Raw genomic sequence first — 57,055 nt, forward strand, 5'->3', positions numbered from 1 at the left:
GGCCGGGCGTGCCGCCGATCGGCCGACCGGTCGCGGGTTTCCGGGCATACGTGCTGGACGAGCGCCTGCGCATCGTGCCGCCGGGAGTGGCGGGTGAGTTGTACGTCGCGGGCCCGGGTCTGGCACGCGGGTACTTGAACCGGCCGGGACTGACGGCCGGGCGATTCATCGCCTGCCCGTTCGCCACGGACGGCGAACGCATGTACCGCACCGGCGACCTGGTGCGCCGACGCGCCGACGGTGAGCTGGAGTACATCGGCCGCACCGACCAGCAGGTGAAGGTGCGCGGCTTCCGCATCGAGCTCGGCGAGATCGAGGCCGCCCTGGCCGAACACCCCGCCATCGCCCAGACCGCCGTCCTCGCCCAGGACGACCGGCTCGTCGGCTACGTGGCAGCGCGTCCCGACGCGGTCGTACGCCCGGTGGAACTGACGGCGTATCTGCGCGACCGCCTGCCCGACTATCTGGTGCCGTCGGCCTTCGTCCCGCTGGATGTGCTGCCGTTGACGCCGAACGGGAAGCTGGACCGGGCGGCGCTGCCCTCGCCCGAGTCGGTGACCACGACGACGGGCCGGGCGCCGCGCACGCCGCAGGAGCAGATCCTGTGCGAGCTGTTCGCCGAGGTGCTGGGCGTGCCGCGGGTCGGGGTCGACGACGACTTCTTCGACCTGGGCGGGCACTCCCTGCTCGCCACCCGGCTGGCCGCGCGGGTGCGCTCGGTGCTCGGTGCGGAGCTGGGGCTGCGGGCGATGTTCCTGGCGCCCACCGTGGCCGGTCTGGCCGAGGCGCTGGCCGAGGCCGGCCGCGTACGCCCGGCGCTGACGGCGCGCGTGCGGCCGGAAGCGGTACCGCTCTCCTTCGCCCAGCGCCGGCTCTGGTTCCTGCACCGCATGGACGGCACCGCCGCGACGTACCACATCCCGCTGGCGCTCCAACTGACCGGAACGCTCGACCGGGCGGCGCTGGACGAGGCGCTGGCCGACGTGGTGGCCCGGCACGAGAGCCTGCGAACGGTGTTCCCGGAGGCCGACGGCGTACCCTGCCAGCTCATCCTGGACCCGGCCGAGACCCGGCCCCGGGCGCGGCTGACCGAGGTGTCGGAGGCCGAACTGTTCGCGCGGCTCGCCGAGTTCACCCGACGGCCCTTCGACCTGGAGGCCGAAGCGCCGCTGCGGGCGGAGCTGTTCGCACTCGCGCCGGACGAGCACGTGCTGCTGCTGGTGATGCACCACATCGCCGGTGACGGCTGGTCCACCGGCCCGCTGGCCCGCGACCTGGCCGAGGCGTACGCAGCGCGGTGCGAGGGCCGCGCGCCGCACTGGCGGGCCCTGCCGGTGCAGTACGCCGACTACACGCTGTGGCAGCGCGACCTGCTCGGCGACGCCGGGGACCCGGAGAGCCGATTCGCCGAACAACTCGACTACTGGAAACAGCAGTTGGCCGACCTGCCGGAGCTGCTCCAGCTGCCCGCCGACCGGCCGAGGCCGGCCGTCGCCGGCTGGCACGGGGACCACGTCGGCCTGGAGCTGAGCCCCGAACTGCACGCCGCTCTGGTGGAGTTGGCCCGAAAGTCGGGTGCGAGCCTGTTCATGGTGCTGCAGGCGGCGTTGGCGGCGCTGTACACGCGGCTGGGTGCGGGCACGGACATCCCGATCGGGTCTCCGATCGCGGGGCGTACGGACGAGGCGCTGGACGATCTGGTCGGGTTCTTCGTGAACACGCTGGTACTGCGCACCGACACGAGCGGTGATCCGAGTTTCGCCGAGCTGCTGGGGCGGGTGCGGGAGACGGCACTGTCGGCGTACGCGCACCAGGACGTGCCCTTCGAGCACCTGGTGGAGGCGCTCAACCCGTCCCGCTCGCTGTCGCACCACCCGCTGTTCCAGACCATCCTGGCCGTGCAGAACGCGCCGATGGGCCGATTCTCCCTGCCCGGTCTGGACGTCGCCACCTACGCGGTGGCCACCGGAACCGCCAAGTTCGACCTCGGTGTGAGTCTCGTCGAACAGTTCGGTCCGGACGGCAGCCCGGCGGGGATCGTCGGCGCGGTGGAGTACGCCACCGACCTGTTCGACCGGGATACGGTCGCCGCCCTCGCCCGGCGCTGGACGCTCCTGCTGGAGGCGGTCACCGCCGACCCGGACCGGTCGATCGGACGGATCGAGCTCCTCGACGCCGACGAGCGGCACCGTTTGCTGGAGCGGGGCAACGCGACCGCCCGCGAGGTGGCGGCCGTCCCGGTGCCGCAGGCGTTCGCGGCACAGGTCGCGTCGACCCCGGACGCCCTCGCGCTGGTGTGCGGCGACGCCGAGTTGACGTACCGGCAGCTGAACGCCCGGGCGAACCGGTTCGCGCACGCGCTGATCGCCCGGGGCGTCGGCCCGGAGCAGACCGTGGCCGTGGCCCTGCCGCGCTCGGTGGAGTCCGTGGTGGCCGTCCTGGGCGTACTGAAGGCCGGGGCCGCGTACCTGCCCGTGGATCCGGCGTACCCGCCGGCGCGGATCGCGTACATGCTGGACGACGCCCGGCCGGCCCTGATGGTCGACGACCCGGCGCTGGTGACCGAGGTGTCCGCCTGGCCGGACACCGATCCCGTGGTCGCGCTCGACGTCCGGCACCCGGCCTACGTGATCTACACCTCGGGCTCGACCGGCCGCCCCAAGGGCGTCGTGGTCGGCCACGGCGGCGTCGCGAGCCTGGTCGCCGCACAGATCGAGCGGTTCGCGATCGAACCCGACAGCCGGGTGCTCCAGTTCGCCTCGCCCAGCTTCGACGCCTCGGTGTCGGAGATCTACACCGCCCTGCTGCGCGGCGCGGCCCTGGTGCTGCCCCCGACGGCGGACCCGGTCGCCGCGCTGACCGACCGGGACCTCGCGGTCACCCACGTGACCGTGCCCCCGTCAGTCCTCGCCACCGTGCCGGACGGCTCGGTGCAGGTGTCGACACTGGTGGTGGCGGGTGAGGCGTGCCCGCCGGAACTGGTGGACCGCTGGGCACCGGGCCGTCGGATGATCAACGCGTACGGTCCGACGGAGACCACGGTGTGCGCAACCATGAGTGACCCGCTGTCCCCGGCGGAGGGCGTCCCGCCGATCGGCCGTCCGATCGCCAACACCCGGGTGTACGTCCTGGACGAGCGGCTGCGGCCGGTGCCGACGGGCGTGGCGGGGGAGCTGTACGTCGCGGGCGCGGGACTGGCGCGCGGCTACCTGAACCGGCCGGGCCTGACGGCCGGACGGTTCGTCGCCTGCCCGTTCGGCGCCGGTGAGCGCATGTACCGCACCGGAGACCTGGTGCGCTGGCTGGGCGACGGCGAGCTGGAGTACGTCGGTCGTGCCGACGACCAGGTGAAGGTGCGCGGCTTCCGGGTCGAGCCCGGCGAGGTCGAGACGGCCCTGGCCGAGCACCCCGCCGTCGCCCAGGCCGCCGTCCTCGCACAGGACGACCGGCTCGTCGGCTACGTCGTCCCGCGCCAGGACGAGGTCCGGGACAGTGGCCTGGAAGCGGACCACGTGGGCGAGTGGCAGGACATCTACGACGCCTTGCCCATCACCCCCGGGGAAGCCGACTTCGGCCAGAACTTCGTCGGCTGGAACAGCAGCTACGATGCGAGCCCGATCCCGGTCGAGCAGATGCGGGAGTGGCGGGACGCCACCGTGGCCCGCATCCTGGCCCTGTGCCCCCGCCGAGTGCTGGAGGTCGGCGTCGGCACCGGACTGCTGCTCTCGCAGATCGCACCGCACTGTGAGACCTATTGGGCGACGGACTTCTCCGCCACGGCGGTCGACGCGCTGACCGCGCAGGTCGCCCGGCAGGACGGCCTGGCCGAGCGTGTGGTGCTGCAGACCCGCCCGGCGCACGACACCGAGGGCCTGCCGGCCGGGTGGTTCGACACCATCGTGATCAACTCGGTGGTGCAGTACTTCCCGTCCGCCGACTACCTCGCTGACGTGATCGGGAAGCTGATGCGGCTGCTCGCCCCCGGCGGCACGCTCTTCGTCGGCGACGTCCGCAACCTGCGGCTGCTGCGCCCGCTGGCCACCGCGGTCCAGCTGCACCGCACCGGTGTCGACGGCGACCTCGCGGCGGTGCGCCCCGCGGTGGAGCAGGCCGTCAGGGTGGAGAAGGAACTGCTGGTCGACCCGGACTTCTTCACCGTCCTGCGGGAGTACGGCACGGACATCGGCGCGGTGGCCGTGGAGGTCAAGCGCGGCCGTCACCACAACGAACTGACCCGCTACCGCTACGACGTGACGTTGCACAAGGCCCCGGTTGTTCCGGCGGCCCCGGGCGAGACGGTCGACCTGGAGTGGGGACGCCGGCTCGCGGGACTGGCCGAGCTGCGCGAACTCCTCGCCCAGCCGCCCGCTGACGTGCTGCGGATCACCGGAGTGCCGAACCGTCGGGTGCTGCGCGAGGCCGCCCTTTCCCGGGCGGTGCAGAACGGCGAAGGTTCGCTCACCGAGCTGCTGGAGCGGCTGCACGGCCCGGAGGAGAGCGACCTCCCCGACCCGGAGGACTTCCGGGCCATCGGGCTGGAGTTCGACCGCTGGGTGGGCGTCACCTGGTCGGCCACCGCGGCCGACGCCTTGGACGTCGTCTTCGCCGATCCGCGGGCGCATCACGGCTCCCCGGTCGAGCCGTACCGTTCGGCCCGGACCACCAGCAGGCCGCTGTCGTCGCTGACCAACCGCCCGACCGGAAGCCGGGGCACCGGCGCCCTCATCGGCGAGCTCCGTGCATGGCTGCGCGGGCGACTGCCCGACTACCTGATCCCGTCGGCGTTCGTGGCGCTGGAGACGTTGCCGCTGACGGCCAGCGGCAAGCTCGACCGCCGCGCGCTGCCCGCGCCCGACCTCGGCCAGGCCGGAGCCGGGCGGGCGCCGCGCACTCCGCAGGAACAGCTCCTCGCCGAGTTGTTCGCCGAGGTGCTCGGCCTGACCCAGGTCGGCGTCGAGGACAGCTTCTTCGACCTGGGCGGACACTCACTGCTGGCGACCCGCCTGGCCTCCCGCGTCCGGGCGACCCTCGGCGCGGAGCTCGAAGTCCGGGCGCTGTTCGAGACGCCGACCGTGGCCGGACTGGCGGCCCGCCTCGACGGCTCCGGCACGGCGCGGCCCGCGCTGACCAGCCAGCCGCGACCCGAACGCGTGGAGCTGTCGTTCGCCCAACGCCGCCTGTGGTTCCTGCACCGGATGGACGGGCCGAGCGCCACCTACAACATGCCGCTCGCGCTGAGCCTGACCGGCGAACTCGACCGCCCGGCCCTGCATGCCGCGCTCGCGGACGTGATCGCCCGGCACGAGAGCCTGCGCACGGTCTTCCGCGAGACGGACGGCGTGCCGTACCAGGTCGTGCTGAGTGCTTCGCACGCGCGCCCGGAGCTGCCGGTGGTCGAGCTCGACGAGAGCCGGCTGGCCGAGCGGCTGGCGCAGACGGCCCGGCGAGGCTTCGACCTGGCGGCGGAGCCGCCGGTCCGGGCGGAGCTGTACGCCCTCGCGCCCGACCGGCACGTGCTGCTGGTCGTGGTGCACCACATCGCCGCCGACGGCTGGTCGATGGGGCCGCTCTCCGGCGACCTCGCGGCCGCCTACACGGCGCGCTGCCGTGGCGAGGAGCCGCAGTGGTCCCCGCTGCCGGTGCAGTACGCCGACTACACCTGCTGGCAACGCGACCTGCTCGGCATCGCCGCCGACCCGGACAGTCTGTTCGCCCGGCAGCTGGCCTACTGGAAGGACGAGCTGGCGGGAATTCCGCAGCAGGTGCAGCTGCCCGCCGACCGGCCCCGGCCGCCGGTGGCCTCCCAGCTGGGCAGCCGGGTCGTGGTCCGGCTGGATCCCGAACTGCACCAGGCACTGCGGGAGCTGGCCGCCGCGCGCGGCGCCAGCATGTTCATGGTGCTCCAGGCCGGCCTCGCCGCGCTGCTCACCCGGCTCGGCGCCGGCACCGACATCCCGATCGGCAGCCCGATCGCCGGCCGTACCGACCAGGCACTGGACGACCTCGTCGGCTTCTTCGTCAACACGCTGGTGCTGCGCACCGACACGAGCGGCGACCCTGGTTTCGCCGAACTGCTCGACCGGGTGCGGCAGAAGGCGCTCGCCGCCTACGACCACCAGGACGTGCCGTTCGAGTACCTGGTCGAGGTGGTCAATCCGGCCCGGTCGCTGTCGCACCACCCGCTGTTCCAGATCATGCTGGCCCTGCAGAACGCGCCGGTGGGCGAGTTCACGCTGCCGGGGCTGGAGACCGGCCACCTGGAGGCGTCGACCGGGACCTCGCGGGTCGACCTGACGTTCAGCCTGGCCGAGCAGTTCCGCCCGGACGGTCCCCCTGGGCCTGGCGGCCCGGGAGGTGCCCCCAGCCCCGACGGCCTGGTCGGCGCGGTGGAGTACGCCACCGACCTGTTCGACCCGGCCACCGTGGAGCTGCTGTTCGAGCGCTGGGCACGGCTGCTGCGCGCGGCGGTCGCCGACCCCGGCCGTCCGATCGGCCGGATCGACATCATGTCGGACGAGGAACGCCGCCGGCTGCTGTCCCGGTCCACCGGCGCCGCGGTCGAGCTGCCCGAGGCCGCGCTGCCTGAGCTGTTCGCCCGCCAGGTGCGTGCCACCCCGGACGCGGTGGCTGTCGTGGCGGGCGCCACCGAGCTGACCTACCGGGAACTCGACCAGCGGTCCAACCGCCTCGCGCGGGCACTGATCCGTCAGGGCGTACGACTGGAGACACCGGTCGCGGTGCTGCTGGACCGCTCGGCGGAGCTGGTCGTGGCACTTCTGGCGATCATCAAGGCGGGCGGCGCCTACGCGCCCCTCGACTCACGCTTCCCGCAATCCCGGATCGACCTGATCCTCCAGGAGGCCGGGGCCGCCCTGGTGCTCACCGAGGAGGTGCTGACCGCGTTGATCTCGGGTGAGCCCGACTCGTCCGACATCGAAGTACGCTGCGATCAGCGGCAGTTGGCGTACGTCATGTACACCTCCGGCTCGACCGGCCGGCCGAAGGGCGTGGCCGTCACCCACCGCGATGTGGTGGGCCTCGCGCTGACCCCCGAATGGCACGGCGGCGGACACGAGCGGGTGCTGATGCACTCCCCGACCGCCTTCGACCTCTCGACCTACGAGCTGTGGGTGCCGCTGCTGGGCGGTGGCCGGGTCGTGGTCGCACCCCCTGAGCGGCTCGACCTCGACCTGCTGCAGCACACGATCAGTACGCACGGGGTGACCGGACTGTGGCTGACGGCTGGCCTGTTCCGCCTGGTCGCCGAGGAACGGCCGGGCCTGCTCGCAGGGGTCCGCGAGGTGTGGACCGGCGGTGACGTGGTCTCCCCGACCGCCGTCGCCCGGGTGCTGGCAGCCTGCCCCGGCATCGAGGTGGTCAACGGCTACGGGCCCACCGAGGCCACGACCCTGGCCACCTGCCACCCGGTGCACACCCTCCCCGAGCACGCCGCGACCGTGCCGATCGGCGGGCCGATGGCGAACATGCGCGCCTACGTGCTGGACGACCACCTGCGGCCGGTGCCCATGGGCCTGGCCGGCGAGTTGTACCTGGCGGGGACGGGCGTGGCCCGCGGATACCTCGGCCGACCCGGCCTGACGGCGGAGCGCTTCACCGCTGACCCGTACGGGCCGCCCGGGAGCCGGATGTACCGCACCGGCGACCTGGCGTGGCGGCAGGCCGACGGCACACTGGAGTTCGCCGGACGGACCGACCACCAGGTCAAGCTCCGCGGCCTGCGGATCGAGCCCGGTGAGATCGAGGCGATCCTCGCGAGCTGCCCGGGCGTCGCCCAGGCGGCCGTCGTCGCCCGCGAGGACCGGCCCGGCGACAAGCGGCTGGTCGCCTATCTGGTGCCCGCTCCCGAGGGTGCGCCCGAGGCGGGCGAGCTCTCCGGGCGACTACGCCGTGAACTGCCCGAGTACATGGTGCCGTCGGCGTTCGTCACCCTGGACACACTGCCGTTGACCGCCAACGGCAAGCTGGACCGGGCCGCCCTGCCCGCCCCCGAGTACGGGGCGTCGGGCGCCGGGCGCGGCCCCCGGACGCCGCGGGAGCAGCTGCTGTGCGGCCTCTTCGCCGAGGTCCTCGGCCGGGAGCAGGTGGACATCGACGACAACTTCTTCGATCTGGGCGGGCACTCGCTGCTGGCCGCTCGCCTGGCCTCCCGCGTCCGCGAGACCCTCGGCCTGGAGCTGGGCCTGCGCATGCTGTTCGAGGCGCCGACCGTGGCCGGTCTCACCGAGCGCCTGGTCATGGACGACCCCGACGACGCGTTGGACGTGGTGCTGCCGCTGCGTTCGACCGGGACCGGCACGCCGCTGTTCTGCATCCATCCCGGCGGCGGCATCAGCTGGTCGTACAGCGGGCTCCTGAACCACATCGGTCCCCAGCACCCGGTCTACGCGATCCAGGCGCGCGGCCTCGGCCGCCCCGAGCCCCTGCCGATGTCCTTCGAGGAGATGGCGTCGGACTACGCCGACCAGATCCGCAAGATCCAGCCCGAGGGCCCGTACCTGCTGCTCGGCTGGTCCGCCGGCGGGCTGATCGCCCACGCGATCGCCTGCGAGCTGCAGGCACGTGGCGAGCGGACCGCGCTGCTGGCCATCCTCGACGCCTACCCGGTGAAGGACGTGCAGTTCGAGGAGATGCCCGTGCCCACCGAGCGGGACGTGCTCGTCGGGGTGCTCGACGTCGACCCGGACGAGCTGGGCGACCGGGAGCTGACCTACGGCGAGGTCGCCGAGGTCCTGAACCGGCGGGGCAGCGCGCTGCAGGGCCTGACGGAGCAGCAGATCGAGGTCATCGTCCACATCATGATCAACAACGCGAAGCTGGCGGTCGACTTCGTCCCCGCCAGGTTCGACGGCGACCTGCTGCTGTTCAACTCCACGATCGACCGCGGCGGGGACGACGCCGGGCCCGCGACCTGGCGCCCGTACGTCGCCGGCCGGATCGAATCACACGAGATCACCACCCGGCACAACCGGATGACCGAAGCCGGCTCGCTGGCCCAGATCGGACCGATCCTGGCCGCCCGTCTCGCCGAGGCCACCGGTGACACACCCCTTTCCCACCAGGAGGACTGACCCATGACCAACCCGTTCGAGGACCAGGACGGCACCTTCCTCGTGCTCGTCAACGACGAGAACCAGCACTCACTGTGGCCGCAGTTCGCGGACGTCCCCGACGGCTGGACCGTCGCCCACGGCCCCGACACCCACGCCGCCTGCCTGGAGTACGTCGAGCGGTCCTGGACCGACATGCGGCCCAAGAGCCTCGCCGACGCCATGAACGCCCAGCGGTAGCGCCTCGCAGTGAATCCGACCGAAACCACCGTCGAGGCCCGCGACAGCGCGGGCCTCGCCCGGTCCGACGACCTCGCCGCGGCCCTGCTCACGCCCGAGGCCCGCCGGGACCCGTACCCGTTCTACGCCCGCATGCGGCGCGAGGACCCGGTCCACCGCAGCGCCCAGGGCATCTGGTACCTCACCCGGTACGCCGACGTCGAGGCGGCACTGAGCGACCTGCGGCTCTCCAACGACCGGGACAGGATGACCCGCGCCTACAGTGCGCTCGGCGGCGACCTGAAGGCCCTCAGCCGGCTCACCGACCGGCTCGGCCGGGTGATGAGCAACACCGACCCGCCGGACCACGCCCGGCTGCGCAAGCTGGCCAACCGAGCCTTCACCGCCCGGCGGGTCGAAGCCCTGCGCGACGGCATCCAGCGGATCGTCGACCGGCTCGTCGACGAGGCGCTGGCGGCGGGGTCGGCCATGGACCTGATCGAGGCGGTCGCCTCCCCGCTGCCGCTGTCCGTCGTCTGCGAGTTGTTCGGCATCCCGCCCGAGGACCTCCCGCAGGTCAAGACCTGGTTCCGCCGCTTCGGCCGGCTCAGCGAGGACATCGACAAGTCCGAAGCCGCGATCGAGCAGTACGAGGAGTACCTCGCCCGGCTCGTCAGCCGCCGCCGGGCCGACCCCGGCGACGACCTCATCAGCGCCCTGGTGGCCACCCAGGCGCAGGACGACCGCCTCACCGACTCCGAACTGCTGTCCACCTGCTTCGTCCTGATCACCGCCGGTGACGAGACCACCACCCACCTGATCGGCAACGGCATGCTCGCCCTGCTGCGCCATCCCGACCAGCTGGCGCGGCTGCGCGAGGACCCGGCGCTGATCCGCACGGCCGTCGACGAACTCGCCCGCTACGACACGCCGACCCAGGCCATCGTCCGGGTCGTGGCCGAGGACGTGGAGATCGGCGGGCGGACTCTGCGCGAGGGCGAGCTGGCATACCCGTTCCTCGCCGCGACGAACCGTGATCCCGAGCGCTTCGAGGACCCCGACCGCCTCGACCTGTCGCGCCCCGACAACCGGCACCTGAGCTTCGGCAACGGCCCGCACTTCTGCCTCGGCGGCCCGCTGGCCAAGCTCCAGGCAGAGGTGGCCATCGGCACGCTGGTCCGCAGGCTCCCGCACCTGCGGCTGGCCGACGGGGCGGCCCTCGAATGGCGGCCCAACCCGCTGCAACGGCGGCTCACCGCGCTTCCGCTCACCTACTGACCATGAACGACGACGAAGGAGAAGTGACCATGGCCCGAGAGTTCGAGGTCCGCCGGGAGCAGGACCTGCCCGTGACGCCCGAGCAGGTCTGGGACGCGGTGGCCACCGGCGCCGGCAACCTCGGCTGGCTGTACCCGATGGAGGTCGAGCCGCGCGTCGGCGGAAAGGCCACGCGCGGCGACGCCACCGTCGTGGCATGGGAGCCGCCGCACCACCTCGCGCTTCGGGCGACCCAGGACGGCGGATTCTCCAACACGCTCACCTACCGCATCGAGCCGGCCGACGCCGGCACGAGCCACCTGCGGATGGGAATCCACTGGGTGCACACGGGCGTCGTCGACGACACCTGGAACTGGGACACCAAGGCGGACGCGGCCGAGAAGTACGTCGACTTCCACCAGCACGCCCTCGCCGAGTACCTCCGGCACTTCGCCGGCCGCCCCGCCGTCTACGTCAAGGCGGTCCGCCCCGAAGCCACCACTGACCCGGCCGACTTCGTGACCCTGCGCCGACGCCTCGGCCTCGCCGACGACGTGACCGTCGGCGACCGGCTGTCGCTCCACCTCCCCAGCACGGACGGGGGCTCGGAGGAGGTGGTCGTGGACTGGCTCAGCACCGATTTCGTCGGCCTGCGCGGACCGAACGCCCTGTACCGGTTCTTCAACGGCAGCAGCTGGAACGTGCCGATCTGGCTGGGGCACCACCTGTTCGACGAGGAGGCGGACGAACAGCAGCTGACCAAGGCGTGGAGCGCCTGGCTCAACGGCGCCTGAGCCGTCGTACGACACAACCGAAGGATCTCTGGTGGAAAGACTTCTCTACGCCGCCGAACTCGTCCAGGAGGACGGCACCTACAAGCTCGTCGTGCAGGACGTGGTGCGGGACACGGTCCAGATCACCTCGGTCCCCGCATCCATGGTGAACAGGCTCCCGACCTTCCTGTCGGCGCTGAGTTCCAAGCTCGGCCCGACACCGGCGCGCGGCCACTGGTAGCCCTCTGCCGGCCACTTGGGGCCGGTGCCGTCGGCACGGCATCCCGGCGGCAGGCTCGACTTCGCCTACGACGCGGCCGGGCGCGAAAACGAGCGAAGCATCGGCGAACGTCACAACCTGGCCGGCGCCTGGGACGCCGAGCACCGCCTCACCGGCCAGATCCTCCGCTCCGAGCAGTCGGTGCTGCAACGCCGCGACTACACCTACCGGGCCGATGGCGCCCTCACCGGTGTGGAGGACCAGCTTCTTTCTTCACGATTCGAAAGGCCTCACGGAAACAAATCTGCATGTGCCCGACGTTATTGATCTCCGACTCGAGGAGGGGAAGGTGTCGGGCCTGAAGCTGTTCCACACGACGAAGAGCGGCGTGACCGAGGTCACGCCGCGTCTTGCTGAGGTTGAGGCGGATGTGCAGGGCCTCGTCGAGGCGCACATGGAGACGCTGCTGGGCGTTCGGTTCCTGGCGAGCGAGTACGGCACTGGGCCGGTCCACGGGGGCCGGATCGACTCGCTCGGCCTGGACGAGAACGGGGCGCCGGTCATCGTCGAGTACAAGCGGGGCGTGGATGCGGGCGTCATCAACCAGGGCTTGTTCTATCTCGCATGGCTAATGGACCATCGGGCGGAATTCGAGCACCTGGTCCGCGAGTCGTCACATACAACACACAGTCAGCAGAAACCCCATACTTCCTGACTAACCACCCATACGGTGGATAGCGGCATGCGCCGCTCGGACTGACCATAACTCCTACGGCCTAAGGACTCGTTGCGGGAAATCCCCGCGCAGCGGTCCCACTCCTTCGAGCCAGCCCTGGGAGTTCCCATGCTGCGAGCTGCCCGTATGTTCGCCGTGACTAGCCTGACGGTAGGAGCCTTCTTCGTTGGCGCCGCTCCGGCATCTGCCGCGCCACACGTCTTCTCGTCCCTCCCAGACACCTATGTCAGCTGCGACGGCCAGTGCTACAACCTGTGCGACGAGGACGAAGAGTGCTACATCGACACGTCTACCGGGGAAATGTGGTGCTGCTACTGGGACGACGACTCCAGCGACTATTGCTGCTACGACCCCTGTGATGACTAGGCAGTGTCCGATGGGTCGGGCAGGCTGCCGGGCATGTGCGGCCTTGCCCTCGCTCTTTCTCCGTCCGATAGAGGGCTTCGCCCCACGCCGGTCACTACGTCCGGACGCAGGGCTTTGCACGAGCCCGGTCTCAGGCGAAGTCGAGATCGACGACCTGGTAGAACGCGTAGCCGGTGTCGGCGACCTCCCATACGCACAGCATGACCTGATAGCCCTGCCGTTCGGGGAGGGTCAGGGTGTGAGTGGTCGGGTTGGACGGTACGAGGTCTTCATGGTCCCAGTACGGTCGGTGGGGGTTCTGCACCATGGTGAAGGGCTCCGCCTCGAACTGGGCTCGGCTCAGCGGCTGGGTGGGATCCCAGTTGGGCTTGGTGAGGAAGTAGTTCCATCGCCGGGTCTTGTGGAGCTTATGAAAGTGCCATGTCATTTCCAGTTTCTGGCCCGCCGAAACCGAGTGCTTCTTCCAGTCCTCGCGCGGCTCATCAAGCATGGTTGCGAAGCTCTGACCCGCGCTGGCGATCTTCCCGTCGGCAGGCGGCGTATTACTGGGGACGTCGTCGGACGCGTAGGGGTCCTGCAACCCCGATTGGCTCTGGGGGAAGAACTTCCCCGATTCCAGCCCTTCCGCCTGCCAAGCCTCCAGATAGATCTGGGCCCTGGACGGCGGAGTCGTCACGGTCCCATGTTTGGGGCCGACGGCACCTGTCATTTCAAGCCTCCTTGTAGATCACCGGACAGCCTGGACGTAAAGCGGAGCTGCACCGGGCACGGGCACTTGTCACTTCATGCCGAGAGGCGCGCCTGCGAGGGCTTTCGCAGGCGCCTGCACGGCGGGGGCGAAGCCGCGGACGAGCCCGTTAGGGATACGCCCGACTTTGCTTCGTGATCGCATACATGCCCATGCACGGCCGCCCTCAGCGCGATGGTCCACCGATTGCTCCGGCTGGGTGAATCCCTGGCCGGTTTCGCCCTGTCGCCCGTGGTCAAACCGGCACACCGCATTCAGTCACAGAACCCATCGGACACGCCTAGGCACTGTCTGATGGACGGACCCCCTTGAGGCGGCCGGGGTTCGGGGAAGCCCCCCGTAATTGCTGGCTCCTCGCCCCGGCCGACGCGGGTGTTCTGCGGAAGTTGCTGCGTCAGCAGACGGTGTTGAGTGCTGCGGTGCAGCTGTGCATGCTGCCGTTGCTGGGTTGAACCGCGAGATGTTTACCCCGATGCGCTTCGCAGGGCGGCTCGGATACTCAGCACCCGCAGCGCGCAGGGATGGTTCTCGGCGAGGCCGACTGGCGCTCCGCCGCGGTCACGCAGCGTCCAGCTCAAAGCTCTCCACCACCAACACCAACTCCTCCACAGCGACCTCCGTGGCAGTGCCGCTGAGCGACGGTGCCGAGTATTGCTTGGGCCAGGCATTAGTGAACTTCCACCGCAACGCCGGTTTGCCGGCCTCGTCGTTGAGCACGATGTGGCCGTTGCGGCGAACCACAGTGCCCTCCAACACGGCCCGCCGCCAATCCCACAGCTCGCGGTTGGTGGTGAAGCCGCGCTTGAGCGTGATGTCACCGAACTTCTTCAACCCTGGGAGCTTGACGACCGAAAAGTCCATGTTGCCCTCGCGGTACTCAATCACGTCCTGCTCGGTGTTGGCCCCGCTGCACTCGGAGAAACCGTGTGAGCCCGCCAGCCCGTCGATGTCTAGAGTGAAATTAAACGCAGCGAATGGATCAACCCGCCGTCCGGTTGCCATACCGTTCCTCCTCTGTACCTAGCCGACAATCTCGGCGCTCCCTACCCAAAACCGCAGATATGTCAAACGGGACAGTGCGGCACCCCGCTCGGCCAGCAGCGGGACCAGGTCCGAGGTCTGGAACATGCCCCGTTTGGCCATCAGCTGACGCAGTGTCCACTGGTAGCCATCTTCACTTCGCGACCTCGCGCGACCGAGAGCCATTCCGCAATGTCTGATAGCCGGACTTACCAACAACTGCCATGTGCTTGGTGATCTCCTTGCGGTGAAACGTAGTTCAGCGGGAAAGGTCCGGTCTGGTCGGTTTGCGAGGTCGTTCCGCGAGGGGTCAGCGATGCGCGGCATGGGCCGGGGTGCGGCGGTGCCGTCCACGGGGATGCGTGGCCCCCGGGGTGGCTGGGCGGCGCCGCGCGCCGAGCAGGATGCCTAGACCGGCGACGGCTCCGGCGGTCGGGAGCGCGGCGACGGACGGGCCCGTGGACAGGGCGCCCGTGAGGGCGGTGCCCGCGGCCTGCCCGGTCCCGACCGCCGCGATCAGCCAGGCGTACGCCTCGGTGCGGGTGCGGGTGCGGGTGCGGGTGCTGGCGGGGGTGAGCGCGTCCACGGTCAGGAACGCACTGGTGATCAGCGGGGTGAGGATGAGGCACGGCAGCGCCGTGAACGCGGTCGCGGCGAGCGGCCCAGGTCGAAGGGCAACCGGATCCACATGCCCCGCAGCGTGGGGTAGGTGTCGAATCCGGCGCGGGCCAGGGCGCTCGCTGTACGGGCCGGAGCCCTTGATCACCTGGAGGGTCTGGCTGTTCTTCCCGTATGCGCTCCAGGGCGCGCAGGACGTTGTTCAGGTCCTGCTTGTGCAGGGCGCGCCGGTAGGCGGGCAGGAACGTGTGCGTGACGGCGTGGGCGGCGAGGCCGAACGCCGGCCGACGCCGGGGCGGCGAAAATGTTGGTGCGCGGGGCCGACGGAACCGGGTAACGTCTTTGTCATGTTCTTCCAGACGCCGATTTACGAGTGAGAGCGTGACGGGCCCCTGCTGACTTCCTTCGACGTCGCCGCCCGTCCCTCACCGACGAATCCGTAGATCACTTCACATCATGACCGGGAGAACCCGTGACCGTAAGCAAGAACATCAACAACCCCGTGGGCATGGGCGGCGGCCAGCGCAAGAGGCTGTCCCGCGCCGAACGGCAGAACAACGGCCCGCACCGCAACCTCGACCGCCAGGGTGCAGCCGACCAGAAGGCGGAGCTGGTGCGCAAGATGCGCGAGAAGGCAGGTGCAGCTGAGGGCGCCGGGCAGGCGGGCGACGACACCGCACAGAGCTGACGCACCGCCGCCGCAGGGCGGCACCGCACGGGGCAGGGCCCGGACCGCGACGCGCGGGCCGGGCTCTGCTGCCGTACCGGGGCTCTGCTGCCGTACCGGGCGCGGCCGGTCCCGCTCAGCTCTCGGCCGACCACCCGGGGCAGCCGCAGATTCCGTCCTGATCGAGCTCGGACACGATCATCCCCCGCCCTTCCAAGCGGCGCAGAATCGCCCGGTGCCACTCGACGCCAACACGACGGTGCTCATCAACGGCGCCGCGGGCGGCGTCGGGCACTTCGCGCTACAGCTGGCGAAGTGGAAGAGTTCACGTGTCACCGCGGTGGCATCGGGCGCGCATGAATCGTTCCTGCGCGAGCTCGGCGCTGACTGGTTCATCGACTACACCACGAGTCGTCCCGAGGAACTCGGGTATGGCGTCGACCTCGTTCTCGACATCGTCGGCGGCCCGACAGCAAGCGCTTCCTGCGCACGCTCAAGCGCGGCGGCTCCCCGTTCCCCGTGTTCTCCGGCGAATTCGACGGAGAAGAGACCGTGAAGCTGGGCGTCACAGTCACGGGCACCCAGGTCCGCTCGAACGGCGCGCAGCTCGCCGAACCGGGACGCCTGCTCGACGCGGGCACGGTCCGCGTCGCGATCGACAGCACAATTGCGTTCGCGGATGCCCGAGCCGCGCACGAACGCGCCGCCCGAGGGCACATCCAGGGTGAGATCGTGCTCACGGTCGCTTGAGGCTCTCGCGACGAAACTCCCCTGGCCGGGGATCTGTTGGCGCAGTGGCCACTCTCGCCACGGTGGCGCCGCTGCTCCTCGGGACCGAACCGCTGCCGTCCGTCTTCTCCTGGGTGTGCATGCTGATGGGCCTCGGTTTTCTGATCGCCGCGGCCGGAGTGATCCGTTCCCTACCGCTCAGCGCCGTCAGGTGGCGGCGCCGTCGCCCCCGTCCGCCCCTTCCGTCACATAGCGCTCCAGCCAGGACGGGAACTCCGTCAGGTCCGCGAGCACCACCTCGGCACCGGCGTTGCGCAGCTCCGTGGCATCGCACGGGCCGGTAGCGACCGTGACGGACAGCGCGCCCGCGGTGTGCGCCCCGACGACGTCACCGATGTGGTCGCCGACGTAGACCTGCGCATGGTGCTTGCGCAGCGCCTCGGCCTTGCCCTCCGCCCACAGGGAGCCGAAGAGGGCGTCCACGTCGAGGCCGAGGTGTTCCAGGTGCAGCTTGGCGTTGGGCTCGTACTTCGCCGTTACCACGATCGCCCGCCCGCCCGTCGCATGCATCGCGTCGACAGCCTCCCGGGCACCGGGCACGGCGGGCGACGCCGCGACCGCGTACTGCGGATACAGCTCGCGGAAGAGAGCGGCGGTCTCCGCCACCTTCTCCTCGAGGAACCAGTGGCGGATCTCCTGCTCCAGCGGGGGCCCCAGCCGGCTCGCCGCGAGGTCGGCGTCGATGAAAGTGCCGGTCCTGGCCGACAGCTCCTGATAGACGACCTTGATGCCCGGGCGCGAGTCGATCAGCGTCATGTCGAGATCGAAGCCGACCGTCAGAGAGCAGTTGCCCGACCCCGCCGGGCAGGGTGTCGAGTCCGTGGGACCCATCTGCGACGAGATCGAGAGGCGGATTCGCGGACTTCTCGACGAGATAGCCCCTGAGGGACAGGCGTGAGCCTGCCCCGGGCGTGACCATCACGGGGGGCGTGGCCGTCCCCGAGCTGACGACCGGTCGTCCATGCCCCTGGCGGAACCAAGTCGGACGCGGGCAAGCGGCTTGTGGTACTGCCGGCCCTTTCGGCTGCCCCCAGCTTCACCGGTCAGCTGCGACTGACCGGCGGTGAGGTCCCTTCACCCTCACTCGATATACATGGCGCCTCGTGGCGTACCGCGGGATGTCGCACACGCGAGCGCAGAGCAGGGCTTCGCCTACGGCACGAGTCCCGTGGGGTCTTTGCCACTCGTGCAGGCGTCACCGTCACCGACGCGGCCGGGGAGGGAAGTACACGCCCCGTCTACGCGGCGGGGTGAGCTCGGCGCGGCCGAACAGCAGCGCGTAGCCGGAGGGAAGCTGGCGCAGGATACGGGTGAGGAGATCGGGGCCGGCAAGGGCGGCGACGGCGGAGAAGACGGCTCCGGTGTCCCAGCGGGTGGTGGCCAGGGAGGCGCCGGTGCGGGCGGCGAGGTCCTTGACGAAGGACCTGCCGGTCAGGGGCTGGGTGTCGGGGATCTGTGCGGTGAGGACACGTGCTGCTTCGAAGGGGAGGCGGGCGGCAAGTTCGACGCGTTCGTCGCCCGTCAGCTGGCGTCCCAGTCCCGCGAGGACGAGCTGGACGGCTTCCTCGGCCCGCTCCCGGGTGGGGTAGGCGCCTTCGTAGCGGACCTTCTCCAGCATCTGCTCGTACGTCATCACGGGCAGCTGCTGCAGTGGTGTACGCGGGTCGGAGATCACTGCGGTGGTTGCCTTTCTGTCGCCGGGGTGGTGGTGCCGGTGTGCGGGCATCGGCTGCGCGGGCGGTCAGGCGGGCTGGGGGCGGCCGAAGAGGAGGTCGTAGCCCGCGGGGAGCTGGAGCAGGATCTGGTTGATCAGGCCGTCGCCGGCCGCGTCGGCGACCGTGCTGAGAACGGCGCTGACGTCCCAGGCCGCGGTCTGGTCGGTGGCCCCCTCGATCCAGGCTGCCGTCGCCCTTACGAACCGCTCCGGTGGCAGCGGCTCGGCGCTCTGCAGCGGGTTGAGGAGGATCAGGGCGAAGCCTTCCGGCAGACGCGCTGCCAGCTGGGCCCGCACCTCGCCGACCAGATGCGCGCCCAGCAGCGCGAGAACCACACGGGCCACGCGCTCGGCTTCCTGCCGGCTGCCGTACTCACCGCGTTCCTGCACCTGGTCGAGAAACGCTTCCCATCGCACAGTCACGTCGGCCGCCACCCTTCCTCGGTCCATGGGGTGCGGAGGACGGGAGAGGGGGAGATCGATCAGTTACCCGTCCTCCGCCGCTGTCAGAGCCCTTATCGCCCCGGCTCAGCCGGAGATCTCCCTGCGGCCGGATCCGCCGCCGATGGCGATCTTGCGGGGCTTGGCACGTTCGGCGATCGGGATCCGCAGGGTGAGCACCCCGGCGTCGTAGTCGGCCTTGATGCGCTCGGTGTCCAGCGTGTCGGCCAGCACGATCTGGCGGGAGAAGACACCCAGCGGCCGCTCCGACAGTTCCATCTGCACGTCGTCGGCCTTCGCCACGGGCCGGCGCTCGGCCTTGACGGTCAGCATGTTCCGTTCGACGTCGATGTCGATCGCGTCCGCGCCGACGCCGGGCAGGTCGAAGGCCACCACGTACTCGTCGCCCTCGCGGTAGGCGTCCATCGGCATCGGGGACGGCCGCGACCAGGTGCCCGGGCCCATCAGCTGCTGAGCCAGCCGGTCCAGCTCACGGAAGGGGTCAGTGCGCATCAACATCGTGAAAACACCTCCAGCAGGTTCGGGCAATTGCTGCCAATGCGCTTCACTGAAACCGTTGTAACATGTCATCCATTGGATGACAAACACGGTGTCGTCCAATCGATGACAAGTCCGAGGGAGGTGCCCTTGACAGCAGCCGACCAGCCGGCCCCGTCCAGCGCCGACGGCCGAAGTCCGGCATCGTTCCTGGCCGCCGCGGCGGCCCTGCACGCCGTAGACGACGCCCTGCGCGCCGCCCGGCAGGAGACCTCCGACGCCCCCGCCGCCGGCACCGGCGCGGAGCAGGCCCTGGCCTCCCTGCTGCTGCTGCGGCAGGTCCGCGAGCAGCTCGCCGAATGGGAGACCGGTCTGATCGAAACGGCCCGGCACGCGGGAGCCAGCTGGGCCGACCTCGCCCACCCCCTCGGCGTCGCCAGCCGGCAGGCCGCCGAACGCCGCTACCTGCGCAACCGGCCCGGCCCCGCCGGAACCACCGGCGAACAACGCGTCCAGGCCACCCGCGAACGCCGCGCCGCCGACCGCACCCAAGCCGAATGGGCCCGCCGCAACGCCGCCGACCTGCGCCGCATCGCCGGCCAGATCACCGCCCTCACCGACCTCCCCACCGCCGCCCGCCACCCGCTCGACCAACTCCACGCGGCCCTCGCCCACAACGACCCCGCCGACCTCATCCACCCCCTCAACGCCACCCGCCCCCACCTGACCACCACCCACCCCGACCTCGCCGCCCGACTCGACACCCTCACAGGTCGCGCTGCGGCTCCGCCCCCACCCGACTGACCCCGAGTGCTGCTCGAGCGTGGCCACGATCAGGGTGGCCATCGGGTCACCGTCCAGGCTTTGCAGTGCCAGGTCGAGCTTGCGGACGATCTCGCTCGGAGGTCCGGGCTGGTCGAGGGCGACCGCGCGCAGCATGCTGCTGAGCTGGTGCATGGCGATAGCGGCACAGATGTCGTGGCCATGACTCGCCGGCCACGAGGCACGGCGCGCCGCCAGGGAGAACGATCACGTGCTGCCAGTCCCCGCCGACGAGTGGGACATCGAAAGGCAGGGACGGCGAGGTGGTGAACGCCGCCGGGGGATCACCTCCGGGCAGCACGCCGAGCGTGCTGCCGCCGTTGCGGAGCCGGGTGGTGACGTCGTAGTGCGTACGCGCCCGTGCTCGGGGCGCGATCGGGCGCCGGCTGGAGCAGAGTGGTGGCGGACTGGACGGCACCACGGCGTAGGCCGTGCGCCTGCAATTGCCGCGTTCCCTGCGCGGCCCGCGTCGTCGCAGGCTCGGCCGCCCCACCCAGGTGATCAGGCAGCAGGCCGACTACCTCAAGGTGCGGGCGTTTTGGCCGATCTCCAGCAGAGGCTGCTGCTGCCGCTGGTCGAGGGCGAGCCGGACCGGGAGGTCGACGCTTCCCTGGCCGGATGGGCCTACCGGACAAACTCCCTGAGGGTGGAGGAAGACACATCCGGCGGGCTGACCATATGGCTGCCGCTGGTCGACGGAGCGGAGCGGCTGGGAGTCCTGGAACTCAGCATGGAGACACTGGACGGGATCAATCTCTGGCGCTGCCGGACGATGGCGTCGCTCCTGGCCATGATCATCACTTCCAAGCGCACCTACAGCGACACCTTCGCGCAGCGCATGCGGACCCGGCCGATGCAGCTGCACACGGAGATGCTGAGGGCCTTTCTCCCCCCGCGCTCGATCGGCACCGGCCGGGTGGTGTCGACCGCGGTCCTGGAACCCGCGTATGAGCTGGGCGGCGACGCCTTCGACCATTCGTTTACCGAGGACTTTCTGCAGGCCACGATCCTCGATGCCATGGGCCACGACCTGGCGTCCGGCCTTGCCACCTCCGTGGCCATGGCGGGCTGCCGCAACGCCCGTCGCACGGGCGCGGACCTGGCCGAACTCGTCGACGCAGTCGACCAGGCGCTGGCGAAGTGGCTTCCGGACCATTTCTGCACCGGCATCTTCATCCAGCTGCACATGCCGACCGGCGTGCTGCACTGGTCCAACTGCGGTCACCCGGCGCCGTTGCTCATCCGCGGCCAGCGCCTGCTCGACAAAGCCCTGGAGCAGGATTCCGAGCCTCCGCTGGGTCTGCCCGCCAGCCTGGCCGGCGGTGCCGGCAGGTACACGAAGCCAGCCTCGAACCCGGTGACCGGATACTGCTCTACACCGACGGCGTAGTGGAGTCGCGGGACGAAGGCGGTGAGCAATTCGGCCTGGAGCGTTTCACCGACTACATCATCCGGTCGACCGCCGCCGGGCAGAACGCCCCGGAGATGCTCCGCCTGCTCATCCACGCGATCCTCGGTCATCGGCACAACGAACTCAGCGACGACGCCACGATTCTGATGATCGAATGGCAGCCGCCCGGCCAGCGAGCCAACGCGGCCATGACACCTGAAACCTGGCAGGCTGCCGTCGTTGCATCAGCCGCCTCGAGCAGTGGCGCAGCCGACTATGTGCACCGACAACTCGCCATCGCCTACCCACCGCGACTTTTGACGAGTCCGAGGGGCGCCAGCCTGGAAGCGATGTCACACAACTCCGGCTGAAACCCGGGATGTTTGGGCTCCCGGAGGCAGCTGCACTCTGGTGCCACAACTGGCATCGGATCTCGACCCCGGACGCTGCGGAGGTCTGGACCACGGCGTGCCGCATGACCCCCGGGAGTCGGCCCGTTTCCCGGCGTAGCGCCCCCGATGCTGACTTCGTGCTGACTTACTAACCTCGAAATGCCCTCTGACCTGCAACGATGCCTTGCCGTGCCTCTTCGGCTTCCACTGGCACTGGGCCGAACGCCCTTGGCGGCTTCCTTGAGCTTGGAGCCCGCGGAGCCCTTCACGCTGTAGGCCGGCGGGGATGTCGATCGGGTCGCCCTGCGACGATCTGGCACAGGCGGGCATGAGCAACCCTTCGATCACGTGAGCCTCGACAACCTACATGATCAAGGCATCCATGCCCGCCCACCCGCAAAAAGTTGCCCTGCGCTACGACTTTGCCGCGGCATCGGGCAGCACGTCGGGGATCTGCCACAGCTGGCCGGCCATGTTGCTGACGTAGATCTTGCTGGTGTTGCTGTCCAGCCCGACGCCGCAAGCATCGCCGAGACCGGTGGCCACCACGCGCTGCAAGCCCTTGGTCTCTTCCTTCAGATCGACCTCATGCAGGCAGTCGCCCAGATGGTCGGAGACGTATGCGTTGCCCTTGCCATCCAGCGCTACGCGGGTGCTCGCGGAAAAGGTGGCCACCTCGCGCTTGGTGGGGTGGGGAGAGGCATTCAGGTCGACCTCGTACAGGGGACCGTTGGAATACCGGCCGACGTACGCCTTCTTGCCTTCCCTGTCCAGCGCTACTCCGGAGGCATGCGTCATGCCCCCGATGATCGGCTCCGTCCTCTTCTCTTCGTCCTTGAGGTCGTCCTTCAGGTTGACCGCGATCAGCTGCCCGTTGTTGTAGTCGGCGACGTACGCCTTGTTGTTCGGCTCGTCCAGTGCGAGACCGTACGCGTAGGGGACCTTGGCGACGTCGACGACCTCGACGGCCTTGGAATCATCGAACAGGTTCTTCACCTTGCGCAGGCGGCCGCCGCTGTAGTCGGCGACGTACGCCACCTTCTTCGACCGGTCCAGCGCCACATCGACGATGTCGCCCAGGCCGCTCGCGACCTCGCGCCAGTTGCCGGAGGGGAGATCCGAGGTGAGATCCACCTCGTACAGCTTGCCGCTCCGGTCGGCGACGTACGCCTTGTTGTTCGGCTCGTCCAGCGCGAGACCGTAGGAGCTCCCTAACCCGCTGGCGCGCACTGAGGGAGCCCTTTTCGGCCTCTCTCGCTCTTCGCCGCCGTCCTTGTGAAGAGGGTGATCCTTCATGTCGAAATGAAGTTTTTCAAGCTCGAAGACCTCGTGCACCCCGGCGAGGGTGGAGACGACCTCGGCCTCCCCTTTTTGCATGAACGGCTTGCCTTCATCGGTCAAGTCGAAAGTCTCCGTAGCCGTACCAGTCTCGCCGAGTTTCCATGCAATCACCTTGGAGTATTTCGGCTCCTGGGCCTGTGGGCCGCTGGGGCGGGTCTCCTTTACCTCTACTGGCTCGGGGTAATGCAAAGCGACCCACCCACCGAAGGAGATAGGGAATTCGTAGTCGAACCTCCTCACCTGACGTCGCTGCGTGGCCAGGACGTCTACCCGGCTGCCAACTTCCCCGCTCAGCGTGGACGATGTTTTGAACGCAGTGGTCAACGAGCCACTGACAGAAGCGGTGATCCCAAGCATCAGCTGTGCCGATAATTCCCCGGTGCCTGTGGCGGTACTCGTTGCTGTTGTCGTGCTTGTCGTTTGTGACTGAGACTCCGTGTCAACGCCCTGATTGTCTTTGCTGTTCTTCAGGGTGGTCTTCTGAGATTGGTTCATCGCCATGCTCTTCTGCAGTTGCTGCTGCAGTGATGCAATGGCTTTTGCCCCGAAAGTGAGCTGTACCTGCCCCTGGAGCGACCAGCTGATTGTGTTCGAAATCGAGAATTCGACAGTGTGTGACCATTTGGTGGGGGTGGGGTCGGTTCGGTTGACGTACGTTTGCTTGGAGATCACGTCGGGAGGGGGCTGTGCAATGTCGCCTCGCTCTTCGATGAGCGGTACACCCACCGTCATGTAGGCGCGCCACCCGCGCTGGTGTGCCGTATCCTCCCCATCGGGAAAGGCGCCGAATCGCCCCTTGTTCAAAGAAAACCCGGTAGGGGCGATATACCGGTCCTTTCCATCTGCTGATTTCTTCTCGGCCTTCCTCTTCAGTTTCTCCTTGTCCCGCTCCAGGATGGCAGAGGTCTTATCGGCAATTTTGAGCTCCTTCAGGTTTCGCCCTGTCAGCGGGTGGCGCATAAATCGTTCGCCAAGATGAGTTGTACTCACGTTGTTTTTGGTGGGGCCGCTCATGGCCTTCAGCCTCCTTGCACAGCAGAACTGAACGGTTTGTGAGTGATTGTTTGTGAGCTGTTTCCAGCCTGGTGTGACCTAGTGAGAAGTCGTCAGGCTACCGAGCGGGGAGCGTTGCTGCTGCTCAAGGGCCAGATCATGAAACCGGTACGTTTGAACAGCCCTCCGGCCCACGAGCCGACTTCGAGATCGACCCTCACCCCTTGGTCGACCCATCGTCAGTCCTTTTGACGTCTTTGGCCGATTTGGAGTTATCCTTTCTCGATTCTTCCAGCTGTTCGTCGCTGATCTTTGGTCGGTCTTCTTCGCTGATCTTGGGCTGGTCTTCATGCCTGATCTCCACCCCCACCTTTTTGAATGCCTCATCCTTGGCCGAAGATGCCATACCGGATGTCGATTCGGGATTCTCGCTGGCTTCTCGCTGCTTGGCTGCCACCGTCTGGGTGTTCTTGAATAGGGGGGTGATGAAGTTGTTCATGATGCTGAGCGCCTCGGGCGACGTCTCACGCACAATCTTCGGGTCACGCGCAACTTCAGGAATGTCGTCGTAGAGCTCCGGATCGACCCCTTCCCGTTCGGGCCAAGCGCCAGGGATTTTTTCATTGACCTTCTGAGCGGACTCTTCGGCGGACTTGGCTTCACTTCCGCCGCTGTCGAAGATGTTTTTAAAAGACATGAGCTTCCCTTCGGATCCTCTCGGCGGACACAAATCACCCCTTGTAAAGAGGATGATTTTTCTCGCCATGATCAAGTTTTTCGCATTCGAAGGCCTCGCGCACCCTGGAGAGGGTAGCAACGATTCCGTCTTCCCCTTTTCGGGTAAACGGCTTGCCTTTGTCGGTCAGGTTGAAATTCTCCTTACCGTTGTTGCCGGTCTCGCCGAGTCTCCCCGATCACCTTGGAGTCTTGGAGCATTTCGATTCCTCGGCCCGTGGACTGTCTGGGTGGACTCCTCGACCTCTACTGACTCGGGGGAATGCAGAGCGACCCGCCGACCCCGAAGGTAATGGGTATTTCGAAGCGGAATCCTCCTCGCCTGACGTCGCTACGCGGCAAGGACATCTCCCCGGCTGTCATAGGTCCACGAAGGCCGTGGCATATTTCACCAAGGCAAGCTGCGTACACGTCACTCTTGCCGTCCACGGCCTTCAGTCTCCTTGCGTCATTCGCCGTGTGCACCAAGATCTTCGTGTGCTGCCTACCCCTCCGGTGATCAATCTATCCAGCTCGGTCCTGCGGTTTCTCGCCCATCGCCTGGCCTGGCTGGCTTGACGTTGTTATTTCGACCACCATGACGGCTGAAAGTGATCACCGGTTGATTTCCGATTGAACGATGCTCTGAAATGGCCCCGCCTGCGACCTGCAACGACCAGCTTGGAGGGGCCGCTACAGGACGTCGTCGAACTTAGATTCCGTTGATTCCTGGCCAACTCGGTGGTCCCCAATATTGAGCCGAAACTGGTGGGTCTCCTGCTTATTGGTCGGGAGTGAGTGTCGAAAGTGGGGACATGCGTCGGCTGGCGCCCGTGGCGCCCGTGGTGCAGGAGGATCTTCGGCTGCGGGGCGTTGCGGGCCTGGAGCCGGCGGGTTCGGACGTGCGGCCAGACCGCAGAGGTCTTCAGGGGGCCGAGCCGTCGGTGGGCATCTGGTGGCGGTGCTTTCGGCCGGTCGGCAGGCAGTACTCGCGGCGGTGCGGCAACTGCGCACCGGAATGGGTGAGTTGCTCGATGCCTCGGCGCGCGGAGGTCTGGTCCTCAACGCCTGTGGCCCCCCGCTACCTGGCCGCCGCGGTGGCCCAACTCCGCGCCGAGGGCCACGACATCAAGGACGAGGACGCCACCCGCATTGGCGGCGAGGACGAGCGGTCATCGATCCGTTCGGCTCTGGCATGGGGGAGCAACTCGTGGGCCTGTCGTACCGAGTGTGTGTGGCGGAACTCCTTGCGGACTCTCCGCTGACCTCGGAGGCTGTCATTACGGATGTGCGCCCCCTGATTCAGCACGGCGAGGAGGCATTGGCGTTCGACACGACGCGCTCGTGGATCTCTGAGGACGATCTGCCCATCACCCGGCAGTACCACGGACGACTTGTGGCACTGGTAGCTGAGATGGCCCCCGAGTCCGTGCAGGTCTGACGAGCTGCTGGTTGACCGACCCACCTTCTCGGTGATCGTGCTGAGGTTGATCCTCTCCCATGGCCGGCGTGATCACGGCGTCGGAACCTTCCTGGACAGCCCCCGTTCACTGGGCTGCGCCCTCGTCAGTTCAGCGTGTTGATCAACGCGATGCGGTACGAAGGCGCGGATCTGTGCGCAAGGCCCGGCCGTGGAGCCTGTCGCTGGAACTCGCTCGACGGTGATGCTGTGCTGGGCGAGGAAAGCATGGGCCCACGACCAGAAGGCGACGGCACAGCACATCGAGAAGGCGGTGGGAGGGCGAACTCAGATGGTGAGCGAGAGCCCTCTGGTCACGCGCTTCGCCGCCGGTATCAGCCGGTCGCGGACCTGGTTGATCTGCGAGAGCCGGTCCACTCGCAAGGACACTCCGAGCGAACCGGGCGTCTGCCCGCGGAACACCGGTACCGCAACGCAGTACGTCCCGAGCGCGTACTCCTCCATGTCCGTGACGACCGGCGAGCGGGGCGAGGTGTCGAGCCGCCGCACAAGTTCGGAGCGGCCGGTGATGGTGCGCGGCGTGAGGTCGGCGAGCGGGTGCCGGGAGAGGTAATCGTTGCGCGCCTCGTCGCCGAGTTCGCGCAGGAGGCACTTGCCCAGCGCCGTGGCGTGACCCGCGTCCTCGAAGCCCACCCAGATGTCGACCCGCGGCGCCCGGGGACTGTCGACGATCTCGGCCACTTGGATCTCGCCGTCCTCGTAGAAGGTCAGGTAGGCGGCGGCCGAAAGATCGTCCCGCAGCGATGCAAGAGCCGGGCGGACGTAGCTGAGCTGCGTCTGTTCACGGCCGCTGGATTGCAGGGTGTCCAGCCGGTTCCCGAGGACGTAGCCATCGTCCTCCAGCTGGCGGAGGTACCCGTCGTGAGCGAGCGTACGCAAAAGGTGATACGTGGTGGTCAGCGCCAGCCCCGCCTCCCGTGCCAGCTGCCGAGCCGGCGCGCCGCCCTCGTGCGCGCCCACGGCCTCCAACAGTCGGAAAGCCCGCTGCACGGAAGCGATCAGGGTGGGTTCCTCGGTCGCCATATGCCCAGCCTGCGTCCGCCGCCCGGCGCAGGCAAGGCGGTAGTTCATGGGGCTCACGTATCTGTAGCGCATCCGTAGGGGCAGCGACGGCCGTCGGTGCGCGACCTGGCGCCGCCGACATCGCCCGTCGGCGTGCTCGACGAGTACGCACCGGAGGCCGGCCGCCCGCCTGTCCACCGCCACCGCCCAGCAACCGCGCGGCAGGCCGGCCTCCCGGGCCGCGGCGAGTACGGCCAGGACGGGGGCTGCGGTGCGGTGGTCGGTTTCGGAGACGACAGCCACCCCCGGTCGGCAGGGCCGGCAGCAGCGGTCCAGTCGTATTCACGTGCGAGCGGCGGCCGACCTCTCGACCGGCTGGCGGCCGAGAAGGTCAGCCGCCGCGCTTCAGGCGTACGACGACGGGGGCGCCGAAGGGGTCGCCGGACTGGTTGACCTGGACGTGTCCGGCCCCCAGCCACTCGTCGGTGCCGGGCACCCGGTGGATCTCCTTCAGCCACAGCGACTGGTTCGACCCTTTGCGGGCGCCGGTCGACAGGGGCAGGCGGTGGCGCTTGATCTTCACACACCGGCCCTCGTCGGTCAGGTACCAGTTGCCGTCGAGGAACAGGCCCTCGTCGTCCTGACCCGCCGGGGTCCGCAGAGTGCACCCGCCGGGAGCGGGCTCCTGCTCGACCCATTTCGAGCCGTCCCAGCGCAGCCGGATGTACTCGTCCGCGGGTTCGTTCTCGACCTCGCCGTGGTTGAAGGTGTTGTTGCCGTACGCGCGCACCTCACCGCTGTCGAGCGCGAAGACCTGGCCGAGGCCGGCGCTGGGCTCCGGCGGGATGGGCTCCTCGAAGCGGGCCTGTGGAGTCTCCACCGACTTCCAGGACGTGCCGTCCCAGTGCATCGAGGCCGGCTGGCTGTACCGCTCGCCGTAGCCCAGCTCGGTGCCCGGCCCGGTCGACCGGCTGCCGACCGCCCAGACGTCGTCCGGTCCCACCACGGCGAGGTCGGAGGCGCCGTACGGTAGCCGGGTCGTGGTCCAGTGGGAGCCGTCCCAGTGCTGGGCGGTCTGCTCGCTGTCGAGGGCCCAGATGTCGTCCGGGCCTGCGGCCTCGAAGTCCCCGACTCTGCCCGGTGGGGGGTTCGGCACCGCGGACCAGCGGGTGCCGTCCCACCTTGCCCAGGGGTTCACGCCGGTGCCCTCTTTGTAGAGCTGCGGCCGCAGCCACAGTGCTTCCTCGCCGACCTGTTCGAGCACTGGCGGGTAGTCGGTGGTGCCGAAAGCTTCGGGAAGGGGCTCGCGCTTCCACTGCGTGCCGTCGTAGTGCAGCAGGCGGGCGTTGGACTTGCCGTTGTTCTCGGTCCCGACCGCCCAGATGTCGTCCTCGGCCAAGCCGGCGACATCGGTGAGCTCCCCGCTGAAGTCCGCGATGTGCTCGAACTCCCAAGTGAGGGAGCCCGTAGGGGCCTTCGGCGGGGCGCCCTTGCCGCCGGAGTCCGCCGTGCCGGCGGAGCCCGTGGTCCGGGAGCCGGCCGGATCGGAGTTCGTGCCGCACCCCGCAGCCGTGAACAGCAGGGCGACCACGCAGAGAAGGGCCGGAATGGCGGCAAGGCGGCGGGGGAGCGGATACATGCGGCAAAAGCCTGCGCGGTGCGACTTACGGGCCGGTAACGGCCAGGTCTGGATCGCGACTCAATCGATAGCAGCGCTTCGGTTGGTGAGTCTCGCCAGGGGTGGCGCTCAGTCGCCATCGTGCGGCTGATCCGTTGGCGGGCCCATCCAGCACGGAAGGCCGTCCACGAAGCAGTCGGCCCCGGTCGCACGGATGCCCCTGTCCGCGAGGGTGGTCGCCATCCTGTCTCTGCGGTGGCCGGGAGAATGGGGCCGGGATCCGGTGTCTGGGGCGGGCCCAACGGACGTCTGCCTTCCGGTGCGTGGACACGCAGAGGCTGTCCGGCGGTCGAGGGCCACGACCGTGACGTCGTCGCGGTTGAGTGTCCGCTTGCCGACGTCCCAGCTGCCGGAGGCGCTCACCACGAGGGCGTTGAGTTCCGGGTCGATGAGGAACGGCCTGGTCTCCGCCACCACCCCAGCGGGCCAGCGGGATGGTTTTGGGAGGGGTATGAGATGGGCGGCGGAGCGGGCCTGTGGAATCCGGGCATGGTGAGCAGCATGTTCCGCGAAGAGCTTCCTTTCGCCGCTCCGGAGCCTCCGAAAGCCCCATGGAATCCGCAGTGATTGCGCAATGAATGCGCAATGAATGCGCAATCACCCTCACGGGAAAGACGTTTCCTCACGCGGGGCGCAAACACCTGCGCTGCGTGAAGGGCTGCTGCCCCCTCTGCGCCCTTACCTACTACGCAGTCAGGTGCCTTACTGGGGCCAGGGAACCACGGGGGTGCTCACCACAATGCCCCTGATCGAGAGCGTAAGCGAATGCACTTCTCCGAACATGTCGCCGAGATGGTCCACCGCCGATGGGGCGCCCTGCTCACCGAAGTGGGCGCCGAAGCCGTCGAACGCTACCGCGACGGCATCCCGCTGCCCCGCCGCCACCTCACCAACGCCGGTGAACAAGGAATCCAGTCCCTCCACTTCCCCGAGGAAATCGGCGGGGAAGGCGTCGATGCGCGCACGTGGGGCACCGTGCTGGAAGAGATTGCCTACCAGTGCCCGGATGCGGCTTTCCCCATCCTGCTCAGCATGGGAACCGGCGTCGCCGACATCCTGGTGTCCTCCGGACGGCCCGAGCTGATCGACCGCTACGTTGTGCCGATCATCACCGGCAAGCGCACCGCCACGCTCGCCTTCTCCGAGGACGCCGACCCGTTCGCCCTGCACACCGTCGCCCGCCGCACTCCCGGTGGGTTCCAGCTCTCCGGCCGCAAGGACTACATGACCGGCGGACTGACCTCCGATGTGCTGCTGTGCTACGCGCGGATGGAGGACACCGACCGCATCGCGGCATTCGTCGTCGAACACGACGATCCCGGCGTGCAGGTCAGCCCCGCCGGCGGCATCGGATTCTCCTCCAGCGCCATGGGCTCGATGACCCTCGCCGACGTGCGCCTCCCCAAGGACCGGCTCGTCGACATCGACGGAACCCAGCACGCGCAGCGCTACCTCAACAGCCGCCGCCTGTATCTGGCGTGTCTGGTGACAGGCATGATGCGGGCGGTCGCCGACCGTGCGCTGTCCCGTCTGCGCTGTGCCCGGCGCCAGGGACAGACGTTGATCGAGTTCCCGAACGTGCAGGCCACCGTGGGCCGCATGCACATCGCCGTTCAGGCCACGCGGGCGCTGCTGCACCAGACGCTGGCCGACGTCGACCGGGGCATGACGGACCCGGTGTTCGATGTGCAGATCTCCGCGACCAAGCACTTCGCCACCGAAAAGGCCCTGTTCGTCGTCAACCAGGCCATGCGGGTCCTGGGCGGACACGGCTACTACGGCGACTACTTCTACGGCGCTTTCCTGCGTGACTGCACCGGCCTGCTGTGCGCTGCCGGAACTCAGGACCTTCTGGAGATCAATATCGGGGCGCTCGTGGCGGCCCGTCCCCTCCCCGGCACCATGCGGAAGGAAGAGCGGTCGTGAAGGTGAAGTTCAGCGGATCCCTGCTCCGCTTCGTCAACTACGAACGCACGGTGGACATTGACGCCGAGACCCTGGGCGACGTGCTGCGCCACCTGCACGATGACTATCCCGAGCTGCGGCCGGTGTTGTGGGATGCCGACGGGAGGCTGGCGCCGGTACACCGGCTGGTCGTCAATGACGAGCTGGTCACCGAGCCCGACTTGGCGACGCCGCTCGGCGAGGCGGACCACGTCGCTTTCCTCACCGCCATCGCAGGCGGTTGACCGTGGCCCGCTGCGAGACCTTCACGGTGCCCGGCGTGACGACGATGTTCGGCCCCCATCAGCTCCGTCCCCGCGCGGTCCTGACGCTGCTGGCCGAAGGCTTCGCCCGGTGGATGGGCGCCCACATCGCCCCGTTCAGGGCGCTGGTCGCCGAGCATCACACGGCCGTCGTCGTCCAGGGCATCCACCTGGACTTCGACCATCCCGACCTGGTATTCACCGATGCCGACTGGCTGAGTGCCCGCACCCGCATCCACGTCGGCGAGGACGGGCAGCGCCTCGCGGTGCTCCTGGACATCCTCGCCGCCGAGCGCCGGGTTGTGCACGGGCGCCTGGACCTGCGGGTCGTGCTCCTCGCGGAGGACGACAGCCTTGGTGCCGCTCCGGGGAGCCTGCCCGCGGTGCTGATGGGCCGGTTCGAGGAGGCCGAGATCCAGCCGATGCGCGCTCGGGCCCTGGCGCAGGATCATGCAGCGCCCAACGGGGGCGAGCTGCTGCGTCAGCAGTGGGACACCCTTTTGTGCCGGAGCGCCTGCGAGGTGGCCGACCAGTGGTCGTTCATTGAGATGGTGGAGCTGGCCACGCATGCCCGCGAGCGGCTGTTCGCCACCGCCGAGGATCCGGACCGTGCGGCGCGTCACCTCGTGAGCGTGCCCGTGCGTAGCGTGCGAGCCGGCTTCCGGCGTCCCCTGTACGTCTTCGACACCTGCCGCATCCTCACTTCGGTCCACGCCGGCGGTGACGGTGGCTTGATCGTCACGCACGCGCTCGGATCACCTGACAACAACCGCCCCCACCTGCGGATCCGGGAAATCCTGGATCCGCTGAGCTGATCCGACCCGTGTCAGAGTCCGCAGGGAGGCAGAACCATGTCCCGACCCCGTTGCCTGACTGAATTCGCGCCCACGAAGCACCGCCGTCGCATTACGCCGTTCTCCCGGGGCCCGGTCACGGGCCAGATCGGCGACGCGCTGCACGTGGCGGCCGAACGCCGCTCGAACCAGTTGCTCATCACCGACCGGGCTGCCGACATCGACCCCGGCGCCCCGCTCACCCGTACCTACGCGCAATGGGCGGAGCTGGTCGACGAGGCCACGGGCTGGCTGCACGCCCTGGGCGTGCGTCCCTGGGACCGGGTGGCGGTCATGAAGGCCAACCACTTCGACATCGCGGTTCTGGCCGCCGCCGCAGCCCGGATCGGCGCGGTTCCTGCGTTGCTGTCCGGCGCCTACGGCCCCGACATCGTCCGGGTGCTGCTGTCCCGGCTGGAGAAGCCGTATGTCATCACCGACGGCGCCCATCTGCGGTCCGGGGGCCTGGACGCGGAGGCAGTCAAGGAGCTGACCGCGCGTACGGTGTGCACCACTGCGCAGCCGGGCAGGCGGGACGTGGTCGATCTCAACTCTCTGCGAGGCGCGCCGGTGGCGGCGCCGCGGCTGCGGCGCCCGGACGAACCCATGATCGCCACACACACTTCGGGGACCACCGGCATCCCCAAACTGGTCGTGCACTCCGCGATCTCCGAACTGGGCGCCGCCGTCATCGAGTCCGAACGGTGGCCCGTGGTCGGTGTGCGCCCCAGCGACGTGTGGGCGTACTGCGAGCCCTACTGGCACGAGCGCCAGACGCACCAGATGTTGTCCATGGCGACCGTCACCCAGCGGATGCTGATGCTGTCCGAGCCGAAGAACCTGACCAAAATGAAAGGTCTGCTGCTCAAGCACCGTCCCACGCTGGTGGAGGCGCTGCCCAACATCTATCTGTACTGGGAGGAGCTGGCCCGTGACCCGGACCGGCCGTTCGCCTCGGTACGCGAGTACGTCAACTCTTTCGACGCGATCCACACGCGCACCATCCGCACGTTCCTCGATGCCAGCGACAGCCGGATGCCCATCTGGCTTCAGGCGTGGAGCCAGAGCGAAAACGGCACCATCCTCATTCGGCCCTACCTGCGCCGCAACGTGCGTCGGCGTGGCCACCGGCCGCCCCCCACCCAGATGTTCGGATGGACCGTCCCCGGATTCGGCCGCATCCGCATCGTGGACCCGGCCACCCGCCGCAAGGTCGGCCGCGGCAAAGTCGGCCTCATCGAGATCAAACAGCCCGGCCGCTGCCTGACCTACATCGGCGAACACGACCGGCACACTCTCAAACGCGACGGCGACTGGTGGAACACCGGAGACCTGGGAACCCTCAACCGGATCGGCGCCCTGCGCTTCGTCGACCGCGAAATCGACCGCATCCCCTCCGGGAGCGCCGTTGAACTCGAAGACGTCCTCCTGGACCGGCTCACGAGGCTCTCCGAGGTCATCGTCCTGCCGGTGGCCGGCGGGGCTCCGGTCCCCGTCTACAGCACCCACGATGAGCTGCCGATTGGCCCTGACGAGTGGCGTTCCGCGGCCGCTGGACTGCCTGTGCTGGCCGACCCGATCCACATCATGTGGGATGACTTCCCGCGCACCGGCACCTGGAAGGTCCGGCGCGTGGAGTTGCGCAGCCGGTTTCTTCCGGACAGTCGGGCGCTGGGGACCGGAACCTGGACCTGACGCACTGCACCAGCGCCCGAACGCTGCACGCTCCCGGGATCTGGAGGCCGGGGGCGTGTGGTGGTCGGGTGCTGATGGCGTCCGTGACACTGCGCAAGAAACTCCACTGGGCCCGCCTTTCCCGTTGCCAATGAAACAGCGCGACTTGAGACGTCGCCGCACTCCCTAGTACGAGTAGAACCCCGACCCCAACTTGCGGCCCAGCCGGCCCGCTTCCCCCGTGTGCGCGAGCAGCAGGGGAGCGGCGTACGGCGGCTCGCGCTGGTCTCCGCGGCATCGCCGGTGGTGGCCTGGAGGTGGTGGGCGGCGGGAGCCGGCTGGGGGACCTCGGCCAGGGCGGGCAGAGCTGACCCGAGCACGAGGGCGGTGGCTGTGGCTGTGGCGCCCAGCGTGGTGATGTGACGGATACGCATGGTGCTTCCTCTCCGACGGTTCCAGTGCAGTGGTGCACGGCTGGGACGGCCGGTCCGCTTCCAGCTGACGGCACATCTAGGCCGTGCCGTCGCAGTCGGACGCATACCGCCAGCGGTTGACCGTCAGCGAGTTGGAGGTACTGCGGCTGTTAACCAGTGACCTCCCCCTCGAAGAGATCACCGCCCGGCGCCATGTCTCCCCCAACACCGTGAAGACCCAGGTGAAGGGCGTTCATCGCAAGTTGAGTGTGGGAGGGAGACGAGCCGCGGTGGCGGCCGCGCGGCTTCGGGGCCTCCCCGCGGAGACGGAAGGCTTCGCCAGGCCGCTGTGGTCGCCGGGACAGCGAGCGGACCGTCGAGGAGATCCACGCCATGAGCTGCGGCCGAGCTGCGCGTCAACTCGGACGACGCCGGCGTTGAGTATGTGGGCCTACCAGGGCCGATCAACGGCCGGACGCGCGGTCCGGTGCCGATGTTCGTGCCTGGGTGCCCAGCAGGTCGAGGAGGTGGTCCGGGAGAAGGCGGGCACTGTCGCGGGCGAGGGAGAGGAACTCGCTGACGAGGGGGTGCGGGGTGGGGCGGGCGAAGACGGCCAGCGATCGGCGTTGGCGCGGCGTGAGGCGCAAGACGGTGCCGGGGAAGTCCGGGGTGAGGATGTTCGCTGGCACCACGGCGACACCCAGGCCTGCGGCCACAAGCCGGGGAATCGCGGCGGTCTGGCGGGAGCGGATCGCGGCGCTGGGAGTGAACCCGGCCTGAGAGCAGAGGCGTTCGACGGTCGCGGCCAGGCCGTGTGCGGCGTCATACAGGACCCAGCGGCGCGCGGCCAGCTCGGTCAGGCGCACCGTCCGGCGGCTGTGCAGCGCGTCGCCGGGTGGCACGATCGCGACGATCTCCTCCGCCCCCAGTGGGTGGTGCGGCCCGGTCCAGCCTTCTGGCAGAGGGCCGATCGCGACGTCGGCCGTGGCGTCGGCCATGGAAGCGGCAAAGTCGTCGAGGTCCGCGTACTCGTGCAGGACGACATCGACGAGCCGGTGGTGCTGGTGCCAGAAAGCCAGGATGGAAGGGAGCACGCCGAGCGTCACCGACAGCACGGAGGCGAGGTGCAGCTCGCCATGGGTCATGCCGGCGACGGCGCGGGCGGCGCCGGTGGCACGTTGTGCACCGGCCAGGGCATGGCGAGCACCCGGCAGGAAGGCGCGGCCGGCCGGGGTGAGATGGACGCCGCGCGGGGTGCGTTCAAGGAGAAGGGTGCCCACGCCACGCTCCAGGGCTTTGAGCTGCTGCGAGAGGGTGGGCTGGCTGATACGCAGGTGTGCGGCGGCTTCGGTGACGGAGCCGTGGTCGACAACGGCGAGGAGATATTCGAGCTGTCTGAGGGTGGTCATCGACATAGGAAAACTCTATGGGGTTGTGTGAAATTTCGTCTTTGAACTATATCGCTGACGTTCCTAACGTGGAGGGCGACCGGGACGAAAGGACTTCCCCCATGGCCACTCCCACCCCCGCCTCCACGTACGACGAACGGGGCGCGGTACAGCCCCTGCCCACGCGTCCGCCCCTGAACGGCTTGGCGACGCTTGCCCTCGTCTATGGCATCATCGCCGTCGCAGCCGGCATCCTCCCGGCCGTCCGTCAGATCACCGGCAGTCTCGCAGTCCCGGCCGTTGCCCTTGCGGCCACCGGATTGGCCAACGCCCGCCGCCTGGACGGCGCCGGAATGAAGCAGGCCGCCATCGGCCTGGTCACCGGCTTCGCCGGTCTGGCTATCAGCCTGGCCACCTACCTGACCACATAGTGCGAGTTGACAGGCGGAACGAGGAAGCCGCATACGCGGCCCCAGCTTCGACCGCGCAGACCCCCGGCACCACCGCCACTCCCGGCAGGCTGATTGTTTCCAACGGGCAACTACCCGGTCCCTCTCGATGCCCAGGCCGCCGCTCAGCTTCCAGCGGCGCGTCGGGTCCTCTGGCCGGCGCCGGAACCGCTGCTCCTGCACCTCGTCGCTCACCGAGAACCAGTACTTGCGCAGCAGAATCCCGTCCTCGACCAGCATCCGCGCGAAGACCGGGCACTGGCGCAGGAACCGCTGCTACTCGGCGGGCATGCAGAATCCCACGTGGGTCAGGGAAAGCAGACCGCACTATCGGCATGCGCCACGGCGGTCGAGCGCACCACCAAGCCCCGATGGGATTTCAGCCCCACCACAGAACTCCCTGGCCAGCGCTTCGCGAGTTGAGCGCACGAGTTGGCCGTACGGGCCAAGTCGGGGGTTCTGACCGCTCTTCCGTGATGCCTACGACTGAAGGAAAACGCGGGCTCTGAGCAGTGCGAATAAGGCTCGCCCGTACATTTGCCGCTTGATCGTTTTGATTTTGGCGGGGACCGCGATGCCCTCCCGGATGGCCGTCATGTAGCGGTTCGCAACGTGGTATCCACCGGTGTGGCCGAGGGCGGTCAGAACCCTTCAGTTGGCCAGTTGAGAAGGGGGGCGCGCCCACACCGTCCGCCCGGCCGGCCTCGCTGTCAGCGCTCTGTGTGATGATGCGGACGCGTCCCAGGGGAGTGGGCCGCGGTCTACTGATTGCCAGGGGGTTGGGGATGGGTGCGGGTACGGCGCCGGACGGTTCGTCCAGGTCCGACGAGGAGTGGGAGCGGTTTCTGCGCGAGTCGGTGGCGGGTGCCGCCGACGCGCCCAAGGAGCCGTCGGCGCGGGCCCGCGACGTGGCAAGGCGGCTGCGCGCGGAGCCCGGCCGTGGCCTGGAGGGGTGGCGCAGCTACACGCCCGCGCGGCCCAAGCGGCGCACGGGCTGGTACGTGGTCGGGCTGCTGGCCTTGCTGGTGCTGCTGGTGGTGGCGCTCGCGCCGGGGCGGGTAGTGGACCTGTTCGCCGGTGCTGACTCCCCGCCGCTGGCGGCCGAGACCGCCCGCCCGGCCCAGGCACCCCCGGCGGAGGCGGCTCAACGCGCCACCATGGACGAGCCGTTCCGTGGTTCGCCGGCGGCGCGCTGGGCGAGCGGAGCGGCGGGGATCACCGTGCCGAAGGCCGGGGCGGTCGGCTGGATGAGCGAGGCCGAGGTCGAGCGGGCCCTCGCCCGCAGCCGGGACTTCCTCGTCGCGTCCGGCTTGGACCGCGGGGTGCTGCGGGGCGAGCGCCCCGAGAAGGCGATTGCACTGATCAACCCGCACCAGAAGGACGTCCAAGACCTTCTGAAAACCGCTTTCCACACCCCGAGCGAGAAGAACGACCCGCTCCTCCTCTTCAGCCGCTTCCAGCCCTCCCGCGCCCACCTGGTCGGCGACGTCGTGAAGACCCGGGGCCGGCTCAGCTACCGGGAGGGCAAGCGCGGCGCGCTTGTGGTGACTGCTGACGTCACCTTCGTCTACCCGGTCACCCGCGCGGAGGCGGGCGGCGAGGACGAAGTCGTGCGCACGATCGTCCGGCGCGAGCTGGTCCTGAGCTGGGACGACCCTGACAAGGTGATCACCGAGCCAGGCACGTTCTCGATCGTCTCGTACAAGTACGACATGACCAACGGCGGCTGTGGCGCCCCCACGGGCTACTTCACCCCGCCCTTCGGCACGGACCGCCAGGTAGACGAGGCCGGCACGGAGGTCGATCCGTACGACCGCAGCGCGCCGGTCGGGCGGGGCGAGTCCTCTGGGGACGAGTGCGCCAAGGCGACGCGGTCCTAGCGGGCGATACTCGGTGACGGCCACCCCAACCCCGAGGGCGATGACCATCCAGCCGCCGATCCGCTCCCAGCGCCGGCGCCAGGCCGGTCACCCGAGCACCGCGCGCAGCCGGGCGGCGACGTGCACGAGCGCCAGCCAGTTCGCCGCCACCGGCTTGTCGCTTAGCGCCATCGGCCGCCGTCTGCAGTTGGACCGCAAGACGTTCCGGCGCTACCGGAACAAGGACCTGGCAGGGCTTCTCGCCTCGGCGCAGGACCGCGGCCGAAGCGCATTTCGGGACCGTGCCACACACGACCGACCTGACGGTAGCGTGATCGACATGACGGCTGAGGGCGAGACGGCAGAGGGCGAAGCCCTGGTTGGCGGCATGGTGAACACGGGCGCGGTCTTCCGCCACGGTGCCCTGGTGGAACGCCCGGCGCCGCGCACCGCGCGCGCCCTCCACGCCCATCTGCTCGCGCTCAGCGAGCACGGATTCGACGCGGCTCCGACACCGGTCCGTCTCACCGTAGACGGCCGCGAGCAGCTGACCTTCATCCCCGGCGACGTCGCCCTACCGCCGTTTCCGCGCTGGGTGATGACCGAGACCGCATTGAGATCGGTGGGAAGCCTGTTGAGGCGCCTGCACGACGCCAGCGCGGCCATCGCGGTTGACGCATGCGTCGATTGGCCCCGATCCCTGGCCGACCCGGCGGGAGGAACGATGCTGTGCCACAACGATGTGTGCCCGGAAAACGTCGTCTTCCGCGACGGCCGTGCCACAGCACTGATCGATTTCGACCTGGCGGCCCCCGGCCGAGCAGTATGGGACGTTGCCATGACCGCCCGCTACTGGGTGCCCATGCTCGATCCCACGTCCGCGGCAGTTCTCTATCCCGCGGGGCTGGACGCCCCGACACGACTGCGGATCCTCGCCGACGGCTATGGTCTTTCCCTGCAGGAGCGCGCTGAACTGCCCGGCGTTATCGAACAGGCCACCGCATCCTGCCGGGCCTTCGTCGCCGAGCGCGTGGCCGACGGCGACCCCGTCTACACCCAGGCGCTGTCCGAGCACGGTGGTTGGCAGCGTTGGGACCGCATCCAGCAGTGGCTAGCGGCCCACCGCGAGTTGTTCACGGCTGCCCTGTTGCAATGAGGGGCTCAGACCCTAAAGCACAAGCTGAGCTTGTCTTTTAACCTTCCATGTGTGCTACGCCCTTCAGGCGGAGCGTGGTGTACTGGTCGGCCGCCTGGCTTGGTTCATGAAGGCGGCGTGCGACAGAGCGCTACGGAGTGAGCATGTGGGACGGCCCCTTTTATCGAGTCAGGCGTGACGGGTACGAGATCTGCTTCGTGCCCGGTGCGGGAGAGGACCTCGACGAGGTCTGCAATGTGGACATGTGGGTCATCCGCGATGACGGCGATCGCTGGTCCGGAACCGTGTTCACTCTCGATGAGGTGCACCGAATCATGGACCGCCAGCGGCAGGCAGGCGAACCAGAGGGCGACTACTGGTGGTGCTGGGACGGCCTCATCGTCCGCGACGCGGGTGTGGCGTCGATGGTCAAGGTCATCGACGGGCTCGTCGCCGCTGGCGAGCATGAGACAGTCCTTCGCCACGTTGGACCCGAAGAGGACGACTCCGCCTGACCGAACGATGCCCCGAACGTGATCGCTCGTACGTGGATTCTGGGGACGTGCCTTCGGTCTGCGACATGCCAATCCCTCCGTCACATGCTGCACAGGTCGCCGATTTCGGCATCCAGGTTGGCCACACGGCGATCCTGGCCCATAGTGCCGAGGTCCGCCCGCAGGCGCCAACGGCCCGCCCCCACGGGGGAGAGCGGGCCTAAGCGTTCACCGGCCGTCGGGGCCAGACGTACCTTCCGATGTAGGCGTACATCCGGTTGCGATCCTCAGCCCTCCTTGCGGAGCGCTGCCACCCCGTTCTACCGGGATCTGGTCAGCGGGTGGGGCGGATCATCACCGTGAGGCGCGGCGAGGCGGCTGACGGCTGACTGTGGCCGATGTTCTCGTATCCCCACGTCTCGTAGAGCGCGTGGACCTTCGCGTCTCCGGCCGCCGGGTTCACCATGAGCGTCACGTTCGGCTCTTGGGTGCGTGGTGGCGGCCTCGGCCGGAACCGTCTTTCGTGATCACCGCTCCGGACGGCAAGATCTGTCACATGCGACTTCTGGTGATCGGCGGAACCTGGTTCCTCGGTAAGGAGATCGTCACCGGCGCGCGTCGGCGCGGCTGGGAGGTGACGACGTTCAACCGGGGCCGCTCCGGTCCCGATGCCCCCGGAGTGGAGGCCATCCACGGTGACCGGACGGACGCCGCGGACCTCGCGCAACTCGCGGCCGCTGGCCCGTGGGATGCCGTGGTGGACACGTCCAGCGGGGAACTGCCGCCCCGTGACGTCCTCCTGGCCGCGCGAGCCCTGGCCGGTCAGGTCGGCCGGTGGGTTCACATCTCCACCGTGTCCGTGTACGCCGACTGGCCCCACCACACGCTCACCGAGACGTCTCCGCTGCTCGACTGCCCGCCGGACGCCGATGACACGTTCGGCTACACCGGCGAGGACGGCTCACCCACGAAATACGGGTTTCAGAAGGCGGGCGGCGAGCGGGCCGTAGCCGAAGCGCTCGGCAACCGAGCCGTGTTCTTGCGGCCCGGAGTGATCCTCGGTCCAGGCGAATACGTCGGCCGTCTGCCCTGGTGGCTCACCCGGGCCGCGCGCGGCGGCCGGATCCTCGCGCCGTCCCCGGCCGACCGGCGGATTCAGCCGGTCGACGTGCGCGATGTTGCCGCCTTCGCCCTGGACCACGCCGCCGACACCGGCGCCGGCGCATCCTTCAACGTTGCCCACCCCGAGGGTCTGACCTTCGCCGAGTTCGTCACCGCCTGCGTCACGGTGACCGGCGGCGCCGGGCGGCCGGTATGGATGTCCCCGGAAGACCTCGCCAGCCACGGCGTCAAGCAGTGGACAGAACTCCCGTTGTGGCGTACGCACGCCGGGGTGTGGGCTGTCGACTCCTCCCGGGCCGTGGCCGCAGGTCTGCGCTGTCGCCCCCTTGGCGAGACGATCGCCGACACCTGGGCGTGGCTTCGGGCCGACGGCCGACCCGTCGCACATCCGCGCTGGGATGAGCACGGCATCGCCCCCGAGAAAGAGGGCAAGATCATTGCGTCTCTCGGGGGCGAATGACTGACCGGCAGGATCAGCCTTCCAGGGCGGCGAGCGGGCCGGATCCGGTTCCTAGCTGATGCTGGGCGGACATGCGGGTGAAGTCCTCGATACGCTCGCCGATTTCCCCGGCGAGCTGGGCGCCCCGGAATGGCTCGCCGGTCAGGGCACGCCGCACCCGGGCCGTGCGGGTCAGCAGCCCGGTAGCGCGCTGGTCTCGGGGGACCGCCCACACGCGTTCGAGGGCATCGGATGCACCGTCCAGGTCACCACGCAGCAGACGGGCGGCTGCCAGATCCGCAGCCGCCCCGCCGACCACCCTTGCCGAACGGAGCGCCGCCGGTCGCTCGGCGGCCAGCTCCAGCGCACGCACGGCGGCAGCCTCCGCCTGGCCCCCGTCACCGAGCAGGAGACACGTCGAGCTGTTCGACATCGCCAGCCGCTCGACCGTGAACCCGAACTCACCTGCCACACCGTCGTGAAGTTCGTCCGTCACCCGCTGGCCTTCGGCCTGCGAGGCGTCCAACGCCCGCTGAGCAGAGACAGAGTCCCCGAGGTAGCCGAACGCGCGGGCCTCGATCGCCGCCAGCCTGCGCCGCGCCACATCCCCCAGGCCCGTGAACGTCTGCGCCTGCCGTGCCAGCCGTGCAGCCTCCGTCGGCTGGTTCGTGAAGTAGGCGATGTACGCGAGCGTTCCGCCGGCGAAGGCGCGCAGCGGATCGAACCTGGCCGTCTCCCCGTACAGGGCTGCCGACCGGCACAGGCGCTTAGCGCCGTCCAGCGACCCGAGATCAAATGCAGCCGTGGCCAGCAGCGCGCACGCCTGCCCCGCCATGATCAACAGCTCTTGCGCTTGCGCGGGGACCTGCGTCCGGCCGCGGGCATTCTCGGCCTCCTCGCGGAGTTCCCGGGCGCGTTTGAAGACGTCGAACGGGGCTTTCGTGCTGTAGGTGCGCGCCAGCGTGGCCACGTCGTCTCGTAGTTGGTCAAGGGAGGTGTCCGAGATGGAAGCGGCGGCAGCCTCGGCGGCCTCGCTCTGGGTGTCACGTGCAGTCATCGCAATTTCGTCTTCCAGGTTGAACGCGGGTTCGGGTGCCACAGAGGGAGGCGGATCAAAGAGCGCTGCTGCGTCGACCCCGAACATGTGCTCCAGCACGGCGCACGCCTCCGGGCCCGGAAGGGTCTCGATCTTCCCGGCTGTCCAGCGGCGGAACTGTGCCTCGGACACGGTCAGATTCCGGGCGCCCTCATCGAGCACCCGGGCAGCGGTGCGACGGAACTCACGCTCGAAGTCCCTGTATCGCCAACGACGTTGATCAACTAAGACCTTGAGCAGCGTCCGAGCTGTCTTACTCATGTCGCTCCCTGGTCTGCCGTGGTCTGCCGGCGCGAGCACGCCGGTACTTCCCTCACTGGAAGGGGAACCGCGAACCCCTCGACTGCGCAACACCCCCAGCGCACATGACACGTTGACGCTACCCGCGCGCTACCCCGCTCACCTGAAAGAGCGCCCGATGACACCCGCTGCGGCATGGCGATGACACCCATACCGGGCGGAGTCTGTGCCTCGTCGCTCGGCGCTCCGTAATTCGCAGATCACCAGAGCGTGACGACACCCGGCCCCGGCCGCGCCTCGTTCCCCCGTGGGGCACGGCCGGGGCACCGACACCGACAGCGCTAGGCAGACCCATGACGACGCGCACCACCCCCCATGACGCGCCGGTGATCAACGTGGACCGGCTGACTGACCGGCAGCACGCGGGCCGCTCCTGCTGCTGGTGCGCGGGGACGGCATCCCCCCGATACCCGGTCGGAGACCTGCGGGCCTGCGACTGCTGTGCGGGCATGTACGGCGTACCGGCGGTGATCCGGTGACCACCTCCCCCCTGCCCGGCATCCGGATCGAGATCGCCGAACACCGGCTGACCGGCCTCCGTGTCACCGACGCCGAGGGACGCACCGGCATCCTCGGGCACGTGGTCATAGAGCGTGACCGGCAGACGCAGCGTGAGGTGTCGCGTACGGCGCATCTGCGGCCGGTGGACGCCTCGGGGATCGAGTGGACCACGCACCCCGACGAGATCGAGGCGGCCCAATGAGCGCCGCGGCCCTTCGCCCCCCGGCCGGGCCGGTCCGGGCCGTGCTGTACGTCTGCGCCGTACGGTCCCCCGGCTGGAGTCTGGCCGAGCTGCGGGCCAAGGCCGAGCGGGAGGGCCTGGCCCTCGTCGCCCAGCATGGCTACCACCTCGTCGCGACGGTCAGTGATCCGTGCGGCAAGGACGGCCCGCCGGTGCCACAACTGCGCGTTGGGTGGCTGCGCGTTCGTCGCATGGTCGAGGGCGGCGAGGTGGACATCGTCATCGCGCGGTGGCCGGACGTCCTGTCTCCGGATCATGAGGTGCGGTACCAGGAGGTCGACTACCTGCGCCGGCACGACTGCCGGATGCGGTACTCGTATGCGCCCGCGATGGCGAGCACGGGCGGGGGAGCGACCCGTTGAGCGGCGCGCATGCCCGGCCGCGCGAGTCGATCCAGGCACCGCTGTGGCGCCCCCTCGCTGTCCTCGCGCTCGTCGGTGCCGCGCCGCCTGTCGCGATCGTCAGCGGCGCCGTGGACGCCCACAGTGCGCCCGCCGCGATCGAGCAGCCGGACGATCCGCCGGCACATGGTCATGGTGGGGCGCACCAGGTGCCGCCGCCCACCACCCGCTGAACCGCTGGTGGCTGCGCGGTGCCACCGTGATCCCCGCGCCGCCACCGGCTACCAACTCCGTCCCGCCCCGTGGCGACCACTCCCACACCCCGCCACGGGGCGGGACGGCACAAAGCTCCGGCGTCCCACCCCCGAGGGGAGCCGGTAGGCCCACACCGGTACCTGACCGGCCGCTGTGGGTCCGGGGCGCCGCCGCTGATCATCCGGCGGTGCCCCACCAAACAGCCGCCGGAGGGGATTGGACGCCACCCCGGCGGCACTCCCGCCCGCCCGGTCTCGTCACCCCGGGCGGGCGGCCGGTCCTCTTCCCCCCAGGGAGACCGGCGCCCTTTCCCCCGAGGGGGCGCCGGGGCACGATCAACGCACTTCCCACCCAACGAAGTTGAGGGGAGGCACCACATGCACGATCTGATTGCCGCGCCCTTCCAAGGCGATCATTTGATCCTGCGGCCAGGCAGCACGAAGGCGGTGAAACTCGGCCGGAACCGGTTCACCCACCTACACACCTACAGCAGGCAGTAGCCGATGCCGAGGAGATCCCCGCATGGCTGGCCGACGCCGTCCGTCGCACATGGGGCATTGACATGACCGGCCGCCCCGCAGCCGGAACCGTCCTCCTGCGCGCGCCGGGACCTTACGAGTTCAGCCGCGCCACCTGGGAAATCAATCTCGGATGTGACTTCGACTGCGAACACTGCTACCTAGGAAAGAAGCGGTTCGAGGGCCTGGACTGGGCCGGTAAATCGCGGCTGCTGCACGTCATGCGGGATGCAGGCGTTCTGTGGCTCCAGATCACCGGCGGTGAGCCGCTGATCGACCCCGATTTCCCTGACGCCTACCGGCTCGCGAACGAGCTGGGCATGCAGGTGGAAATCCTGTCCAACGGATCCCGACTCAAGAACGACAAGATCCTGAGCCTGCTGATCGAGAACCCGCCGTCGAAAATGTCGCTCAGCGTCTACGGCGCGACCGCCGACACCTACGACGGACTCACCCGTCGGCGCGGCGCATTCGACCGGTTCACCGAGGGCCTGGGTAAAGCCACCACCTCGCAGTCCCCGGAGCACCTGACGCAGCGGGCCCCGTACAACGGCTGCCCGGCCGGGCACACGTTCTTCCACGCCGACCCACACGGCCGCGCATCGATCTGCGAGGTCGGCCGTGACCCCCATATCGATCTGATCGCAGAAGGGGTTGAGGGCCTGGCGCGCCTCGGCGGTATCGCCGACGGCCTCATGCTTCGCACCGGAGGATGCTCCGGCTGTCAGATCTCCGGCACCTGCCGAGTCTGCCGTCCGATGGCGAAGGTCTTCCAGGAGGCGAAGGCACCACTACGCAACTACTGCCAACACGGAGATCAGGAGGTAGCACAATGACCGCTGTCATGGTCGAACTCACCCCGCCCCAGACCGCAGAGGACCCGGACGAGGTGGCTGTGATCGAGGACATCGACGCGTTCACCGCGCAGGCCGGGACCGTGCCGGGCTGCAACGACGACAACCCCTACCGGTAGACACCACCCGAACCGGGGGCCCGGCGTGAACGAGCACCAGGGCCCCCGGCCCGTCTGGGAGTCTGGAGCCCTGCCGACCGAACGATTCCGCGAGATCCCTGCCGATGTCCTGGCCGTCATCGAGGCCCGCACGGGGCCCGTCCTCAAAGCGGAGCCGGTATCCGGTGGACTGAACAGCGAGATCGCCGCTCGCGTCCACACCAGCACCGGAACGGTGTTCATCAAGGGCCTGCGCCAGGATCACCGCCGGGTATGGACGCAAAAGCGCGAGGCAGACATCAACCCGCACGTGCGCGACCTGGCCCCGGCTCTCCTGTGGCGCGCCGAAGACGCCGGGTGGGACCTGATCGCGTTCGAGGACATCCAGGGGCGGCACGCCGACTACGCGCCCGGCTCCCCGCATATTCCGCTCGTCGCCGACACCATGACCCGCTTGTCTGCCGTCCAGGCCCCGGACATCGCGCTGCGGGACATGCCCGACCGGATGAAGGACCACACGGACACCCCGGAACTCTTCGCCGGCAACACGCTGCTTCACACCGACTGGTTCCCGACCAACGTTCTGATCACCGGCGGCCGGGCCGTGCTGGTGGACTGGGCTTGGGCCTCACGGGGCGCCCCCTGGATCGACCCGGCCCTGTGGGTGGTCTGGCTCGTCAAGAGCGGCCACACGCCCGCTCAGGCCGACCAGTGGGCCGCCCGCGTCCCCGCCTGGCGTACCGCCCCGGCGGAGGGCGTGAACGCCTTCGCCGCGGCGACTGTGAGCGTGTGGGAGCAGATCACGGACGGCGACCCGGAGCCGTGGACGCTCGACATGCTGATGGCCGCACGCCGATGGGCGGCGCACCGTGGATGACGAACCCCTGGACCGGTGGGCCGCCCGCCGCGCGAAGCGCCTGCGCACTCCCGGAACACGTAAGGCCGTCCAGCTCGGCCCCGGCCCGCAGCAGGCCGCGCACGTCGCCCCGGACGCCCCGCGCCTGATCGTGGAATGGGACGGCTACCAGTGGATTCCCGTGGTCACGGTGGACAACTACGCCGCCGCCTGCCGCTTCCTCAACCCGGTACCCGAGCCCGCGGAGGAAGACGAGGCGCCGCCCGCACGGTCACCGATGGCTCCGGGAACCGGACGGCACCGCAAACCCTGACCGACGCCGCCAACGTCGGAACATCCGACGGGGCCGCCGGTGCCTTCAGAGATACCAACGGGATGTCGGCCGCGCCCCTTTCAACCGGCCCCCAGACCCATAGAGTTACCTGCCGGTAGCCCCACTGCACCCCCCGCGGCCGGGCATCGCCCACCCAGCCCCTCGCCGGACCCGACCGGCGAGGGGCTACCCCCATGCGCCCACCGGAGACCCCCCGTGAGACGACTCCTCGCCGCCGTAGGCGCCCTCGCTGTCCTGCTCTTCCTCATCTAGGCCGCCGAGAGCAGCGGACACGACGTAGGCGACGTGGTGGGATGCGCCGGCAACCAAACCGAGATCCACATCCCCGACCTGGTCGGCGAAAACCTCGCCGTAGCCGAGAGCAAACTCAACTCCAACGGCATCCCCTACCAGTCGAAACCAGCGGACGGGCGCCTGTTCATCGGCGTCTCCTCCAACTGGACCGTCAGCCGCCAGAGCCAGGACCCCGGTACGTACTGCATCGACGGCCCGAACCAGGGGCTGACCCTGTACGCAGCCAAGAACTGAAAGGCCCTGATGCCCCGAGAAACCCGCATCGAGAGCGACGGCGTACGCCGCATCGTCCCTCTCGGACCGTGCCCGTGGCTGCCCGGCTGGGAGATGGTCTACGACCACGCCGCGGCCCGTGATCCGCACGCCATGATCCGCAAGGGCGAGGGAGCCGCGACCGTGTACGCGATCACCTGCCCCCACCACGCCACGCACACCGTCGTCCCGACTCTGAACGCTGAGCGCGATGTGAGGCGCCAGGGCCGCGGCGCCTGGTGCGCGGACTGCGCCACGACATAGCCCGCGCTCCGGCGCACCCACGGCCCCGCACTCCGGTGCGGGGCCGCTGCCGTGCCGGGTGTCACTGGACGGCACTACAGTCCCGCCGTGGAAGCCGACCCTGACACCACCCCCCGCTTTGTGGACCCCGCCGACATCGCCGCACTGCTGCCCACCCCTGAACCCGACCCGCGCGTGGTGTCCGTAGACCTGGACGCCGTCGACTTCACCGAAGTCAACATCGCGCGCACCGGAACTGTCTACGGCCTCTACGACCCCCGCGAGCCGGACCGTATCCGCTACGTCGGACAGACCGTGCAGGCCCTGGAGACCCGGCTGAGCGGCCACCTCTCCGCACCCGCACCCCGCGTGCGTGCGTGGCTGAAGCAGATGCACCGTGAAGCCTGCGCCGGCAAATGCACTACGGGGTGCACTCCCTTGATCAAGCCGCTACGCGAGGACGTCCCGGAAGGCGAGCTGAACCGCACCGAGAACGAAGAGATCGCCTGGAACAAGCTCGCAGGCGCCGACCTCCTCAACAGCGTGATCAGCCCCGAAGTCGACCGCATCGCCACCAGCCGCATTCTTCAAGACGCGCAGATCACCCCCGACGACCTCAGCCACCTGCGGGCCCACCCCTCGCGGTACGTTCTCCTGCTGCGTCTGCGGGGCCTGATGAACCGGCACCTGAGGCGGCGCAGACGCAGGTAGCAGACGCCACAGGAGCGGGAAGCGGCCCTCCGCAGGACCCTGGCCCACTACCGACGGCCAGTCAGGGACGATGCGCCGGAGGACGGGGAGAACGGCCCTGGAAGGCCGCGAGGGCCCCGCCACCAGTAGGGGCGAGGAGGCGACGGTCAGCGGCGCTCGGTGAGCCCGTACGCGCGGGATTAGGCGATACACCATCGAGGACCTGACGCTCCCTGGGCGCGAGGATGACCTTCGCTACGGTCGTGGTCATCAGACCGCTGCCCCCTGCGCACGGCGCATCACAGGGTCGATGACCTGTCCGTCAGGCAGCAGTTCACCGGTGTCTTCGACTATGTCCATCAGTCTTGTGGGTGTCTTTGATGTCCAACTCGCTTTCATAGGCGGGCCTTTCGGTGCTATATAGGCGAGTTCTGTTCGCCTGTCTGTGTCGTCCCGAGATGTGGTGTGTCGTTGGCATACAGAGGCTGCGGTTGTCCGAGGAGGGTCCGGTCGCGTACGCCGTGGTGGGGGCGACGGCTTGCCCGTCGATGACGTGGAGGACTTCCTCGCGCACCTCGCGGCGAGGGGCGCCTCGCCGAACACGAACGCCTTCGGTCCGGGGCGATCCGGCAGTAGGGCGCCGTGATCGGGCCGTGCTGAGACGCGGCCCTTTCCTGCCGACCTGAGTGGCCCGTCATCGGCGATGCGACTGTGCCGCGTCCGCACACTGTGAGTATCTGCTTGGATACTAAAAGGCGCCGCCGGCGCTCGAAGGCGCCGCTTCTGGCGCCTGGCCAGGAGCTGTTCCTGACGGGAGATCGCGTGATCGTACGCATTATGGGTGAGGGCCAGGTCAAGCTGGCTGACTCCCACTTCGCCGAGCTCAACAAGCTGGACGACGAGCTGCTCGAGGAGATGGAAGCCGGAGACGAGTCGGGATTCAGGCGGACTCTGTATGCGCTCCTTGACAAGGTGCGAGAACTGGGCACGCCCATGCCGGATGATGCCGCGGAACCGAGCGAGCTGATCCTTCCTGCACCTGATGCCTCCCTTGATGAAGTTCGCGACATGCTCAGCGATGACGGCTTGATCCCGGGCTGAGCCCGAAAGCTCTACGCTGACGCGGGGGACCAGGCGAGCGCGCACGGCCTGGCCCCCAATGGCCGCTCGGCCCTTCCCGCCCGCTTCAGGCGGCGCTGACAGGCACCAGATTCAGGGACAGAGGGCAGCGACGGTGTTGCTCCAGTAACGGTTGGTGTGATCGTTCGGATCCGGGCGACCGTCGTTGGCCGAGAAACTGATCTTGACGCCGGAAAGACACGGAATTGGGAGGTCAACGGCTATCGACCCTTGAGGGGACGCCTTAGCGCTCCAGAAGAAGTTGAAGACCCCGTCGGCTCCAATCCGCGCTCCGCGGACTGTGACCTCTGCCTTCGCGAAAAAACCTGAGCCCGTTACGTGGAAGACGCTGCTCTGCCCGGAACCACTCGTTGACACGCTCAGCTCAGGCCGCAGTTCCGTTGGTAGTGGTGGCGGAGGGGGTGGAGGTGGTGGAGGCGGAGGTGGAGGCGCGGGCGGCGGGTTCGGCGGCTTGGGAGCCCACACCCAGAGGGTGCCATCTTTCTTGACCGCCCAGGGCGACTCAAATCGAGCAGCGGAAATACTGCTGAACCCCTCGCCGGGAATCTTCAAAAACCCGATTCCGTCGGTCGTGGTCCACACCGTTCCATCATCGGCGACCAACCAGACGGCCCCTTCAACGCTGACCGAAACATCAGCCCATGACTTGTCTTGGGCGCCCTCAGCTGGATGCCAGATACCGTCGGGAGTTTGATGGAAGAGCACACCGCTCGTATGGTTACTTATCCCCCACAAATCGCCATCGTTACGGCCAGCGAGCCGCTTGAACCCAACGACCACGGTCGTCTCTTGGAACGTCTTGCCGTCCGCCGTCTTCCACATGGCTCCGTCGTTACGCACGACCCAAACGGCACCTTTGTGCACTGCGACATCCACTAGCGGTTCAATGCCCCGCGGGACCGGTATTTTGGCCCATTTGCCATCTGCGGCGCGCCGCCAGAGCGGGCCCTGCGACGTTACGATCCACACGCCGTCGTCAAGTGCCACCGCCATGCGAGAAATGGCGCCCGGGCTGGGCACCTGGCCAGCGACACTGGGGTCGGGCCCGCGCCCGCGATGCCAGAGCGTTCCGTCCTTGGCGGCCAGCCAGACTTCCGGGAACGACGTGTCCTCCCGGACGGCGACGTCTTGCAGCTGTGGAAAGGAGACGTCGGTACCCCCTATGAGCCCGACAACGTATTCTGGTATCCAGATTCGTTCCACCACGCCTCCATGACGGGAATCCTGTCAACGGACTAAGGCGACGGATGGCTACCTGAAGGGCCGTCGGTTGAACAGCCAACGGGGGGCTCGCGCACGAAAATGCAAGGGTGGCTTCGAAGAGTTGCCACGCATGGAATTAATTCGCGTGGAGAGCCTCCCCTATCGTAACTCCACGATTGTTCGCGCGCCTCACCGGTGTGGCCGTCATCATCGAGGTTCCCCAGTCGGCGACGCCGACGGCATCCCGCCCGAACCGGAAGATCGGCACCGAGGCCGGTAGGCGGTCCGGCCGCCGACGTCGAAACGGCGGTGGGTCCGGAGCGGCGACAGCTGCTGCCACCGGGGCGGGGGGCCGGGGCTCGGACCACCGGGCCGCGGCCGGGGCGGCAGCGGCCCGGTGGCACTTCGGCAACCGGCGGGCGCGGCTCTGCCCGCCGGGCGGGAGTCGGCCAAGCCACGGGGGGCGACGGCGCGGGTGGCCGCAGTTCCGACCGCCGGGGCGCGACTGGTGCGGCGACCGGCAAGGTTGTCCGCGGATCCGGCCGACGGGCGGCGGTCGGCGGAGCCATCCGGAAGAGTTCCGCCAGGACGTGGTGCGGGTCGCGAGGAACCGTGGCCTGGGTGTGACGGTGGAGCAGGTGGCCATCGACTTCGGGGTCCACCCGATGACGTTGTGGAAATGGATGCGCCGGGCGGATATCGACGACGGGATCAAGCCCGGGGTGACCAGCCAGGAGAGCGCGGAACTGCGGGAAGCACGTCGGCGGATCAAGCTGCTGGAGCAGGAGAACGAGGTCCTGCGCCGGGCCGCGGCCTATCTGTCGCAGGCGCATCTGCCGGGAAAGGATCTACCCGTTCGTGAAAGAGCTGGCCGTGGACGGGGTGCCCGTCACGGTGACGTGCCGGGTGCTCAAGCTCGCCAGACAGCCCTACTACCGCTGGCTGGGCAAGCCGGTTGCCGACGCTGTGCTGGCGGAGGCATATCGCGCGAACGCGCTGTTCGACGCCCACCGAGACGACCCGAAGTTCGGCTACCGGTTCCTGGTCGATGAAGCGCGTGGTGCCGGGGCCGGCATGGCCCAGCGCACCGCATGGCGGATCTGTCGGGACAACCGCTGGTGGAGTGTCTTCGGGAAGAAGCGTGGCCGGGGCAAGAAGGCCGGCCCGCCGGTGCACGACGATCTCGTGAGCCGCAACTTCACCGCGACCGGCCCGAACCGGCTGTGGCTCGCCGACATCACCGAACACGCCACTGGCCAAGGCAAGCTGTACCTCTGCGCGATCAAGGATGTCTTCAGCAACAGGATCGTGGGCTACTCCATCGATGCGCGGATGAAGTCCCGCCTCGCCGTAGCCGCCCTGGACAACGCCGTGGCCCGCCGTGAACACGTCGATGGGTGCATCGTGCACAGCGATCGCGGATCACAGTTCCGGTCCCGGAAGTTCGTCCGAGCCCTTGACCACCACCGGATGGCCGGATCTATAGGGAGAGTCGGGACGGCCGGCGACAACGCGGCCATGGTGTCCTTCTTGAGTCCTTCTTCAGCCTGCTGCAGAAGAACGTCCTCGACCGCCGGACCTGGGCCACCCGTGAAGAACTGCGGATCGCGATCGTGTCCTGGATCGAGAGGACCTACCACCGGCGCCGCAGACAAGCCGCACTCGGCCGGCTCACACCCGTCGAATTCGAGACCGTCATGACCACTCCGGCCGCGTGACCGAACCTGTCACCCGATCGTGCATCAGACCCGAAATCAGGCTCTCCAATCAGGGTCGAGCCCGTGACTGGCAGCTGCCCTGACCCGGTCATCACCAGGCCCAGAGCTCACCGGTCGTCAGTGGAGCGGCCGGTACTCCGGACGGGACGAGTCTGCGGACGTACCAGGAGTTCTTCTGATCGGGCAGGAGCACGTCGAGCGCCTCGGGACTGGTCACCGTCACCGCCAGCCGTCCACCGGTGCTGTATCCCTTCGGCGGGACGTCGGTACCCGGAACTGTCCAGTTCACCCCGTCGTAGGCGGACCAGGACAGGATTCCGAGCGAGTCGATGACGACCGCGACCACCGCGCCGGAGAACCTCGTCACTCGGGCCGCCATGGGGCGGGCCTGCGCCGCAACGCGTGGCACGAAGCCTACAGTGGACCAGTCCGAGGGACCCCCCTGTGTGCCATCGGGATGCACGAGGTGCGCCAGCCTTCCGCTCCTCGTCCCGACAAGGAGATGTATCTGGCCCTCGGACCAGATGGCGTGTACGCCGACGGCAGGGTCCGCGGCCTCTGCCAGAGGGACGGAGGCCGTCGCCCACGGTGCGGGTGTGCGCCACTGAACCCACCGTACGGTGTTGGACGAGTCGACTGCGAACAGGTCCAGGCGCTCGGAATCCGTCGGCGAGGTGAGGGCGGCGATATTCGTACCGGGAGCGAAGCTGAAACCGTGGCTGATGGCTCCGACATGGGCCTGCCAGTCGGGGTCTCCGGGTGCCCACCACGTCGTGGTGAGCTCGTGTGCTGTATTGAAGAAGAACACGTCGAGAACATCGGTCCTGCGGGAGACGGCCGCGATTGCGGAGCCGTGGCGTGCGGGCGTCGAGGAGTTGAGGACCTGCGGTTCGCTCCATGGGAGGTCGTCACCAACGGACAGCAGGCGAGTTGTCCAGAGGCTTCCGTCGACCCCCAGCCCGAACAGGTCCACGTTCCAGGTTTTTCGGGACGCGGCGGCAACCGAGGCGGTGTCGAACCACCTCCCGTAGCCCAGGTCCTTGAACGTGACGGCCTCGGGGGTGACGATCCCTCCCTGCATCCAGTCTCCCCACTGACGGCCGTTCTCGAGGAACTGCCAGGCCGCGACCGAGGGGTCGAGGAAGAAGGCAGCGGGTGCGTTCGAGCCGAAATCCGTAAGGCACAGGGCTGTTTTGGCTTCGGGGTGTGATGGGTCCGGCATACGGGCCGCGTCGAAGTCGATGGGGTTGACCTCGTGCAGCGTCGTCGGCGAGGTCCTCAACTTCGCTCCAGGGAATCCCCGCTCCTGGTTGTACCAGGCGAATTGGCAGGCGACCCGGCCGATTTGACCCGGCTCTTCCTCCGGATCGACGAAGTCGGCCGCCGGAGGGAGGCGGAAGAGCATGCCGTCGGACTCGTTGTAGACGGTGGGCTGCTGTTCCGGCATTCGGATGAACCAGATCGCCACGTCTCTGAAGGTGGTGCAGATCTTGCGTGCGTCGTTGGAGTCCCAGCAGTAAGCGCCCGGACGGTACCCCGCTTGGGTGACGGCCGCAAACCATCCCTTGAGATATCTTTTTGCTTCGGCATCGTTCATGAAGCCGTCGAGTTCGAGATCGATGTAGATCGTTGCCCCGTTTTCCATCTCCACTCCTTTGGCTAGCTCGACGGCGTGTTGACCGTCCGTCTTGCCGTTCGCCTCGCTCCAACCGGGGTTCGGCACACTCACCATGTGGCCCGCCGCGTTGGGCGTCCGTAGCCACTGGCGGCCGAGATAGAGGGGACCCAGCCCCCACCCCTCCGACCGGAGGAATCGCCAGGTCGACACCGGGGGCACCCGGTGGCTGTGTGGCGCGGTCCAACTGGACCCGGTTGCGTCGAACTGATGGCAGAGGTAGAACCCCGTCCATCGCAGATTCGTGTAGGCCCGTACGGGCCCCATCACCGCATCGCCGAGGCTGGCGTAGTTGTCCTTGTCGAGTCCTCCAAACATGTCGCCGCTCTCCTTCCCATGCGTACAGCGGCTACTTGGGCGGCGGGCACCGGTTCGAGCGCGTCGAAGCGGAGCCCGCCAGCGGGCACAGAGATCAGAGGGGCGCGTCGCCGTTGCATCCGCAGCACAGGGGTGCCGGTCGCGTCGCGAGCCAGGACGGCGCACCGGTCAAGCTGGATGCTGGTGGACGGCAGGCGGTCCGGAGCGAGATCGTGGGCGAGGTGCTCGGCGCCCTGTGGAGCCAGGAGAGAAGGCGACGTGTGCATGCCCACCAGAACGGACCTCATGTCTGGTCAGCCCGGCCGCCAGTTGGCGGGGAGCGGAACGACGTCGACGAACGCCGTACGGTCCCGGAGTTCCGCGGGCGATGTCGAGGCGAGGGGGGCGTCGAGCCGTTCGACTTCGCGGACGCGGAGTCGCAGAGGAGCGGTGCCGGGAGGCATTCGCAGAGTGGACGGGGTTTCCGGCTGATCACTCGTCAGGGTGTGGGACGGCACTGGACGCCAGGCGGGGATGTCTGCGGTGGGCGGGCTGGTGAGGTCGATCAGGTCGATCGAGTCAGGGTGGGTTCCCGAGGGGGTGTGTGCCTCCTCCAGGGTGGCTTCCAGACGGTTGGGCGGGTTCGGGCCTGTTCCGAGCAGGGACAGGTGCAGGTCGGGTCCGGTCCGCTCGATGATCAGGCGACGGTCGGGGAGGAGCCGTACTGGGTCGGACACGACGATGGGGGAGAGGGGGGACAGCTCGGGCAGGGTGTTGGGCTGGTAGCGGGCGAGTGCGAGCCTGACGAACGGTGCGTAGGAGGGTGCCGTCTGGGGCGGGGTGATCTCGATGTCGGCGTACCAGCGGTCGCCTTCGTGGGTGACGGCGTAGGGAACGAGCCAGATTGACGGGCCTAGGTCCGGCGAGGTGGAGGGTGTCTCGCTGAAGCCGGTGAACCAGCTCTTGGCGGCCAGAGGCGGAAGCGGCGCGGACGCGAAGAGGGGATCCCGGCCGAGCTGGGTAACCGGGACCGCGGGCGTGGCACCGTCGGCGGCGACGAGGACGGCGAGACGTTCCCCCTCACCGGTCTCGTACCAGGGGCTCGCGAGTTCCACTCTCAGTCGCCGTGAGGCACGGGAATGCTCGATCCGGGTGGACGTCGGTTGACTCTGCCAGCGGAAGGAAGGCGTCGTCGACAGCACCGTCAGGTCCGGGGGGCGGGCGCTGGAGGGGATGACGACGGGATCCTGGGTGCGGGTCAGCCGGAAGGCTTCGTCCGGGTCCGCGGCGTCGAAGTACGTGCGGAAGCGGCTGATCGCCTTCAGTGTGTACGTGACCTTGCGGTGCTTGGTGTCGCCGAACTCGTGGCGGATCGCCAGAGCAGGCGGATCGCCCCGGGCGATGGTCTCCCCGTACAGGTAGTCGACGTTCTCCTGGTGGTCGCCCGCGTTCGACCATTCACGCCAGGTCGCGGAGATCTCCAGCCGGCCTGTGCTGTCGGTGTTCAGCCCGGTGGGCAAGAAGACAGGCTGCAGAACGGCGTACGTGGCGCGCTCGGCGCGTACGACGTTCTCGCGCTTGAACTTCTCCCAGCGCGGCTCTGCCAGCGGGCGTCTGACGGCATGGACCACGTGGATCCTGCGGACGGGGGAGAGCAGCGGGTGGCGCCCGTTGAGCACGTCGACCTGCCACTGGTCGGCCGGTTTGGGGACCCCGGGGGAGTCGACCGGCTGGACCAGCCAGGAGTTGACGGAGAAGTGATCGAGGAAATTGTGACGGACGGTGGAGGACAGTTCGAGGACCGCCTCTTCGGCCTGGGCCAGCTGGATGTCCAGCTGTCTGTCGCCCTTCCAGTCGAGCTTGATCGGAGGGACTGGGGTGAGCTGTTCAGGCTCGGAGAGTTCGACGTGCTTGGGGTCGGCCGTCCAGTCGGCCCGCTCGGTGATCGGGGCGGCGAGTCCGCCGGGCGCGGCGGAAATGTGGGCGCTGATGCCGCTGGCCGCCGGGTCGGGCAGCGCGCCAGCCGGGTCGTCAGCGGCTTCGGCGCGCAGCGCGCGCAGCGCCAGGTTCCAGGTGCGCTCGGTGAACTGCGGACCGGAGTCCTCGGGGTCTTTCGGATCGAACTTGCCATGCTGCTCGGCGAGGGCGAAGCTGACGGTCGGCGGGTGGATGGTGCGCTGTTCGGCCTTGGGGTACTGGGGGTTGGCGGCATGGAACTGCGCGGTGTTCATGCCGCGATCGCTGCGGATGACCATCCGGTCGACGGCCGCACCCGTGCTGAACGTGCCGTCGTGGCTCAGCCGGGGCGGCTGGATGGGATCGCTCCGGGTATAGAGGACCGTTTCGGTGGCACCGGTGCTGCCCGGCAGGTTTATCAGGCCACCGCCGGTGAGGTCGGCGATCCGGATCCGCATCTGGTAGCGCGTCGCGAACCGCAGACGGGGCAGCGTGCCCTCCGAGGGCTTGAATTCCCAACGGAATACGTATGGAGGCGTCTGTGCCGGGTTGGGTTCAGACGTGGGGTCGCCGCCGAGCAGGTTCATGAACGGCGCCGCCAGGCTCCAGCCGTCCCAGCGGACCACGACCTCGTCGGCGTGCAGGCGTCCGTCGGGTGTCTTCACCGCCGCGTAGGGCTTGATGTGGCCTTCTTCGGGTTCGGTGTCGTCGCCCAGCGGGATGTCCTCGCCGTCAGGGCTCTTGACAGTGTAGGTGGCCTTGCGCTCGCACAGTGGATGCCAGTCGGTATCGTCTTCGACCCGGATGTCGACCCGGTAGCCGAGGACCAGGTCCTCGGCCGTGAACTCGGCGTTTCCCAGGGGGGCTCCAACCCGGCCCGCGGCAACGCCGGCCCGGGCCGTGAAGTCGGACTGGCGGTCCGGCCGGATCAGCATGAGCCCGCCCGTCCGCAGGTCCGGCAGGGCCGGCCGGCGCTCGCCGTCGCCGTCCAGCGCCCTGGCCTCCGTACCCAGCGCGCGCACGGCTCCGTCGACATCGAGCATGCTCAGTGCCCACCGCGGGGTCGTGGCGCCCGCCCAGTCGAGCAGGCCGACGCCGCTCAGATCCAGAAGGCCCCTGCGGATCCCGCTGGAGCCGTCGGCGGGGGCGGGCCAGAACGCGCCCTCGGCGAGGTCGTACTTGGTCCACGGCGAGGTGATGCTCACCGGCAGGTCCGTGCCGCGGATGCGCAGGA

At 68.8% G+C, this 57,055-nt stretch carries 47 protein-coding genes and 11 pseudogenes (2 of these 58 running past the window's edge); 39 read left to right on the forward strand and 19 right to left on the reverse strand.

Features of this window, described 5'->3' with window-relative positions; genetic code table 11:
- From ACIGWZ_RS10325 to ACIGWZ_RS10355, 7 genes and pseudogenes are all read left to right on the forward strand, one after another.
- Nucleotides 1-9,089, forward strand: the 3' end of a protein-coding gene (locus tag ACIGWZ_RS10325; protein ID WP_400062796.1) for a non-ribosomal peptide synthase/polyketide synthase. The gene continues 14,938 nt to the left of window position 1, outside the view; the window shows 9,089 of its 24,027 coding nt (coding positions 14,939-24,027); its start codon lies beyond the left edge, outside the window; its stop codon occupies nt 9,087-9,089.
- Between the two features lie 3 nt (nt 9,090-9,092).
- Nucleotides 9,093-9,308, forward strand: coding sequence for an MbtH family protein (locus ACIGWZ_RS10330; protein WP_400062798.1), 216 nt, complete (start codon nt 9,093-9,095; stop codon nt 9,306-9,308).
- A gap of 9 nt (nt 9,309-9,317) precedes the next feature.
- The gene (locus tag ACIGWZ_RS10335) at nt 9,318-10,565 is read left to right on the forward strand and encodes a cytochrome P450 (RefSeq protein WP_400062800.1); all 1,248 of its coding nucleotides are present in this window, start codon (nt 9,318-9,320) and stop codon (nt 10,563-10,565) included.
- Between the two features lie 2 nt (nt 10,566-10,567).
- On the forward strand, nt 10,568-11,338 hold the full coding sequence (locus ACIGWZ_RS10340) for an SRPBCC domain-containing protein (protein ID WP_400062802.1): 771 nt from the start codon (nt 10,568-10,570) through the stop codon (nt 11,336-11,338).
- A gap of 31 nt (nt 11,339-11,369) precedes the next feature.
- Nucleotides 11,370-11,558, forward strand: coding sequence for a hypothetical protein (locus tag ACIGWZ_RS10345; protein ID WP_400062804.1), 189 nt, complete (start codon nt 11,370-11,372; stop codon nt 11,556-11,558).
- A gap of 24 nt (nt 11,559-11,582) precedes the next feature.
- The gene (locus ACIGWZ_RS10350; protein ID WP_400062806.1) at nt 11,583-11,864 is read left to right on the forward strand and encodes a hypothetical protein; all 282 of its coding nucleotides are present in this window, start codon (nt 11,583-11,585) and stop codon (nt 11,862-11,864) included.
- A 22-nt stretch (nt 11,865-11,886) separates the two neighbouring features.
- A pseudogene (locus tag ACIGWZ_RS10355) lies at nt 11,887-12,207 on the forward strand (transporter); the annotation flags it as partial.
- Between the two features lie 562 nt (nt 12,208-12,769).
- On the opposite strand, the gene ACIGWZ_RS10360 reads toward ACIGWZ_RS10355, so the two are convergent.
- The 3 genes from ACIGWZ_RS10360 to ACIGWZ_RS10370 all read right to left on the reverse strand — a co-directional run bounded on the left by ACIGWZ_RS10360 (nt 12,770) and on the right by ACIGWZ_RS10370 (nt 15,095).
- Nucleotides 12,770-13,348, reverse strand: a complete 579-nt coding sequence (locus tag ACIGWZ_RS10360; RefSeq protein WP_400062808.1) for a lytic polysaccharide monooxygenase auxiliary activity family 9 protein — start codon at nt 13,346-13,348, stop codon at nt 12,770-12,772.
- A gap of 597 nt (nt 13,349-13,945) precedes the next feature.
- Nucleotides 13,946-14,389: a phage tail protein gene (locus ACIGWZ_RS10365; protein ID WP_400062810.1), complete on the reverse strand. Its 444-nt coding sequence runs from the start codon at nt 14,387-14,389 to the stop codon at nt 13,946-13,948.
- Between the two features lie 328 nt (nt 14,390-14,717).
- Entirely contained in the window at nt 14,718-15,095 is a 378-nt protein-coding gene (locus ACIGWZ_RS10370) for a hypothetical protein (RefSeq protein WP_400062812.1), read from the reverse strand.
- A gap of 70 nt (nt 15,096-15,165) precedes the next feature.
- Between ACIGWZ_RS10370 and ACIGWZ_RS10375 the strand changes: the two genes are divergently transcribed.
- From ACIGWZ_RS10375 to ACIGWZ_RS10390, 4 genes and pseudogenes are all read left to right on the forward strand, one after another.
- A complete protein-coding gene (locus ACIGWZ_RS10375; protein WP_400062814.1) occupies nt 15,166-15,402 on the forward strand; it encodes a hypothetical protein in 237 nt (78 codons plus the stop codon).
- A gap of 95 nt (nt 15,403-15,497) precedes the next feature.
- Nucleotides 15,498-15,713 (forward strand): DUF6243 family protein, encoded by a 216-nt coding sequence (locus ACIGWZ_RS10380; RefSeq protein WP_030988248.1) that lies wholly within the window; start codon nt 15,498-15,500, stop codon nt 15,711-15,713.
- 151 nt (nt 15,714-15,864) lie between these two features.
- Nucleotides 15,865-16,442 (forward strand): annotated as a pseudogene (locus tag ACIGWZ_RS10385) (zinc-binding dehydrogenase); the annotation flags it as partial.
- 35 nt (nt 16,443-16,477) lie between these two features.
- Nucleotides 16,478-16,674, forward strand: a pseudogene (locus ACIGWZ_RS10390) (hypothetical protein); the annotation flags it as partial.
- Here ACIGWZ_RS10390 and ACIGWZ_RS10395 read toward each other — a convergent pair.
- Nucleotides 16,629-17,312, reverse strand: coding sequence for an HAD family hydrolase (locus ACIGWZ_RS10395; RefSeq protein ID WP_400062816.1), 684 nt, complete (start codon nt 17,310-17,312; stop codon nt 16,629-16,631). The pseudogene ACIGWZ_RS10390 and the gene ACIGWZ_RS10395 overlap by 46 nt on opposite strands.
- On the opposite strand from ACIGWZ_RS10395, the pseudogene ACIGWZ_RS10400 reads away from it, so the two are divergent.
- A pseudogene (locus ACIGWZ_RS10400) lies at nt 17,266-17,379 on the forward strand (phosphotyrosine protein phosphatase); the annotation flags it as partial. The gene ACIGWZ_RS10395 and the pseudogene ACIGWZ_RS10400 overlap by 47 nt on opposite strands.
- A gap of 303 nt (nt 17,380-17,682) precedes the next feature.
- Here ACIGWZ_RS10400 and ACIGWZ_RS10405 read toward each other — a convergent pair.
- From ACIGWZ_RS10405 to ACIGWZ_RS10415, 3 genes are all read right to left on the reverse strand, one after another.
- On the reverse strand, nt 17,683-18,156 hold the full coding sequence (locus ACIGWZ_RS10405; protein ID WP_400062817.1) for a DUF2267 domain-containing protein: 474 nt from the start codon (nt 18,154-18,156) through the stop codon (nt 17,683-17,685).
- 66 nt (nt 18,157-18,222) lie between these two features.
- On the reverse strand, nt 18,223-18,618 hold the full coding sequence (locus ACIGWZ_RS10410; RefSeq protein ID WP_400062819.1) for a DUF2267 domain-containing protein: 396 nt from the start codon (nt 18,616-18,618) through the stop codon (nt 18,223-18,225).
- 105 nt (nt 18,619-18,723) lie between these two features.
- Nucleotides 18,724-19,155 (reverse strand): Hsp20/alpha crystallin family protein, encoded by a 432-nt coding sequence (locus ACIGWZ_RS10415; RefSeq protein WP_400063274.1) that lies wholly within the window; start codon nt 19,153-19,155, stop codon nt 18,724-18,726.
- Between the two features lie 129 nt (nt 19,156-19,284).
- On the opposite strand from ACIGWZ_RS10415, the gene ACIGWZ_RS10420 reads away from it, so the two are divergent.
- Nucleotides 19,285-19,938, forward strand: coding sequence for a type III effector protein (locus tag ACIGWZ_RS10420; protein WP_400063276.1), 654 nt, complete (start codon nt 19,285-19,287; stop codon nt 19,936-19,938).
- 51 nt (nt 19,939-19,989) lie between these two features.
- On the opposite strand, the pseudogene ACIGWZ_RS10425 reads toward ACIGWZ_RS10420, so the two are convergent.
- Nucleotides 19,990-20,091, reverse strand: a pseudogene (locus tag ACIGWZ_RS10425) (hypothetical protein); the annotation flags it as partial.
- Between the two features lie 307 nt (nt 20,092-20,398).
- On the opposite strand from ACIGWZ_RS10425, the pseudogene ACIGWZ_RS10430 reads away from it, so the two are divergent.
- Nucleotides 20,399-21,534: pseudogene (locus ACIGWZ_RS10430) on the forward strand (PP2C family protein-serine/threonine phosphatase); the annotation flags it as partial.
- A 618-nt stretch (nt 21,535-22,152) separates the two neighbouring features.
- On the opposite strand, the gene ACIGWZ_RS10435 reads toward ACIGWZ_RS10430, so the two are convergent.
- Nucleotides 22,153-24,093: a hypothetical protein gene (locus ACIGWZ_RS10435; RefSeq protein ID WP_400062821.1), complete on the reverse strand. Its 1,941-nt coding sequence runs from the start codon at nt 24,091-24,093 to the stop codon at nt 22,153-22,155.
- A 196-nt stretch (nt 24,094-24,289) separates the two neighbouring features.
- Nucleotides 24,290-24,838, reverse strand: a complete 549-nt coding sequence (locus tag ACIGWZ_RS10440) for a hypothetical protein (RefSeq protein ID WP_400062823.1) — start codon at nt 24,836-24,838, stop codon at nt 24,290-24,292.
- Between the two features lie 1,182 nt (nt 24,839-26,020).
- Here ACIGWZ_RS10440 and ACIGWZ_RS10445 point away from each other — a divergent pair.
- Nucleotides 26,021-26,227 (forward strand): MafI family immunity protein, encoded by a 207-nt coding sequence (locus tag ACIGWZ_RS10445; RefSeq protein WP_400062825.1) that lies wholly within the window; start codon nt 26,021-26,023, stop codon nt 26,225-26,227.
- A gap of 59 nt (nt 26,228-26,286) precedes the next feature.
- A pseudogene (locus ACIGWZ_RS10450) lies at nt 26,287-26,436 on the forward strand (IS5/IS1182 family transposase); the annotation flags it as partial.
- A 97-nt stretch (nt 26,437-26,533) separates the two neighbouring features.
- Here ACIGWZ_RS10450 and ACIGWZ_RS10455 read toward each other — a convergent pair.
- Together ACIGWZ_RS10455 and ACIGWZ_RS10460 are read right to left on the reverse strand one after the other, a co-directional pair.
- Nucleotides 26,534-27,289 (reverse strand): IclR family transcriptional regulator, encoded by a 756-nt coding sequence (locus ACIGWZ_RS10455; RefSeq protein ID WP_400062827.1) that lies wholly within the window; start codon nt 27,287-27,289, stop codon nt 26,534-26,536.
- A 370-nt stretch (nt 27,290-27,659) separates the two neighbouring features.
- The gene (locus tag ACIGWZ_RS10460; protein WP_400062830.1) at nt 27,660-28,907 is read right to left on the reverse strand and encodes a hypothetical protein; all 1,248 of its coding nucleotides are present in this window, start codon (nt 28,905-28,907) and stop codon (nt 27,660-27,662) included.
- Nucleotides 28,908-29,711: 804 nt separating this feature from the next.
- On the opposite strand from ACIGWZ_RS10460, the gene ACIGWZ_RS10465 reads away from it, so the two are divergent.
- From ACIGWZ_RS10465 to ACIGWZ_RS10485, 5 genes and pseudogenes are all read left to right on the forward strand, one after another.
- Nucleotides 29,712-30,872 (forward strand): acyl-CoA dehydrogenase family protein, encoded by a 1,161-nt coding sequence (locus ACIGWZ_RS10465; protein WP_400062832.1) that lies wholly within the window; start codon nt 29,712-29,714, stop codon nt 30,870-30,872.
- Nucleotides 30,869-31,135, forward strand: a complete 267-nt coding sequence (locus ACIGWZ_RS10470; RefSeq protein ID WP_400062833.1) for a MoaD/ThiS family protein — start codon at nt 30,869-30,871, stop codon at nt 31,133-31,135. The genes ACIGWZ_RS10465 and ACIGWZ_RS10470 overlap by 4 nt, the downstream gene beginning before the upstream one ends.
- A 35-nt stretch (nt 31,136-31,170) precedes the next feature.
- Complete coding sequence (locus tag ACIGWZ_RS10475) at nt 31,171-31,968, forward strand: hypothetical protein (RefSeq protein WP_400062835.1); 798 nt, start codon at nt 31,171-31,173, stop codon at nt 31,966-31,968.
- 36 nt (nt 31,969-32,004) lie between these two features.
- Nucleotides 32,005-33,681, forward strand: a complete 1,677-nt coding sequence (locus tag ACIGWZ_RS10480; protein ID WP_400062837.1) for an AMP-binding protein — start codon at nt 32,005-32,007, stop codon at nt 33,679-33,681.
- A gap of 496 nt (nt 33,682-34,177) precedes the next feature.
- Nucleotides 34,178-34,357: pseudogene (locus ACIGWZ_RS10485) on the forward strand (LuxR C-terminal-related transcriptional regulator); the annotation flags it as partial.
- A 180-nt stretch (nt 34,358-34,537) separates the two neighbouring features.
- Here the strand turns inward: ACIGWZ_RS10485 and ACIGWZ_RS10490 are convergent.
- Nucleotides 34,538-35,482 carry a LysR family transcriptional regulator gene (locus tag ACIGWZ_RS10490; RefSeq protein ID WP_400062839.1) on the reverse strand — a complete coding sequence of 315 codons (945 nt, stop codon included), beginning with the start codon at nt 35,480-35,482 and terminating at the stop codon, nt 34,538-34,540.
- Nucleotides 35,483-35,583: 101 nt separating this feature from the next.
- On the opposite strand from ACIGWZ_RS10490, the gene ACIGWZ_RS10495 reads away from it, so the two are divergent.
- Complete coding sequence (locus tag ACIGWZ_RS10495; protein WP_400063298.1) at nt 35,584-35,892, forward strand: hypothetical protein; 309 nt, start codon at nt 35,584-35,586, stop codon at nt 35,890-35,892.
- A 141-nt stretch (nt 35,893-36,033) separates the two neighbouring features.
- On the opposite strand, the pseudogene ACIGWZ_RS10500 reads toward ACIGWZ_RS10495, so the two are convergent.
- Nucleotides 36,034-36,213 (reverse strand): annotated as a pseudogene (locus tag ACIGWZ_RS10500) (polyphosphate kinase 2); the annotation flags it as partial.
- 482 nt (nt 36,214-36,695) lie between these two features.
- Between ACIGWZ_RS10500 and ACIGWZ_RS10505 the strand changes: the two are divergent.
- The 3 genes from ACIGWZ_RS10505 to ACIGWZ_RS10515 all read left to right on the forward strand — a co-directional run bounded on the left by ACIGWZ_RS10505 (nt 36,696) and on the right by ACIGWZ_RS10515 (nt 39,419).
- A complete protein-coding gene (locus tag ACIGWZ_RS10505) occupies nt 36,696-37,790 on the forward strand; it encodes a hypothetical protein (protein ID WP_400062841.1) in 1,095 nt (364 codons plus the stop codon).
- A gap of 319 nt (nt 37,791-38,109) precedes the next feature.
- Nucleotides 38,110-38,925, forward strand: coding sequence for a phosphotransferase enzyme family protein (locus ACIGWZ_RS10510; RefSeq protein WP_400063278.1), 816 nt, complete (start codon nt 38,110-38,112; stop codon nt 38,923-38,925).
- Nucleotides 38,926-39,068: 143 nt separating this feature from the next.
- Complete coding sequence (locus ACIGWZ_RS10515) at nt 39,069-39,419, forward strand: hypothetical protein (RefSeq protein ID WP_400062843.1); 351 nt, start codon at nt 39,069-39,071, stop codon at nt 39,417-39,419.
- A 313-nt stretch (nt 39,420-39,732) separates the two neighbouring features.
- Here ACIGWZ_RS10515 and ACIGWZ_RS10520 read toward each other — a convergent pair.
- Nucleotides 39,733-39,882, reverse strand: a pseudogene (locus ACIGWZ_RS10520) (GNAT family N-acetyltransferase); the annotation flags it as partial.
- Nucleotides 39,883-39,954: 72 nt separating this feature from the next.
- Here ACIGWZ_RS10520 and ACIGWZ_RS10525 point away from each other — a divergent pair.
- A complete protein-coding gene (locus ACIGWZ_RS10525; RefSeq protein WP_400062845.1) occupies nt 39,955-40,980 on the forward strand; it encodes an NAD-dependent epimerase/dehydratase family protein in 1,026 nt (341 codons plus the stop codon).
- A gap of 13 nt (nt 40,981-40,993) precedes the next feature.
- On the opposite strand, the gene ACIGWZ_RS10530 is transcribed toward ACIGWZ_RS10525, so the two are convergent.
- Nucleotides 40,994-42,316, reverse strand: a complete 1,323-nt coding sequence (locus ACIGWZ_RS10530; RefSeq protein ID WP_400062847.1) for a DNA-binding protein — start codon at nt 42,314-42,316, stop codon at nt 40,994-40,996.
- 332 nt (nt 42,317-42,648) lie between these two features.
- Between ACIGWZ_RS10530 and ACIGWZ_RS10535 the strand changes: the two genes are divergently transcribed.
- From ACIGWZ_RS10535 to ACIGWZ_RS10590, 12 genes are all read left to right on the forward strand, one after another.
- The gene (locus ACIGWZ_RS10535; RefSeq protein ID WP_400062849.1) at nt 42,649-42,834 is read left to right on the forward strand and encodes a hypothetical protein; all 186 of its coding nucleotides are present in this window, start codon (nt 42,649-42,651) and stop codon (nt 42,832-42,834) included.
- Nucleotides 42,831-43,058 carry a hypothetical protein gene (locus ACIGWZ_RS10540; protein WP_400062850.1) on the forward strand — a complete coding sequence of 76 codons (228 nt, stop codon included), beginning with the start codon at nt 42,831-42,833 and terminating at the stop codon, nt 43,056-43,058. The genes ACIGWZ_RS10535 and ACIGWZ_RS10540 overlap by 4 nt, the downstream gene beginning before the upstream one ends.
- Nucleotides 43,055-43,459, forward strand: coding sequence for a hypothetical protein (locus ACIGWZ_RS10545; protein ID WP_400062852.1), 405 nt, complete (start codon nt 43,055-43,057; stop codon nt 43,457-43,459). Before ACIGWZ_RS10540 ends, ACIGWZ_RS10545 begins: the two co-directional genes overlap by 4 nt.
- On the forward strand, nt 43,456-43,671 hold the full coding sequence (locus tag ACIGWZ_RS10550) for a hypothetical protein (RefSeq protein ID WP_400062854.1): 216 nt from the start codon (nt 43,456-43,458) through the stop codon (nt 43,669-43,671). Before ACIGWZ_RS10545 ends, ACIGWZ_RS10550 begins: the two co-directional genes overlap by 4 nt.
- Before the next feature lie 584 nt (nt 43,672-44,255).
- Nucleotides 44,256-45,047, forward strand: a complete 792-nt coding sequence (locus tag ACIGWZ_RS10555) for a radical SAM protein (protein WP_400062856.1) — start codon at nt 44,256-44,258, stop codon at nt 45,045-45,047.
- A complete protein-coding gene (locus ACIGWZ_RS10560; protein ID WP_400062858.1) occupies nt 45,044-45,184 on the forward strand; it encodes a hypothetical protein in 141 nt (46 codons plus the stop codon). Before ACIGWZ_RS10555 ends, ACIGWZ_RS10560 begins: the two co-directional genes overlap by 4 nt.
- A 25-nt stretch (nt 45,185-45,209) precedes the next feature.
- Complete coding sequence (locus ACIGWZ_RS10565) at nt 45,210-46,040, forward strand: aminoglycoside phosphotransferase (protein WP_400062860.1); 831 nt, start codon at nt 45,210-45,212, stop codon at nt 46,038-46,040.
- The gene (locus tag ACIGWZ_RS10570; RefSeq protein ID WP_400062861.1) at nt 46,033-46,332 is read left to right on the forward strand and encodes a DUF6087 family protein; all 300 of its coding nucleotides are present in this window, start codon (nt 46,033-46,035) and stop codon (nt 46,330-46,332) included. The genes ACIGWZ_RS10565 and ACIGWZ_RS10570 overlap by 8 nt, the downstream gene beginning before the upstream one ends.
- 306 nt (nt 46,333-46,638) lie before the next feature.
- Nucleotides 46,639-46,881 (forward strand): PASTA domain-containing protein, encoded by a 243-nt coding sequence (locus ACIGWZ_RS10575; RefSeq protein ID WP_400062863.1) that lies wholly within the window; start codon nt 46,639-46,641, stop codon nt 46,879-46,881.
- A 9-nt stretch (nt 46,882-46,890) separates the two neighbouring features.
- Nucleotides 46,891-47,163, forward strand: coding sequence for a hypothetical protein (locus ACIGWZ_RS10580; RefSeq protein ID WP_400062865.1), 273 nt, complete (start codon nt 46,891-46,893; stop codon nt 47,161-47,163).
- Between the two features lie 87 nt (nt 47,164-47,250).
- Entirely contained in the window at nt 47,251-47,853 is a 603-nt protein-coding gene (locus ACIGWZ_RS10585) for a hypothetical protein (protein WP_400062867.1), read from the forward strand.
- 801 nt (nt 47,854-48,654) lie between these two features.
- On the forward strand, nt 48,655-48,933 hold the full coding sequence (locus tag ACIGWZ_RS10590; protein WP_400062869.1) for a hypothetical protein: 279 nt from the start codon (nt 48,655-48,657) through the stop codon (nt 48,931-48,933).
- Between the two features lie 111 nt (nt 48,934-49,044).
- Here the strand turns inward: ACIGWZ_RS10590 and ACIGWZ_RS10595 are convergent, their stop codons facing one another.
- Nucleotides 49,045-50,175, reverse strand: a complete 1,131-nt coding sequence (locus tag ACIGWZ_RS10595) for a WD40/YVTN/BNR-like repeat-containing protein (RefSeq protein WP_400062871.1) — start codon at nt 50,173-50,175, stop codon at nt 49,045-49,047.
- Between the two features lie 536 nt (nt 50,176-50,711).
- Here ACIGWZ_RS10595 and ACIGWZ_RS10600 point away from each other — a divergent pair.
- Nucleotides 50,712-51,893, forward strand: a pseudogene (locus ACIGWZ_RS10600) (IS3 family transposase).
- 91 nt (nt 51,894-51,984) lie between these two features.
- On the opposite strand, the gene ACIGWZ_RS10605 reads toward ACIGWZ_RS10600, so the two are convergent.
- Nucleotides 51,985-53,886, reverse strand: coding sequence for a glycoside hydrolase domain-containing protein (locus ACIGWZ_RS10605; RefSeq protein ID WP_400062873.1), 1,902 nt, complete (start codon nt 53,884-53,886; stop codon nt 51,985-51,987).
- 293 nt (nt 53,887-54,179) lie between these two features.
- Nucleotides 54,180-57,055: the 3' portion of a hypothetical protein gene (locus ACIGWZ_RS10610; RefSeq protein WP_400062874.1), read on the reverse strand. 607 nt of this gene lie beyond the right edge of the window; only the last 2,876 of its 3,483 coding nucleotides appear in the window; its start codon lies beyond the right edge, outside the window; its stop codon occupies nt 54,180-54,182.

The sequence above is a fragment of the Streptomyces sp. NPDC053427 genome, from assembly GCF_044544985.1.
Taxonomy (GTDB): domain Bacteria; phylum Actinomycetota; class Actinomycetes; order Streptomycetales; family Streptomycetaceae; genus Streptomyces.

What these genes read in the sequence shown, in the direction of transcription:
- ACIGWZ_RS10330 (WP_400062798.1), top strand. Translation starts at nt 9,093, where the DNA reads ATGACCAACCCGTTCGAGGACCAGGACGGCACCTTCCTCGTGCTCGTC.
- ACIGWZ_RS10340 (WP_400062802.1), top strand. Translation starts at nt 10,568, where the DNA reads ATGAACGACGACGAAGGAGAAGTGACCATGGCCCGAGAGTTCGAGGTC.
- ACIGWZ_RS10360 (WP_400062808.1), bottom strand. Translation starts at nt 13,348, where the DNA reads ATGACAGGTGCCGTCGGCCCCAAACATGGGACCGTGACGACTCCGCCG.
- ACIGWZ_RS10365 (WP_400062810.1), bottom strand. Translation starts at nt 14,389, where the DNA reads ATGGCAACCGGACGGCGGGTTGATCCATTCGCTGCGTTTAATTTCACT.
- ACIGWZ_RS10395 (WP_400062816.1), bottom strand. Translation starts at nt 17,312, where the DNA reads ATGGGTCCCACGGACTCGACACCCTGCCCGGCGGGGTCGGGCAACTGC.
- ACIGWZ_RS10415 (WP_400063274.1), bottom strand. Translation starts at nt 19,155, where the DNA reads ATGTTGATGCGCACTGACCCCTTCCGTGAGCTGGACCGGCTGGCTCAG.
- ACIGWZ_RS10435 (WP_400062821.1), bottom strand. Translation starts at nt 24,093, where the DNA reads ATGAGCGGCCCCACCAAAAACAACGTGAGTACAACTCATCTTGGCGAA.
- ACIGWZ_RS10440 (WP_400062823.1), bottom strand. Translation starts at nt 24,838, where the DNA reads ATGGCGAGAAAAATCATCCTCTTTACAAGGGGTGATTTGTGTCCGCCG.
- ACIGWZ_RS10455 (WP_400062827.1), bottom strand. Translation starts at nt 27,289, where the DNA reads ATGGCGACCGAGGAACCCACCCTGATCGCTTCCGTGCAGCGGGCTTTC.
- ACIGWZ_RS10460 (WP_400062830.1), bottom strand. Translation starts at nt 28,907, where the DNA reads ATGTATCCGCTCCCCCGCCGCCTTGCCGCCATTCCGGCCCTTCTCTGC.
- ACIGWZ_RS10465 (WP_400062832.1), top strand. Translation starts at nt 29,712, where the DNA reads ATGCACTTCTCCGAACATGTCGCCGAGATGGTCCACCGCCGATGGGGC.
- ACIGWZ_RS10480 (WP_400062837.1), top strand. Translation starts at nt 32,005, where the DNA reads ATGTCCCGACCCCGTTGCCTGACTGAATTCGCGCCCACGAAGCACCGC.
- ACIGWZ_RS10490 (WP_400062839.1), bottom strand. Translation starts at nt 35,482, where the DNA reads ATGACCACCCTCAGACAGCTCGAATATCTCCTCGCCGTTGTCGACCAC.
- ACIGWZ_RS10495 (WP_400063298.1), top strand. Translation starts at nt 35,584, where the DNA reads ATGGCCACTCCCACCCCCGCCTCCACGTACGACGAACGGGGCGCGGTA.
- ACIGWZ_RS10505 (WP_400062841.1), top strand. Translation starts at nt 36,696, where the DNA reads ATGGGTGCGGGTACGGCGCCGGACGGTTCGTCCAGGTCCGACGAGGAG.
- ACIGWZ_RS10510 (WP_400063278.1), top strand. Translation starts at nt 38,110, where the DNA reads ATGACGGCTGAGGGCGAGACGGCAGAGGGCGAAGCCCTGGTTGGCGGC.
- ACIGWZ_RS10515 (WP_400062843.1), top strand. Translation starts at nt 39,069, where the DNA reads ATGTGGGACGGCCCCTTTTATCGAGTCAGGCGTGACGGGTACGAGATC.
- ACIGWZ_RS10525 (WP_400062845.1), top strand. Translation starts at nt 39,955, where the DNA reads ATGCGACTTCTGGTGATCGGCGGAACCTGGTTCCTCGGTAAGGAGATC.
- ACIGWZ_RS10530 (WP_400062847.1), bottom strand. Translation starts at nt 42,316, where the DNA reads ATGAGTAAGACAGCTCGGACGCTGCTCAAGGTCTTAGTTGATCAACGT.
- ACIGWZ_RS10535 (WP_400062849.1), top strand. Translation starts at nt 42,649, where the DNA reads ATGACGACGCGCACCACCCCCCATGACGCGCCGGTGATCAACGTGGAC.
- ACIGWZ_RS10545 (WP_400062852.1), top strand. Translation starts at nt 43,055, where the DNA reads ATGAGCGCCGCGGCCCTTCGCCCCCCGGCCGGGCCGGTCCGGGCCGTG.
- ACIGWZ_RS10555 (WP_400062856.1), top strand. Translation starts at nt 44,256, where the DNA reads ATGACCGGCCGCCCCGCAGCCGGAACCGTCCTCCTGCGCGCGCCGGGA.
- ACIGWZ_RS10560 (WP_400062858.1), top strand. Translation starts at nt 45,044, where the DNA reads ATGACCGCTGTCATGGTCGAACTCACCCCGCCCCAGACCGCAGAGGAC.
- ACIGWZ_RS10580 (WP_400062865.1), top strand. Translation starts at nt 46,891, where the DNA reads ATGCCCCGAGAAACCCGCATCGAGAGCGACGGCGTACGCCGCATCGTC.
- ACIGWZ_RS10605 (WP_400062873.1), bottom strand. Translation starts at nt 53,886, where the DNA reads ATGTTTGGAGGACTCGACAAGGACAACTACGCCAGCCTCGGCGATGCG.